General features: G+C 73.0%; 46 protein-coding genes (2 of these 46 only partly in view). 14 read left to right on the forward strand and 32 right to left on the reverse strand.

Features of this window, described 5'->3' with window-relative positions; genetic code table 11:
* The 3 genes from ACZ4M8_RS00985 to ACZ4M8_RS00995 form a co-directional block, all read right to left on the reverse strand.
* Window positions 1-805 carry the 5' portion of an ABC transporter permease gene (locus ACZ4M8_RS00985; RefSeq protein WP_467602224.1) on the reverse strand. Its footprint begins 53 nt before the window's first position, so the window shows 805 of its 858 coding nt (coding positions 1-805); its start codon is at window positions 803-805; its stop codon lies beyond the left edge, outside the window.
* A gap of 37 nt (window positions 806-842) precedes the next feature.
* Window positions 843-1,853, reverse strand: coding sequence for an ABC transporter ATP-binding protein (locus ACZ4M8_RS00990; protein WP_467602226.1), 1,011 nt, complete (start codon window positions 1,851-1,853; stop codon window positions 843-845).
* A 62-nt stretch (window positions 1,854-1,915) separates the two neighbouring features.
* Window positions 1,916-3,193 carry an NYN domain-containing protein gene (locus tag ACZ4M8_RS00995; RefSeq protein WP_467602228.1) on the reverse strand — a complete coding sequence of 426 codons (1,278 nt, stop codon included), beginning with the start codon at window positions 3,191-3,193 and terminating at the stop codon, window positions 1,916-1,918.
* Between the two features lie 272 nt (window positions 3,194-3,465).
* Between ACZ4M8_RS00995 and ACZ4M8_RS01000 the strand changes: the two genes are divergently transcribed.
* Window positions 3,466-3,642: a hypothetical protein gene (locus ACZ4M8_RS01000; protein WP_399092390.1), complete on the forward strand. Its 177-nt coding sequence runs from the start codon at window positions 3,466-3,468 to the stop codon at window positions 3,640-3,642.
* 125 nt (window positions 3,643-3,767) lie between these two features.
* On the opposite strand, the gene dnaE is transcribed toward ACZ4M8_RS01000, so the two are convergent.
* Complete coding sequence (gene dnaE / locus ACZ4M8_RS01005) at window positions 3,768-7,310, reverse strand: DNA polymerase III subunit alpha (protein ID WP_467602230.1); 3,543 nt, start codon at window positions 7,308-7,310, stop codon at window positions 3,768-3,770.
* A gap of 348 nt (window positions 7,311-7,658) precedes the next feature.
* Between dnaE and ACZ4M8_RS01010 the strand changes: the two genes are divergently transcribed.
* The 4 genes from ACZ4M8_RS01010 to ACZ4M8_RS01025 all read left to right on the forward strand — a co-directional run bounded on the left by ACZ4M8_RS01010 (window position 7,659) and on the right by ACZ4M8_RS01025 (window position 12,213).
* On the forward strand, window positions 7,659-8,333 hold the full coding sequence (locus ACZ4M8_RS01010) for a hypothetical protein (protein WP_467602232.1): 675 nt from the start codon (window positions 7,659-7,661) through the stop codon (window positions 8,331-8,333).
* 101 nt (window positions 8,334-8,434) lie between these two features.
* Window positions 8,435-9,304 (forward strand): thioredoxin domain-containing protein, encoded by an 870-nt coding sequence (locus ACZ4M8_RS01015; RefSeq protein WP_467602234.1) that lies wholly within the window; start codon window positions 8,435-8,437, stop codon window positions 9,302-9,304.
* 196 nt (window positions 9,305-9,500) lie between these two features.
* Window positions 9,501-10,439, forward strand: a complete 939-nt coding sequence (locus ACZ4M8_RS01020; RefSeq protein ID WP_467602236.1) for a thioredoxin domain-containing protein — start codon at window positions 9,501-9,503, stop codon at window positions 10,437-10,439.
* 139 nt (window positions 10,440-10,578) lie between these two features.
* Window positions 10,579-12,213 (forward strand): alkaline phosphatase D family protein, encoded by a 1,635-nt coding sequence (locus ACZ4M8_RS01025; RefSeq protein ID WP_467603418.1) that lies wholly within the window; start codon window positions 10,579-10,581, stop codon window positions 12,211-12,213.
* Window positions 12,214-12,331: 118 nt separating this feature from the next.
* Here ACZ4M8_RS01025 and ACZ4M8_RS01030 read toward each other — a convergent pair whose 3' ends face one another.
* Entirely contained in the window at window positions 12,332-12,937 is a 606-nt protein-coding gene (locus tag ACZ4M8_RS01030) for a dienelactone hydrolase family protein (RefSeq protein ID WP_467602238.1), read from the reverse strand.
* Between the two features lie 173 nt (window positions 12,938-13,110).
* Between ACZ4M8_RS01030 and ACZ4M8_RS01035 the strand changes: the two genes are divergently transcribed.
* Window positions 13,111-14,193: a mechanosensitive ion channel family protein gene (locus ACZ4M8_RS01035; protein WP_467603419.1), complete on the forward strand. Its 1,083-nt coding sequence runs from the start codon at window positions 13,111-13,113 to the stop codon at window positions 14,191-14,193.
* A 43-nt stretch (window positions 14,194-14,236) separates the two neighbouring features.
* On the opposite strand, the gene ACZ4M8_RS01040 is transcribed toward ACZ4M8_RS01035, so the two are convergent.
* From ACZ4M8_RS01040 to ACZ4M8_RS01055, 4 genes are all read right to left on the reverse strand, one after another.
* The gene (locus tag ACZ4M8_RS01040) at window positions 14,237-15,844 is read right to left on the reverse strand and encodes a Na+/H+ antiporter (RefSeq protein ID WP_467602240.1); all 1,608 of its coding nucleotides are present in this window, start codon (window positions 15,842-15,844) and stop codon (window positions 14,237-14,239) included.
* Window positions 15,845-15,958: 114 nt separating this feature from the next.
* Window positions 15,959-16,900 carry an RluA family pseudouridine synthase gene (locus ACZ4M8_RS01045; RefSeq protein WP_467602242.1) on the reverse strand — a complete coding sequence of 314 codons (942 nt, stop codon included), beginning with the start codon at window positions 16,898-16,900 and terminating at the stop codon, window positions 15,959-15,961.
* A gap of 69 nt (window positions 16,901-16,969) precedes the next feature.
* Entirely contained in the window at window positions 16,970-17,572 is a 603-nt protein-coding gene (lspA, locus tag ACZ4M8_RS01050; RefSeq protein ID WP_467602244.1) for a signal peptidase II, read from the reverse strand.
* Window positions 17,573-18,089: 517 nt separating this feature from the next.
* The gene (locus tag ACZ4M8_RS01055; protein ID WP_467602246.1) at window positions 18,090-18,851 is read right to left on the reverse strand and encodes a TraR/DksA family transcriptional regulator; all 762 of its coding nucleotides are present in this window, start codon (window positions 18,849-18,851) and stop codon (window positions 18,090-18,092) included.
* Window positions 18,852-19,389: 538 nt separating this feature from the next.
* Between ACZ4M8_RS01055 and ileS the strand changes: the two genes are divergently transcribed.
* Window positions 19,390-22,545 (forward strand): isoleucine--tRNA ligase, encoded by a 3,156-nt coding sequence (gene ileS / locus ACZ4M8_RS01060; protein WP_467602248.1) that lies wholly within the window; start codon window positions 19,390-19,392, stop codon window positions 22,543-22,545.
* A gap of 488 nt (window positions 22,546-23,033) precedes the next feature.
* Here the strand turns inward: ileS and ACZ4M8_RS01065 are convergent, their stop codons facing one another.
* From ACZ4M8_RS01065 to rsmH, 16 genes are all read right to left on the reverse strand, one after another.
* Window positions 23,034-24,140 carry a DivIVA domain-containing protein gene (locus ACZ4M8_RS01065; RefSeq protein ID WP_467602249.1) on the reverse strand — a complete coding sequence of 369 codons (1,107 nt, stop codon included), beginning with the start codon at window positions 24,138-24,140 and terminating at the stop codon, window positions 23,034-23,036.
* A 49-nt stretch (window positions 24,141-24,189) separates the two neighbouring features.
* Entirely contained in the window at window positions 24,190-24,483 is a 294-nt protein-coding gene (locus ACZ4M8_RS01070) for a YggT family protein (RefSeq protein WP_399092355.1), read from the reverse strand.
* A 68-nt stretch (window positions 24,484-24,551) separates the two neighbouring features.
* The gene (locus ACZ4M8_RS01075) at window positions 24,552-25,172 is read right to left on the reverse strand and encodes a cell division protein SepF (protein ID WP_399092352.1); all 621 of its coding nucleotides are present in this window, start codon (window positions 25,170-25,172) and stop codon (window positions 24,552-24,554) included.
* 124 nt (window positions 25,173-25,296) lie between these two features.
* Window positions 25,297-26,016 carry a YggS family pyridoxal phosphate-dependent enzyme gene (locus tag ACZ4M8_RS01080; RefSeq protein ID WP_467602251.1) on the reverse strand — a complete coding sequence of 240 codons (720 nt, stop codon included), beginning with the start codon at window positions 26,014-26,016 and terminating at the stop codon, window positions 25,297-25,299.
* On the reverse strand, window positions 26,013-26,750 hold the full coding sequence (gene pgeF / locus ACZ4M8_RS01085) for a peptidoglycan editing factor PgeF (protein ID WP_467602253.1): 738 nt from the start codon (window positions 26,748-26,750) through the stop codon (window positions 26,013-26,015). Before pgeF ends, ACZ4M8_RS01080 begins: the two co-directional genes overlap by 4 nt.
* Before the next feature lie 13 nt (window positions 26,751-26,763).
* A complete protein-coding gene (ftsZ, locus tag ACZ4M8_RS01090) occupies window positions 26,764-27,990 on the reverse strand; it encodes a cell division protein FtsZ (protein ID WP_450958598.1) in 1,227 nt (408 codons plus the stop codon).
* A 284-nt stretch (window positions 27,991-28,274) separates the two neighbouring features.
* On the reverse strand, window positions 28,275-29,081 hold the full coding sequence (locus tag ACZ4M8_RS01095; protein WP_467602255.1) for a cell division protein FtsQ/DivIB: 807 nt from the start codon (window positions 29,079-29,081) through the stop codon (window positions 28,275-28,277).
* A gap of 18 nt (window positions 29,082-29,099) precedes the next feature.
* The gene (murG, locus tag ACZ4M8_RS01100; protein ID WP_467602257.1) at window positions 29,100-30,191 is read right to left on the reverse strand and encodes an undecaprenyldiphospho-muramoylpentapeptide beta-N-acetylglucosaminyltransferase; all 1,092 of its coding nucleotides are present in this window, start codon (window positions 30,189-30,191) and stop codon (window positions 29,100-29,102) included.
* Window positions 30,192-30,197: 6 nt separating this feature from the next.
* Window positions 30,198-31,553 (reverse strand): putative lipid II flippase FtsW, encoded by a 1,356-nt coding sequence (gene ftsW / locus ACZ4M8_RS01105; protein WP_467602259.1) that lies wholly within the window; start codon window positions 31,551-31,553, stop codon window positions 30,198-30,200.
* A 54-nt stretch (window positions 31,554-31,607) separates the two neighbouring features.
* The gene (gene murD / locus ACZ4M8_RS01110; protein WP_467602260.1) at window positions 31,608-33,104 is read right to left on the reverse strand and encodes a UDP-N-acetylmuramoyl-L-alanine--D-glutamate ligase; all 1,497 of its coding nucleotides are present in this window, start codon (window positions 33,102-33,104) and stop codon (window positions 31,608-31,610) included.
* Window positions 33,101-34,165 carry a phospho-N-acetylmuramoyl-pentapeptide-transferase gene (mraY, locus tag ACZ4M8_RS01115; protein WP_399092328.1) on the reverse strand — a complete coding sequence of 355 codons (1,065 nt, stop codon included), beginning with the start codon at window positions 34,163-34,165 and terminating at the stop codon, window positions 33,101-33,103. The genes murD and mraY overlap by 4 nt, the downstream gene beginning before the upstream one ends.
* Before the next feature lie 5 nt (window positions 34,166-34,170).
* Complete coding sequence (locus ACZ4M8_RS01120) at window positions 34,171-35,661, reverse strand: UDP-N-acetylmuramoyl-tripeptide--D-alanyl-D-alanine ligase (RefSeq protein WP_467602262.1); 1,491 nt, start codon at window positions 35,659-35,661, stop codon at window positions 34,171-34,173.
* 62 nt (window positions 35,662-35,723) lie between these two features.
* Window positions 35,724-37,442, reverse strand: a complete 1,719-nt coding sequence (locus ACZ4M8_RS01125; protein WP_467602263.1) for a UDP-N-acetylmuramoyl-L-alanyl-D-glutamate--2,6-diaminopimelate ligase — start codon at window positions 37,440-37,442, stop codon at window positions 35,724-35,726.
* 18 nt (window positions 37,443-37,460) lie between these two features.
* Complete coding sequence (locus tag ACZ4M8_RS01130; protein WP_467602265.1) at window positions 37,461-39,494, reverse strand: peptidoglycan D,D-transpeptidase FtsI family protein; 2,034 nt, start codon at window positions 39,492-39,494, stop codon at window positions 37,461-37,463.
* A 136-nt stretch (window positions 39,495-39,630) separates the two neighbouring features.
* Window positions 39,631-40,215, reverse strand: a complete 585-nt coding sequence (gene ftsL / locus ACZ4M8_RS01135) for a cell division protein FtsL (RefSeq protein WP_467602267.1) — start codon at window positions 40,213-40,215, stop codon at window positions 39,631-39,633.
* A gap of 38 nt (window positions 40,216-40,253) precedes the next feature.
* Window positions 40,254-41,213 (reverse strand): 16S rRNA (cytosine(1402)-N(4))-methyltransferase RsmH, encoded by a 960-nt coding sequence (gene rsmH, locus ACZ4M8_RS01140; protein WP_399092312.1) that lies wholly within the window; start codon window positions 41,211-41,213, stop codon window positions 40,254-40,256.
* A gap of 488 nt (window positions 41,214-41,701) precedes the next feature.
* On the opposite strand from rsmH, the gene ACZ4M8_RS01145 reads away from it, so the two are divergent.
* The 4 genes from ACZ4M8_RS01145 (at window position 41,702) to ACZ4M8_RS01160 (ending at window position 47,439) form a co-directional block, all read left to right on the forward strand.
* Entirely contained in the window at window positions 41,702-42,247 is a 546-nt protein-coding gene (locus ACZ4M8_RS01145) for a beta-class carbonic anhydrase (RefSeq protein ID WP_467602269.1), read from the forward strand.
* A gap of 275 nt (window positions 42,248-42,522) precedes the next feature.
* Entirely contained in the window at window positions 42,523-43,545 is a 1,023-nt protein-coding gene (locus ACZ4M8_RS01150; protein WP_467602271.1) for an AAA family ATPase, read from the forward strand.
* On the forward strand, window positions 43,545-44,939 hold the full coding sequence (locus tag ACZ4M8_RS01155) for a DUF58 domain-containing protein (protein ID WP_467602273.1): 1,395 nt from the start codon (window positions 43,545-43,547) through the stop codon (window positions 44,937-44,939). Before ACZ4M8_RS01150 ends, ACZ4M8_RS01155 begins: the two co-directional genes overlap by 1 nt.
* A gap of 124 nt (window positions 44,940-45,063) precedes the next feature.
* A complete protein-coding gene (locus ACZ4M8_RS01160; RefSeq protein ID WP_467602275.1) occupies window positions 45,064-47,439 on the forward strand; it encodes a transglutaminase TgpA family protein in 2,376 nt (791 codons plus the stop codon).
* 481 nt (window positions 47,440-47,920) lie between these two features.
* On the opposite strand, the gene ACZ4M8_RS01165 is transcribed toward ACZ4M8_RS01160, so the two are convergent.
* The 3 genes from ACZ4M8_RS01165 to ACZ4M8_RS01175 all read right to left on the reverse strand — a co-directional run bounded on the left by ACZ4M8_RS01165 (window position 47,921) and on the right by ACZ4M8_RS01175 (window position 50,445).
* A complete protein-coding gene (locus ACZ4M8_RS01165) occupies window positions 47,921-48,340 on the reverse strand; it encodes a DUF3040 domain-containing protein (protein WP_467602277.1) in 420 nt (139 codons plus the stop codon).
* Between the two features lie 256 nt (window positions 48,341-48,596).
* A complete protein-coding gene (locus ACZ4M8_RS01170) occupies window positions 48,597-49,352 on the reverse strand; it encodes a class I SAM-dependent methyltransferase (protein ID WP_467602279.1) in 756 nt (251 codons plus the stop codon).
* Window positions 49,353-49,959: 607 nt separating this feature from the next.
* Window positions 49,960-50,445, reverse strand: coding sequence for an SAV_6107 family HEPN domain-containing protein (locus ACZ4M8_RS01175; protein ID WP_467602281.1), 486 nt, complete (start codon window positions 50,443-50,445; stop codon window positions 49,960-49,962).
* A 556-nt stretch (window positions 50,446-51,001) separates the two neighbouring features.
* Here ACZ4M8_RS01175 and ACZ4M8_RS01180 point away from each other — a divergent pair.
* The 3 genes from ACZ4M8_RS01180 to ACZ4M8_RS01190 all read left to right on the forward strand — a co-directional run bounded on the left by ACZ4M8_RS01180 (window position 51,002) and on the right by ACZ4M8_RS01190 (window position 54,259).
* A complete protein-coding gene (locus ACZ4M8_RS01180) occupies window positions 51,002-51,616 on the forward strand; it encodes a TetR/AcrR family transcriptional regulator (RefSeq protein WP_467602283.1) in 615 nt (204 codons plus the stop codon).
* A 461-nt stretch (window positions 51,617-52,077) separates the two neighbouring features.
* Window positions 52,078-52,698 carry a DUF4126 domain-containing protein gene (locus tag ACZ4M8_RS01185; protein ID WP_467602285.1) on the forward strand — a complete coding sequence of 207 codons (621 nt, stop codon included), beginning with the start codon at window positions 52,078-52,080 and terminating at the stop codon, window positions 52,696-52,698.
* Window positions 52,699-52,756: 58 nt separating this feature from the next.
* On the forward strand, window positions 52,757-54,259 hold the full coding sequence (locus ACZ4M8_RS01190; protein WP_467602287.1) for a phytoene desaturase family protein: 1,503 nt from the start codon (window positions 52,757-52,759) through the stop codon (window positions 54,257-54,259).
* 270 nt (window positions 54,260-54,529) lie between these two features.
* Here ACZ4M8_RS01190 and ACZ4M8_RS01195 read toward each other — a convergent pair whose 3' ends face one another.
* The 4 genes from ACZ4M8_RS01195 to ACZ4M8_RS01210 form a co-directional block, all read right to left on the reverse strand.
* Window positions 54,530-55,639, reverse strand: a complete 1,110-nt coding sequence (locus ACZ4M8_RS01195) for a hypothetical protein (RefSeq protein ID WP_467602289.1) — start codon at window positions 55,637-55,639, stop codon at window positions 54,530-54,532.
* A gap of 35 nt (window positions 55,640-55,674) precedes the next feature.
* Window positions 55,675-56,592, reverse strand: a complete 918-nt coding sequence (metF, locus tag ACZ4M8_RS01200; protein WP_467602291.1) for a methylenetetrahydrofolate reductase [NAD(P)H] — start codon at window positions 56,590-56,592, stop codon at window positions 55,675-55,677.
* A gap of 128 nt (window positions 56,593-56,720) precedes the next feature.
* Entirely contained in the window at window positions 56,721-57,386 is a 666-nt protein-coding gene (gene thiE / locus ACZ4M8_RS01205; protein WP_467602293.1) for a thiamine phosphate synthase, read from the reverse strand.
* 116 nt (window positions 57,387-57,502) lie between these two features.
* A protein-coding gene (locus ACZ4M8_RS01210; protein ID WP_467602295.1) for an Rv2175c family DNA-binding protein crosses the window boundary here: on the reverse strand, window positions 57,503-57,671 show its 3' portion. Its footprint extends 197 nt past the window's final position; only the last 169 of its 366 coding nucleotides appear in the window; the start codon falls outside the window, past its right edge; it ends in the stop codon at window positions 57,503-57,505.

Consider the following 57,671-nt stretch of genomic DNA (forward strand, 5'->3'; position numbering starts at 1 on the left):
GCCCCACCCCGGCGCAGACGCCCAGGTCGGCGGCGACCCGGAGCCAGTCCGGGTCCGCGTCGAAGGTGCGGATCAGCGCCTCCACGCCGTACGTCGACGGCAGCAGGTCGCGGGCGAGACCGAGGACCGCGGGCAGCCGCTCGGCGGGCAGCACCCCGAGCAGCAGCGCCGCCGACATGCCGAGCTGCCCGCAGAGCGTCGCCAGCTCCTGGCGCGGCGCGAGCAGCCCGAGGAACGCGCCGAGCCCGGCGAGCGCCGCACCGGCCAGCGGCAGCACCGCGGCGAGCACCCACAGATGCGCCATCGGCAGCTGGAACAGCACACAGCCGATGACCGCCGTGACGGCCGTGCCGGGGACGGTGAACGACGCGTACGCGGCGGCGGCGCCCAGCACCACGGCGGCGGGCGGCACCGGCAGCGTCGCGTAGTGGTCGAGCCCGCCGCCCGCCCGCAGCTGCCCGAAGTACTGCGCCAGCAGGTTGAGCGCGACGAAGGCGACGACCAGCACGCTGGACCCGGCGACCACGGCGCGCGCCTCGGCGGGCCCGTCGGCCACCCCGCGCATCAGGGCCATGATCCCGACGGACTGGAAGGTGGCGACGAAGAGCAGCGGGATCCGGGCGACCCGGGCGCGGGAGAGCTGGGCGCGGTAGACGGCGCCGAGCGCGGGCAGCAGCCGGGCGCGCGGGGCCAGCGGCGCGGGCCACGGCTCCCGGTCGTGGTGCGCGTCCGGGGCGTCGCCGGGCCGCGCCCGCCCGTCCGCCGGTGCCGCCCCGGCCACCGCTCGCGCGGAAACCCCACTCACGCGTTCACTCTGCCTTTCGGTTCGGCGGCCCGGCGGTTCACGCCTTGACCAGTCCCTCGGCGCGGCCGCCGAGCGCGAGGTAGACATCCTCCAGGCTCGGGGTGGCGAGGGTGAAATCGTCGAGCGCCGCGAAGGCGGCACCGGAGGTGACGTCGGCGACGGCGGCGCGGGCGGCGTCGGCGGACAGCCGCAGCGTCCAGCGGCGGCCCGCGACGCGTGCGGCCGGCTCCAGCGCCGCGACCGCGGGGACGTCGAGCGGCGGCCGGTCGCGCCAGACCAGATCGAGCCGGACCTCGTCGCTGACCCGCTCCTTCAGCCCGCCGGGCGTGTCGCAGGCGATGACCCGGCCGCGGTCGATCACCGCGACGCGGTCCAGGACGGTCTCCGCCTCCAGGACGTTGTGGGTCACCAGCAGCACGGTGGCGCCGCGCTCGGCGCGGCGGCGGTCGACGGCGGCCCAGACGGCGCGGCGGGCGACCGGGTCCATCCCGGTCGTCGGCTCGTCCAGCACGAGGAGCGGGCGGTCGCCGGTGAGGACGGCGGCGAAGCAGGCGAGGCGGCGCTGGCCGCCGGAGAGCTTCTTCAGCGGGCGGTCGGCGAGCGCGTCGAGGGCCAGCTCGGCGAGGACGGCGTCGCGCTCGGCGCGGGCCTCGTGCGGCCCCAGCCCGCGCAGCCGGCCGGTGGTCTCCACGGCCAGCGCGACGGTCATCTCGTCCAGGGCGGTGGACTCCTGGCCGAGGTAGCCCAGGAGCCGGGCGGCGCGCTCGGGGTGGCGGACCACGTCGTGGCCGAGGATGCGGACGGTGCCGGAGTCCGGGCGGAGCAGTCCGGTGAGCTGGCGGACGAGGGTGGACTTCCCGGCGCCGTTGGGGCCGAGCAGGCCGAAGATCTCACCGCGGCGGACGTCGAGGGTGATGCCGTCGTTGGCGCGTACCTCGGGGGTGCGTGCCGCGCCCCGGCGCCCGCGTACCGCGGGGTACGTCTTGATCAGGTCCCGCACGGCGCAGACCGTTCCGCCGTGTTCCGCCTGTTCCGTGCCCGTGCTCACGAGCTATGAGGGTACGCGCCCGCGGACCGCTCCCGGCCCGCGGGGCGGCGGGCGCGGCGCGGTCAGTCGGCGGCGGGGACGTGCCCGGCTGCGGTGCGTACGTCCACCTCGCGCCAGAAGCCGGCGCGGATGGCGTACCGGTCGTGCTCGTCGATCTGGTCGTCCTTGTGGGCGAGGAGGCCGAAGCGGGCGGCGTAACGCAGCAGTTCACCGTCGATGCGGTGCGGGATGCGCGGGTACTCGGTGGAGAGCTGCTGGAGGTGGACGGTGTCCGAGAGGCGTTCGGTCCAACGGCGGGCGAAGACCTGGCCGACCTCGAACGGGTCGCCGCTGACGGCGGTGATGTCCTCCTCGCGGTCGGCCCAGCGCTGCTCGGCGCTGGTGAGCTGGGCGAGGGTGGGCAGCGAGGCGGTCTCGGAGGGCTCGCCCGCGGGGCCGCCGCGCTCGACCCAGCCGCGGTCGGACGACCAGCGCAGCGTGGCGCTGGGGGCGGGCTGCTGGGGCCCCGAGGAGGCGGGGGCGGTGCCGTGGGCGCGGCCGAGACCGGCGAGGTCCTTGGGGGTGGGGACGACCTTGGCGGCGGGCGAGCCGTTGGTGTCGGAGGCGGTGTCGCGGCCGCCGTTCCGGGCGGGCGCGGGCGCCGCACCGCCGGTGTCGGGGCGGTCGCTGTCGGTGCGGGCGGGGGACGCGGCGGCGGCCGCCGCGGCCACCGCTGACTCGGGCAGCGGCGCGGAGAGGATCGCGGCGATCTCCGGGCGGGGCGCGGGCGGCGGCGCGCAGGGGCCGCCCAGCTCCTTGGCGCGGACGGCGCGGGTGATCCAGGCCCGGTCCAGGACGCGGCGTTCGTCGGCCTCGGCGACCAGGTCCTCGGACTGGTTGTAGTCGCCGTCGGCCGCCTGGACGGCCCAGAGGTGGACGGCGACGCCGTGTTCCTTGGCGGACATCAGGCCGGGCAGCAGATCGCCGTCGCCGGTGACCAGGACGATGTCGGAACAGGCGCGGTTACGGGCCAGCTCGGTCAGCTCGGCGTGCATGGCGGCGTCCACGCCCTTCTGTGCCCAGCGGCCGTCGCTGCGGGTCAGGGCGCCGAGCCGGACGGTGACGCGGGGCATCACGCGCAGCCGGCGGTGCTCGGGCTGCGGGACGCGGTCGGGGGCGCCGTCGAACCAGTAGATCCGCAGCAGCGGCCGCTCGGTGTCGGCCTCGGCGCGGCGGCGCAGCCCCTGGATCAGGGCCGCGTGATCGACGGTGATCCGGGACCTGGCGGGCTCTCCGGCAAGCAGGCTGGCGGCGGCTCCGAGCAGGTAACCGGCGTCCACCAGGACGACGCAGCGATCCACGATCCACCCTCTTCCCTGGAGGTGCTGAAGTCCGATCGCCCCCCGGTGCGAGTTTCCTTCGGCTTTCCATCGAGTCTGCCCGACCGTACGGGGGTTAACTGCCGGAACTGGATCTTCGGCGTGGCGGATTGGCCGGATCCGCGGGCGAACGCGGCGGGCGGGGCGCGCGGATCCCCTTCTCACTCATGGTAATTGCCGGAAATGCAGGGATTCATCCCGCGTGTAAGTCTGGTCACGGCCCGATCACAGGATCCCCCTCAGGAGGCACGGTCATGGCCAAGCACAAGAAGGACCGAAGTAAGCAGCAGCGGGGCGGCCCGGCCCAGCAGGGCCGCGAGGAAGCGCAGAAGTCGACGATCGAGGCGATCCAGCACTCGCAGCAGCACACGGCGCAGGGCAGCCCGGCGGACGTGGCACGCAAGCACCAGCGGCGCTTCGGGCACAACTGATCCGGAACACAGGTGACGCGGCGCGGTGAGCGCCGCCGCGGGCGGAGGTCAACGGACGTCCGTCCGGGGGAAGTCGAGGGGCGCGCCCGCAACGGGCGCGCCCCTCGAAGGTGTGCGGTACGGACTCAGCCGGCCAGGCAGGACGGACCGAGCAGCACCTTCAGATCGCCGAAGAGCGACGGGTCGGGCGTGACGCGGTGCCGGTCGAGGCGGAGGACCGTGGTCTTGCGGGTGCCCTGGAGCTTGATCCGTACCTCGGTGGAGCCGCGGTGGCTGGTCAGCACCTCGCCGAGCTTCTCCACCAGCGGCGGGGTGACCTTCAGCGTCGGGATGGTGATCGTCACGGGGGCGTTGGCGCCGGCCTCCGAGAGGTCGGGGACCATCATCTCCATGGCGACCAGCCGCGGTACGTCCTCACGCTTGTCGAGCCGTCCCTTGACGAAGACCACCGCGTCCTCGACGAGCTGGGTGGAGACGAGCTGGTAGGTGGCGGGGAAGAACATGCAGTCCAGGGAGCCCGCCAGGTCCTCGACGGTGGCGATGGCCCAGGCGTTGCCCTGCTTGGTCATCTTCCGCTGGAGGCCGGAGATGATGCCGCCGATGGTGACGATCGAGCCGTCGGAGTAGTCGCCGCCGGTCAGCTGGGAGATCGCGGCGTCCGCCTTGTCGGAGAGGACGTGCTCAAGACCGAAGAGCGGGTGGTCGGAGACGTACAGGCCGAGCATCTCGCGCTCCTGGGCGAGCAGGTACGTCTTGTCCCACTCGACGTCGGAGAACTCGACGTCGAGGCCGAAGCCGGGGCCGTCGTCACCGCCGTCGTCGCCCATGCCGCCGAAGAGGTCGAACTGCCCCTCGGCCTCCTTGCGCTTGACCTGCACGACGTTGTCGATCATCGGCTCGTACTGCGCGGTGAGGCCCTTGCGGGTGTGGCCCATCTCGTCGAACGCGCCCGCCTTGATCAGCGATTCGGTGGTGCGCTTGTTGCAGACGACCGCGTCGACCTTGTCGAGGTAGTCGGGGAACGAGGTGTACTTCCCCTTGGCCTTGCGGCACCGGATGATCGAATCGACGACGTTCTGGCCGACGTTACGGACCGCGGTGAGGCCGAAGAGGATCACGTCGTCGCCCTGGGCCGCGAAGTTGGCCAGCGATTCGTTGACGTTCGGCGGCAGCACCTTGATGCCCATGCGCCGGCACTCGTTGAGGTAGACCGCCGACTTGTCCTTGTCGTCGCGGACCGAGGTGAGCAGCGCGGACATGTACTCGGCCGGGTAGTTGGCCTTGAGGTAGGCCGTCCAGTAGGTGACCAGGCCGTACGCGGAGGAGTGCGCCTTGTTGAAGGCGTAGCCGGCGAACGGGACCAGGACGTCCCACAGCGCCTGGATCGCCTGGTCGCTGAAGCCGTTCTTCTTGGCGCCCGCCTGGAAGAGGACGAAGTTCTTCTCCAGCTCCTCGGGCTTCTTCTTGCCCATCACGCGGCGGAGGATGTCGGCCTCGCCGAGCGAGTACCCGGCGACGATCTGGGCGGCCTTCTGGACCTGCTCCTGGTAGACGATGAGGCCGTAGGTCAGGCCCAGGACCTCCTTGAGCGGCTCCTCCAGCTCCGGGTGGATCGGCGTGATCTCCTGCCGGCCGTTCTTGCGCTCGGCGTAGTTGGTGTGGGAGTTCATGCCCATCGGGCCCGGACGGTACAGGGCCGAGACGGCGGAGATGTCCTCGAAGTTGTCGGGCTGCATCTGGCGCAGCAGCGACCGCATCGGACCGCCGTCGAACTGGAAGACGCCGAGCGTGTCACCGCGGCAGAGGAGTTCGTAGGTCTTGGGGTCGTCCAGCGGGATCTCCAGGAGGTCCAGCTTGATGCCCTTGTTGGCCTCCACCATCTTGCGGGCGTCGTCCATGATGGTGAGGTTGCGCAGGCCCAGGAAGTCCATCTTGAGCAGGCCCAGCGACTCGCACTGGGGGTAGTCCCACTGTGTGATGGTGACGCCGTCGGTGTGGCGCACCCAGACCGGGGCGTGGTCGACGATCGGCTCGCTGGACATGATCACGCCCGCGGCGTGCACGCCCATCTGCCGGACCAGGCCCTCGACGCCCTTGGCGGTGTCGATGACCTTCTTGACGTCCGGCTCGTTCTCGTACATCCCCCGGATCTCGCCCGCCTCGCTGTAGCGGGGGTGCTTGGGGTTGGTGATGCCGTCGAGGTCGATGCCCTTGCCGAGGACGTCGGCGGGCATCGCCTTGGTGAGGCGGTCACCCATCGCGTACGGGTAGCCCAGGACGCGGGCGGAGTCCTTGATGGCGTTCTTCGCCTTGATCTTGCCGTAGGTGCCGATCATGGCGACCTTGTCGGCGCCGTACTTCTCCGTGACGTACCTGATCACCTCGACGCGCCTGCGCTCGTCGAAGTCGATGTCGACATCGGGCATGGAGACGCGCTCGGGGTTGAGGAACCGCTCGAAGATCAGCCCGTGCTCGATCGGGTCGAGGTCGGTGATGCCCATGGCGTACGCGACGATCGAACCGGCCGCGGAGCCTCGGCCGGGGCCCACCGCGATGCCGTTGTTCTTCGCCCACATGATGAAGTCGGCGACGACGAGGAAGTACCCGGGGAACCCCATCTGGATGATGATGTCCATCTCGTACTCCGCCTGCTTCTGGCGGTCGTCCGGGATGCCTCCGGGGAAGCGGCGGGCCATACCGCGCCGGACCTCTTCCTGGAACCAGGTGACCTCGGTGTAGCCCTCGGGGATGTCGAACTTCGGCATCAGATCGCGCTTTTCGAACATGCCGGTGGTGTCGATCTGGTCGGCGATCAGGCGCGTGTTGCGGCAGCCCTCCTGCCAGGCGTCCGAGGAGTCGATGGCGTACATCTCGTCGGTGGACTTGAGGTAGTAGCCGGTGCCGTCGAAGCGGAAGCGGTCGGGGTCGGAGAGGTTCTTGCCGGTCTGGATGCACAGCAGCGCGTCGTGGGCGGTGGCCTCGTGCGCGTAGGTGTAGTGCGAGTCGTTGGTGACCAGCGGCGGGATGCCCAGCTCCTTGCCGATCTTGAGGAGGTCCTCGCGGACCCGGCGCTCGATGTCGATGCCGTGGTCCATCAGCTCCAGGAAGTACCGGTCCTTGCCGAAGATGTCCTGGTACTCGCCCGCCGCCTTTCTGGCCTCCTCGTACTGGCCCAGCCGCAGGCGGGTCTGGAGCTCGCCGGAGGGGCAGCCGGTGGAGGCGATCAGGCCCTCGGACCACTGGGCGATGGTCTCCTTGTCCATCCGCGGCCACTTCTGGAGCCAGCCCTCGGCGTAGGCGTCCGAGGAGAGGCGGAAGAGGTTGTGCAGCCCGGTCTTGTTCGCCGCCCAGATGGTCTTGTGGGTGTAACCGCCGGAGCCGGAGACGTCGTCGCGCTTCTGGTGCGGCTGGCCCCACTGCACCTTGCGCTTGAGCCGCCGCGACTCGGGGGCGACGTACGCTTCGATGCCGATGATCGGCGTGACCCCGGCCTTCTGCGCGGAGTGGAAGAAGTCGTACGCGCCGTGGAGGTTGCCGTGGTCGGACATGGCGATGTGCGTCATGCCCATCTCGTTGCACGCGGCGAACATGTCCTTGAGCCGCGCGGCACCGTCCAGCAGCGAGTACTGGGTGTGGACGTGCAGGTGCGTGAAGGGCGGCTTGGTCACGGCGGGAGACCTCCGGAGAAGGGCGGCGGACGGGGGCACGACGAGCTACGGGCGGCGCCCTCGGCGCCGCACCGCGGAAGGTGTGGGCAGCTTCGGAGTCTACGGCCCGGCACCGACAACGCGGCTCCGCCGCGACCCGTGACGCGGGGGCGCGTGCCCGCCCGTCCGGCCCCCGCGGACGGGCGGCGGACGGCTCACGGCGCGGCCGCGGGCGCCCGTCCCAGCGGCCGCCGCACCGCCCCGCAAGCTGCCCGCACGCTGCGGAAACCGGCCCCCGGCCACCGGGGACGGCGTCCGCCCCGCACCCTCGGGGACCACGCGCGCGGGTTCATGGCACACTCGCTGGCAATGGACATCTCGGCGGCACACCTGCGGGCGGTGCGTGCGGCGCTTTTCACAGCGCTGTGCGTGGCGCTGTCCGCGGCGTCCCATGTGCTGCTGACGCGGATGCCGCTGCCGCTGACCACCGTCGCCGTCGTCTCGGGCGGGGTCTTCGCCCTCGCCTACGCGCTGGCCGGCAGCGAGCGGAGCTTCGGACGGATCGCCGCCCTGCTGCTGCCGCTGGAGCTGGCCGCCGACGCGGTCTTCAGCTACGGCCAGCACGCCTGCTACGGCCTCTCCGGCGGCCCGGTGACCGGTCCGCTGCACACTCTGGGCATCGATCTGCTCTGCGGCGGCGGTGACGTCGGCACCCCGCTGGCGCAGTTCTCCGGGCGGGGCGCCGGGCCGCTGCTCGCCGTCCCCGCCGGGTCCGGGTGGCTGCTGCTGCTCGCGCATCTGCTGGTCGGGCTGGTGGCCGCCGCCTGGCTGCGCCGCGGCGAGGCGGCGCTGGCGCAGCTGCTCGGCGCGGTCGCCCACTTCGCGTTCCGGCCGCTGCTGGCCGCCGTCGCGCTGTGTGTGCGGGTGCCCGCCCCGCAGCGGCCGGCCGTCCGCCGGGGCGCCGGGGGTCCGCCCGCGCCCCGCCCGCCGCTGCTGGTGCACTCCGTCGTCCGCCGTGGACCGCCCTGCGTGCCCGCTGCCTGAGCCCTTCCGGGCCGCAGCCCGCGTACCGCCCCGCTTCCCGGGTGCGTACGCGTCACGTACGCACCGCACACCCTTCCCACGGATTTCCCCGGAGACATGTCATGAGCAATCGCAACACCCAGGCCAACAAGCAGGCGGCGCGCGAGCGGCTGCGTGCCGAGCGTGAGCGGCAGGCGAAGAAGGACAAGATGCGGCGGCAGCTGACCGTCGGCGGCGCGATCGTCGCGGTGCTGGCGATCGCCGGCGGTATCGGCGTCATGGTCGCCAAGTCCGGTGGCGGCGACACCAACTCCGCGACCGCCACCGTCAGCGACATGGCCGGCGACAGCAAGGCGTGGGCCAAGGCGTCCAAGGCCAAGCTGGTCAAGCCCGCGCACACCAGCGGTGACAAGGGCACCACCCTCGTCATCGGCAAGGCGGACACCAAGCACACCCTGGAGCTGTTCGAGGACCCGCGCTGCCCCGGCTGCGCCAACTTCGAGCAGAACGTCGGCGAGATCGTCCAGAAGGACATCAAGGACGGCAAGTACAAGGCGCGGTTCCACCTGGCGACCTTCCTGGACGCCAACCTCAAGGGCACCGGCTCCAAGAACGCGCTCAGCGCGCTCGGCGCGGCGCTGAACGTCAGCCCGGACGCGTTCCTGGCGTACAAGGAAGCGCTGTACTCCAAGGAGTTCCACCCGGACGAGATGGGTCCGGACAAGTTCGCCGACGACAACTACCTGCTCAAGGTCGCCGACACGGTGCCCGCGCTGAAGGGCGACAAGGACTTCGAGAAGGCCGTGAAGGCGGGCGTCTACGACCGCTGGGCACTGGAGATGTCCGTCGAGTTCAACTCGCACGAGGACGTCAAGAACACCCCGACGGTGAAGCTGGACGGCAAGGTCATCGGGATCCAGAGCGGTCCGGGCAAGGTCGCCCCGTCCACCCCGGACGACTTCAACCGCATCGTCGGTGAGGGCCTGAAGTAGGGCTCCGGGCGGCGGGCGCGCGCCCGCCGCCCGATGCCAAATCTTGACCCGGGAGTCTGCCGTGGACATGGCAGACTCCCGGCATGCCCCCCACGCTCCTCCTGATCCGCTGCCTGCCGCACCGCGGCCCGCCGTTCCCCGGTGCGTACGCCATCGACGCCACTGCCAGCCGCAGCACCGAGGGATCGGGACACAGATGAGCAACGGCACCAGCCGGAAGACCCCGTCGGCCGCCCGTGAGCGGATCCGGGCCGAGCGGGAGCGGCAGAAGAAGAAGGACCGGGTCCGGCGTCAGCTGACCGTCGCCGCCGTCGTGGCGGGCGTCCTGGTCGTCGCGGGCGGCGCCGGGTTCGCCGTGGTGAAGGCGACCGAGCCGACCGGGTGGGAAGCGGCCAAGGAGGCGAAACCGGTCGCCCCGGCGCACACGCAGGGCAAGAACGGCACCGAGATCGTCATCGGCGAGAAGAGCGCCAAGGAGACCCTGGAGGTCTTCGAGGATCTGCGCTGCCCGATGTGCGCCTCGTTCGAGCAGTCCTCCGGCGCCTCCCTGCGCAAGGACATCGAGGACGGGCGGTACAAGGTCCGCTTCACGATGTACACCTTCCTCGACGGTGCCCAGGGCGGCGAGGGCTCCAAGAACGCGCTCAGCGCGCTCGGCGCGGCGCTGAACGTCAGCCCGGAGGCGTTCCTCACGTACAAGTCGGCGCTGTACTCGCTGAAGAACCACCCCGAGGAGCAGGACGACGCGTTCGCCAAGGACGCCGTCCTCCTCAAGATCGCGTCCGAGGTGCCGGAGCTGGCGCACAACAAGGGCTTCGAACAGGCGGTGAAGAAGGGCACCTACGACCGCTGGGCGATGGACATGACCGCGCAGTTCGGCCGCAAGGGCGTCAAGGGCACCCCGACCTTCCTGCACGGCGACAAGAAGCTTCAGCTGCCGCCGGTACCGCAGCAGCGGATGACGCGGGAGCAGTACAACCAGCTCGCCGACGCCAACTTCAAGAAGATGATCGACAAGGAGTTCGGCCCGGCCCAGGGCGGGCCCGGTGTCGCCAAGGGCGAGAAGGACCCGAGCGCCGGGAAGGACGGTGCGCCGGGCATCGCGAAGGGCGAGAAGGACCCCGCCGCGCGCTGAGCGGACGCGGCAGATGTCCGGCAGGCGGCGGGCGAAAGAATTCCCGATTCCGGCGCGCCCGGAGGCTGCCCGCCGCCCGTACCGGCCAGTAGGGTGAGCGGCCGTGACCGATCATGACCAGCTCTCGCGCCGTACCGCCATGACGGCCGCGGCCGCCACCGCCGCCCTGCTGCCGCTCGCCGCGGCCGCCCCCGCCTCCGCCGCGTCCGCGGCACCGTCCGCCGCCGGCAAGGGCGCGACCGGGCCCGCGCCGGAGTTCTGCCACGGTGTGGCGTCCGGTGATCCGTTGCCCGACGGTGTCCTGCTGTGGACCCGGGTGACGCCCGATCCCGACGCGGTCCCCGGCTCGGGCCGGGGCGCCGCCACCGACGTCACCTGGGAGGTGGCCGCCGATCGCGGCTTCACCCGCGTCGTGGCGCACGGCACCGTACGGACCTCCGCGGCGCGCGACCACACCGTCAAGGCGGACGTCCGCGGGCTGCGCCCGGCCACCGCGTACTTCTACCGCTTCACCGCGGACGGGCGGACCTCGCCGGTGGGCCGCACCCGTACCGCCCCGGCCCACGACGCGGCGGCCGGCCACGTCCGCTTCGGGGTGGTCTCCTGCGCCAACTGGGAGTCCGGCTACTTCTCGGCCTACCGCCACCTCGCCGCCCGCGCCGATCTGGACGCGGTGCTGCACCTGGGCGACTACCTCTACGAGTACAAGTCCGGCGAGTACCCGGAGTTCAAGGAGGTCGTCCGGCCGCACTCCCCCGCCCACGAACTCCTCACCCTCGCCGACTACCGCGTCCGGCACGGCGTCCACAAGACCGACCCGGACGCACTGGCGATGCACGCCGCGCACCCGGTGATCGCGATGTGGGACGACCACGAGTTCGCCGACAACGCCTGGTCGGGCGGGGCGGTCAACCACCAGCCGGACACCGAGGGCCCGTGGGCGAGCCGGATGGCGGCTGCGAAGCAGGCATACTTCGAGTGGATGCCGGTGCGCCCGTCGACCGCCGGGACCACCTACCGCCGGCTGCGCTTCGGCACCCTCGCCGATCTGCACCTGCTGGACCTGCGGTCGTTCCGCGACGAGCAGGCGAAGCCGGGCAGCGGCGCGGTCGACGACCCGGGCCGCACGCTCACCGGGCGGGCCCAGCTGGACTGGCTCAAGGCGGGTCTGGAGCGCTCGGACACCGCGTGGCGGCTGGTCGGCACCTCGGTGATGATCTCGCAGGTGGCGTTCGGCTCCGTCCCGGCGCATCTGCTCGGGCCGCTCGCCGAACTCCTCGGCCTGCCCAAGGAGGGCATCGCCGTCAACACCGACCAGTGGGACGGCTACACCGACGACCGCCGGGAGCTGCTCGGCCACCTCGGCGACCGGGGCATCGGCAACACCGTCTTCCTGACCGGCGACATCCACATGGCGTGGGCCAACGACGTGCCGGTGAAGGCGGCGACGTACCCGGCGACCGCGCCGGTGGCGACGGAGTTCGTGGTCACCTCCGTCACCTCGGACAACCTCGACGACATCCTGCACGTCGCCCCGGGCACCCTCTCACTGCCCGCGGCCACCGCCGTCCGCGCCGCCAACCGCCATGTGAAGTGGCTGGACATGGACGCGCACGGCTACGGCGTCCTCGACGTCGACGCGGAGCGGACGCAGATGGACTACTTCGCGGTCTCCGACAAGCGGGACCCGGAGGCGACGAGCGCGTGGGTCCGCTCGTACCGGACCCGGTCGGGGACGCAGCGGGTGGAGCGGAGCGACGCGCCGGTGCGGTGAGTCAGGGGCGTGCGGGGCGTGCGTGTGCAGGGCGTGCGTGTGCGCCCCGCACGCCTTCGCGCCGGGCCGGAACGGGACCGCCCGGCCGGGCCCGCGCCCGCGTTCCGGCCCAGGAGGTTCAGAGCGTTTCCAGGAAGCCCAGCGCCGTCCGCCAGGCGCTCTCCGCCGCCTCCGGGTCGTGGTCGGGCAGGTCCGGGTCGGTGAAGAGGTGGCCGGCGCCCGGGTAGCGGAAGACCTCGACGTCGGCGCCGGCCCGGCGCATCTGGAGGTACCAGGCGGTCTGCCAGTCGTGCGGCTCGAACGGGTCGGGGTCGGCGACGTGCAGCTGGACCGGCAGGTCGTCGGCCTCGGTGCCCTCGGCGATGTCCGAGGTGCCGTGCATCAGCAGCAGCCCGCGGGCCTTCTCGTCGGCGAGCGCCAGGTTCTGCGCCACCGCGCCGCCGAAGGAGAACCCGGCGTAGACCAGACCGCGGTCGGAGTAGGGCGCCGCCGCCGTCACCGCGCGCCGCAGCAGCGTCTCCTTGCCGATCTCCTCCTTGATCTCCATACCGTCACCGACGGAGTCCGCGGTCCGCCCGTCGAACAGATCCGGGACGATCACCTCATGGCCCGCGGCCCGCAGCCGGTCGGCGGCGGCGTGCACCGCGGGACGCAGCCCGCACACCGAGTGGAACAGCACAATCGTCGCGGCACCGCTGGTCGCGGACTCGCTGGTGGGCGGCACGTACATCACTTCCCTGGGGTCGGAACGGCAGCCTCCCATCCTGCCAGGCGGGGCCGCGGCCCCCGTCACAGCCACCGCGCGCCGGGTGCCGTACGGTGCCCTGATGCCGTACGCCGGGCCCGCCGGGGTGCGGCGGACGGACACCCGAGCCGAGGAGGAAATGCGACGTGTCCCTGGAGGACGTGCTGCGCCCGCTGAGCGTCATCGGCGGTTCGGTCGTCGTCACGGCCGTCCTGGGCTGGCTCGCCGACCGCGTACTGCGCCGGATCGACGCCGCCCACCCCGAGACCCCGCTGTGGGGCGCGCTGCGGCGCTGCCGGATACCGCTGCAGGTCCTGCTCTGCGCGGCCCTGCTGCGCGGGTCGTACGACGCGACCGGCCTCGACCTGGTCCGCGATCACCAGGTGGGCATCGGCCGGACGCTGACCCTGGTGCTGATCGCCGCGTCGGCGTGGCTGACGGTGCGCGCCGCGGCGGCGATCGTCCAGTCGTCGTACTCGCGCTACGCGGCCAACGCGCACGACGCGGCGCGGGTGCGGCGGGTGCGGACGCAGATCACGCTGATCCAGCGGGTGGTCAGCGCGATCGTGATCATCGTGGCGGCGGCGGCGATGCTGCTGACGTTCCCGGCGATGCGGACGGTCGGCACCTCCGTCCTGGCCTCGGCCGGTCTGCTGGGCATCGTCGCCGGTGTCGCGGCCCAGTCCACGCTGGGCAACCTCTTCGCCGGACTCCAGATCGCCTTCGGCGACATGGTCCGCATCGGTGACACGGTCGTGGTCAACGGCGAGATGGGCACGGTCGAGGAGATCACCCTGACGTATCTGACCGTGCGGACCTGGGACGAGCGGCGGATCACCATGCCGGTGTCGTACTTCACCGCCACCCCGTTCGAGAACTGGTCACGCGGCGGCGCCCAGCTGACCGGCACGGTCTTCCTCCACCTCGACCACACCGCGCCGCTGGAGGAGATGCGCGAGCAGCTGCACCGGATCCTCCAGGAGTGCCCGGAGTGGGACGGTCGCGCCTGGAGCCTGCTGGTCACCGACACCACCCCGTCGACGCTGGTGGTCCGCGCGCTGGTCACCGCCCGCGACTCGGACGCCCTGTGGCAGGTCCGCTGCCGGGTCCGCGAGCGGCTGATCGCCTGGCTGGCGGCCGAACACCCCGCCGCGCTGCCGCGGATCACCACCGCGCCCGCCCCCGCCGGCCACGGCCCGGAGCTGGGCAGACAGCGCACCGCCGAGGAGCGCTGAGCGCGTGGGGCCCGGTCCGGCGGCGGACCGGGCCCCACGTGGCTCACCCGTGCGCCTCCGGTGTGCTGCGCAGGCTGCGCATGTCGAGCTGGCGCAGCACCCGGTCGACGATCTCCGGGTCGGCGCCCGGCTCGTTGCGGGCGGCGAGCACCTCGTGGCGCGCGGCGGACAGCATCTCGTTCTGGATGCGCTGCACCTTCTTCATGCGGGTGATGCGCTTCTCGAAGTGCTCGCGCCGGTCGTCGTCGACGATGTCCGGCGCGATCCGCGCCCCGATGTCGTACGCGCGGCGGGCCAGCTGCTCGCTGATCTCCTCGGGCAGCTCCTCGACCTCCAGGATCTCCTTGAGGCGGTGCTTGGACGCCTTGATCACGCGGAGCGCCAGCGCCCGCTCCAGCGCGTCCTCGGCCTCCGAGTCGGCCTTCACCCGCAGCTTGCGCACCAGCCAGGGCAGCGTCAGCCCCTGCACGATGAGGGTGGTGAGCACCACCGCGAAGGCGATGAAGAGGATCTCCTCACGCGCCGGGAAGTCCCCGCCGCCGTCCACGGAGTACGGAATGGCCAGCGCCAGCGCCACCGACGCCACCCCGCGCATCCCCGACCACCACATGATGATCGTCTCCCGCCACGACATCGGGATGTCCTCGTCGTAGTCGCGGCGCTTGTGCATCCGCTTCGCCAGCCAGGCGGCGGGCAGCAGCCACAGCAGCCGGACGACGACGACCACACCGACGACGGCGGCACCGGCCCGCAGCAGTTCGCTCCAGTGGCCGGAGGCGGCGCCGACGATGTTGTGCAGCTCCAGACCGATCAGTCCGAACGCGACGCCGGTGACGAGGGTGTCGACGATCTCCCAGAAGGTGTATCCGGCCAGGCGGCCCATCACGTCGTCGGCGTCCACCGCGTACTCGGCGAGGAAGAGCGCGCAGGTCAGCACGGCCAGCACACCGGAGCCGTGGAACTCCTCGGCGAGGACGTAGGCGACGAACGGCACCAGCAGCGTCAGGCCGATCTGGAGGGTCGGGTCGCCGAGGACACCCATCAGCTTGTTGGCGACCCAGCCGATGACCAGACCCACGGCGAGGGCGACGACGGCGGAGAGCACCAGGGAGCCGACCGCGCCCGGCACGGAGAAGGTGCCGCTGACCGCCGCGGCGAGGGCGACGTGGTAGAGGACGATCGCGGTGACGTCGTTGAACAGCCCCTCGCCCTCCAGGATGGAGACCATGCGGCGGGGCAGCCCCAGCTTGCCGGCGACCGCCGTCGCGGCGACCGGGTCGGGCGGGGCGACGAGCGCGCCGAGCACCACCGCGGCGGCCAGCGGCATCCCCGGCACCACGGCTTGGGCGACCGCCGCGACCGCCGCCGTGGTGGCGAAGACCAGCGCGACGGCGAGCAGGAAGATCGGGCGGATGTTCGCCGTGAACTGCCGCCACGAGGTCCGCTGCACCGCCGCGTACAGGAGCGGCGGCAACACCAGCGGGAGGATGTACTCGGGCGGGATGTCGACGTTGGGAACGAACGGCAGGAGCGCGAGGACGGCACCGGCCATGGTCATCAGCACCGGCGAGGGCAGGCCCAGCCGGTCACCGAGCGGGACCGTGACCACCGCCCCCAGGAGAAGCACGAACAGCAGGGCGAGCTGGTCCACGGGGTTACGCTCCGGTGTCGGGATCGATCACTTTTCGTCCCAAGCCTGCCATGTCCGGACAGAAAGCGGACGGTCACCTTCCGCTGACGACCGGACCCGGAAAACGATGGAGCGTCAGGAACTCTCGTCCCGCACGGTGTCCAGCGCCCGCTGCAGATCCTCCGGGTAGGCGCTCTCGAACTCGACCCAGCGGCCGTCCGACGGATGCTCGAACCCCAGCCGCATCGCGTGCAGCCACTGCCGGGTCAGCCCCAGCCGCTTGGCCATCGTCGGGTCCGCGCCGTACGTCAGGTCTCCGACGCAAGGGTGGCGGTGGGCGGACATGTGCACCCGGATCTGGTGGGTGCGTCCGGTCTCCAGCTTGATGTCGAGGAGGCTGGCGGCGCGGTACGCCTCGATGAGGTCGTAGTGGGTCACCGACGCCTTGCCCTCGGCGATCACCGCCCACTTGTAGTCGTGCTGCGGATGGCGGCCGATGGGGGCGTCGATGGTGCCGCTCATCGGGTCCGGGTGGCCCTGCACCAGCGCGTGGTACCGCTTGTCGACCGTCCGCTCCCGGAACTGCTGCTTGAGCAGGGTGTACGCGCGCTCGGACTTGGCGACGACCATCAGCCCGGAGGTACCGACGTCGAGGCGGTGCACGATGCCCTGGCGCTCGGCGGCGCCGGAGGTGGAGATGCGGTACCCGGCGGCGGCCAGTCCGCCGATGACGGTGGTGCCGCTCCAGCCGGGGCTGGGGTGCGCGGCGACGCCGACCGGCTTGACGATCACCACGACGTCGTCGTCGTCATGGACGATCTCCATGCCCTCGACGGGCTCGGCGACGATCTCGACCGGCGCCGGCGCCTGCGGCATCTCGACCTCCAGCCAGGCGCCGCCGTGCACCCGCTCGGACTTCATCACCTCGGAGCCGTCGACCCGGACCTTGCCGGCGGCCGCCAGCTCCGCGGCCTTCGTACGGGAGAAGCCGAACATGCGGGCCAGCGCGGCGTCGACGCGCTCGCCCTCCAGGCCGTCCGGTACGGGCAGGGTGCGGATATCGGGAAGCGTGCTCACCCCACGAGTATGGCAGTCCGACCGGAGTGGCCCGCCCGGCGGCCGACGGGCCCGCCCGCGTGGGGCGGATCAGTCCTTGTGGAGCGTGCCGTCCGGGTCCAGGCCCCGGAAGGAGAGGATCACGATCAGGATGCCGCCGCAGACGATCGCGGAGTCGGCGAGGTTGAAGACCGCGAAGTGCGCCGGGGCGATGAAGTCGACCACCGCGCCCTCGAAGACGCCCGGCGAGCGGAAGAGCCGGTCGGTGAGGTTGCCGAAGGCGCCGCCGAGCAGCAGCCCCAGCGCGATCGCCCACGGCAGGCTGTAGAGCTTGCGCGCGATCCGGAAGATCACCACGATCACCGCCACCGCGATGATCGTGAGGAAGATCGTCAGCGCCTCCCCCATGCTGAACGCCGCCCCGCGGTTACGGATCACCGACAGCTGCAGCAGCGTCCCGACGACCTCGACCGGCGCATGGTGCTCCAGCTTCGCGACCACCAGCAGCTTGCTGCCCAGGTCCAGGACGTACGCGACGAGCGCGACCAGCAGCAGCGCCGGGATGCGACGCTTGCCGCGGCTCTCGCCCCGCTCCGGCTCCGCCGGACGTCCCCCCTCCGAACCCGCGTCGAAGTCCGCCCCGGAACCCGATCCGGATTCCGGCGTACCGGTGATGCGTTCCGCCTCTGCCACTGTGCGCGTCCCTCAACCCGTAGCGTCCCCGCCAGGCCACGCCTGGCTGAGGAACGAGAGTACGGCACCCACCCGGAGGACCGCCGGGGCCGGGTGCACCGGGCGACGGACGGACACGGCCGGGCCCGGACGGCCGTGAACGGGGGACGGATACGCGCAGGAGCGGCGCGGCCCGGGGCCGGAGGGCCCGGGGCCGAGGCGTACGGGGCCGAGGCGTACGGGGCCGAGGCGTACGGGGCGGCCGGACGCGGGGCCGGGCGTGGTCGCGACCGGGGCCGGGCGTGGTCGCGACCGGGGCCGGGCGTGGTCGCGACCGGGGCCGGGCGGCGCGGGCGAGGTCCCGGCCCGGCGGCGCACCCCGGACCTCGGGAACGTGCCCGGCGTCCGGGCGTGTGCCCGGGTCCGGGAGCGTGTCCGGCGTCCGGCGTCCGGCGTCCGGGAGCGTGCCCGGCGTACGAGGGAACGTGCCCGGCGCGCGGAAGGGCCCCGGACCGGCCACCCCGTGGGGCCCCGCCCCTCAGCCGCGCCGTTCCTGCTTCTGTTTGCACTCCACGCAGAGGGTGGCCCGGGGGAACGCCTGCATCCGGGCCTTGCCGATCGGGTTGCCGCAGTTCTCGCAGAGCCCGTACGTGCCCGCGTCCAGACGGCCCAGGGCACGTTCGGTCTGGAAGAGCATCTCGCGGGCGTTGGAGGCCAGCGCCAGCTCGTGTTCGCGGGTGATGTTCTTGGTGCCGGTGTCCGCCTCGTCGTCGCCCGCGCCGTCCCCGGAGTCCCGCATCAGCCCGGCGACGGCGTCCTCGGAGGCGGCGATCTCGGTCCGCAGCCGCTCCGCCTCGGCCAGCAGACCGGCCCGCGCCTCGTCGACCTCCTCCGGTGTCCAGGGGTCCTCGCCCGGCCGGACGGCCAGGTCGTCGGGGGCGGCGGTCGCGAGGGCCGCGGCCGCAGCCGGGTCCGTGCCGTGCGCCGCCGCGGTCTTCTCCGTCACCGTCCGGGCTCCCGTCTTCCTCGCCGTCGTCTTCGCCGTCTTCCTCGCGGCGGCCGTCTTCTTCGCCGGGGCCTGGGCCTCGGCCGTCTCCCGCGGCGCGGCCTTCTTCGCCGCCGCCTTCTTGGCCGGGGCCTTCCTCGCCGTCTTCCTCGCCGGGGTCTTCCGGGTCCCGGCCGGTGTCTCCGGGGTGCCGGAGTCCGTCGCCCCGGTGTCCTGGGGAGCGGCGGGACGGGCCGCGGCGGGTTCCTCGGCGGGTGTCGTGCTCTTCTGCGCGGCGGACTTTTTCGCCACCATGGCCGCGACCCCTTCACCTATGTGATCTTGTTCGCGAATCGTGACGGGAACGATAAATCGCCACACGAAGTGCGGCAACGGGACGCACCGCCCATATCCCCGCTCTGCCCCGGTTCTGCCCCCGCCGCCACCCGCCCAACCACCGGACCCGCCGCCCACGGCCCCGGCCGCCGCCACCACCCGCCCGCGCCCGCGTTCGGGTGGCGGCGGGGCCCGGCCCCCGCCGGGGAAAACCGGTCGGTCACCGTCCCCGCCGCCCCGTACACTGGGCGCAGCGACAGGCGTCGATGGGACGAGTAGCGTCGTAGGCAGCCAGCAGCGATCCGGGGACGGTGGGAGCCCGGAGGCGTGCGCGACGTGAAGATCACCCCGGAGCCGCCGGAAGAAAGCCCGCGCAGCGTCCCGGGCGAGTAGAACCGGCAGCGCGACCCCAATGAGGGGGCGGTGGCAGGTCACCGCCAAGGAGGGTGGTACCGCGGGAGCAGCGCTCTCGTCCCTCCGGACGGAGAACGCAGCAGGTGTCCGCCGGAGGAACCCGATGAGTGAGCAGCCGCAGTACCGCCAGGTGCCCGCGCAGGTCGACCTACCCGCCCTTGAGCACGCCGTGCTCGATTTCTGGCAGGAACAGAAGGTCTTCGCCCGCACCCTCCAGCAGTCCGAGGGCCGGCCCGAATGGGTCTTCTACGAGGGCCCCCCGACCGCCAACGGCATGCCCGGCGCCCACCACATCGAGGCCCGCGTCTTCAAGGACGTCTTCCCCCGCTTCCGCACGATGCAGGGCTACCACGTCGACCGCAAGGCCGGCTGGGACTGCCACGGCCTCCCCGTCGAGCTGGCCGTCGAGAAGGAGCTGGGCTTCAACGGCAAGAAGGACATCGAGGCGTACGGCATCGCCGAGTTCAACGCCAGGTGCCGCGAGTCGGTGACCCGCCACACCGACGCCTTCGCCGAGCTGACGACCCGCATGGGGTACTGGACCGACCTCGACGCCCCGTACCGCACCATGGACCCCGACTACATCGAGTCGGTGTGGTGGTCGCTGAAGGAGATCTTCTCCAAGGGCCTGCTGGTCGAGGACCACCGCGTCGCCCCCTGGTGCCCCCGCTGCGGCACCGGCCTGTCCGACCACGAGCTGGCGCAGGGCTACGAAACGGTCGTCGACCCGTCCGTCTACGTCCGGCTGCCGCTGACCTCCGGCCCGCTCGCCGGCCAGGCGTCGCTGCTGATCTGGACGACCACGCCCTGGACGCTGGTCTCCAACACGGCCGTCGCCGCCCACCCGGACGTCACGTACGTCGTCGCCACCGACGGCCACGAGAAGCTGGTCGTCGCCGAGCCGCTGCTGGAGAAGGCGCTCGGCGAGGGATGGAGCGCCACCGGCGAGTCGTTCACCGGCCGCGAGATGGAGCGCTGGGCCTACCGCCGCCCGTTCGGCTTCGTCGAACTGGAGGGCGCCAACTTCGTCGTCAACGCCGACTACGTCACCACCGAGGACGGCACCGGTCTCGTCCACCAGGCCCCGGCCTTCGGTGAGGACGACCTCAAGGTCTGCAAGAGCTACGGCCTGCCGGTGGTCAACCCCGTCCGTCCCGACGGCACCTTCGCCGAGGAACTGCCGCTCGTCGGCGGCGAGTTCTTCAAGAAGGCGGATGAGGCGCTCGTCGCCGACCTCGACGCCCGCGGCCTGCTCTTCCGGCACGTCGCCTACGAGCACAGCTATCCGCACTGCTGGCGCTGCCACACCGCGCTGCTCTACTACGCGCAGCCGTCCTGGTACATCCGCACCACCGCCGTCAAGGACGCCCTGCTCCGCGAGAACGAGAACACCAACTGGTTCCCGGACTCCGTCAAGCACGGCCGGTTCGGCGACTGGCTGCAGAACAACATCGACTGGGCGCTGAGCCGCAACCGCTACTGGGGCACCCCGCTGCCCATCTGGCGCTGCGAGGAGGGCCACCTGACCTGCGTCGGCTCGCTCGCCGAGCTGACCGAGCTGACCGGCACCGACCAGTCGGGCCTGGACCCGCACCGCCCGTTCATCGACGCCGTCACCTTCGGCTGCACCCACGAAGGCTGCGCGCTCACCGCCACCCGCGTCCCCGAGGTCATCGACGCCTGGTACGACTCGGGCTCGATGCCGTTCGCGCAGTGGGGCTACCCGTACCGCAACAAGGAGCTCTTCGAGAAGCGGTACCCGGCGCAGTTCATCTCCGAGGCCATCGACCAGACCCGCGGCTGGTTCTACACACTGATGGCCGTCGGCACCCTCGTCTTCGACAAGTCGTCGTACGAGAACGTCGTCTGCCTGGGCCACATCCTCGCCGAGGACGGCCGCAAGATGTCCAAGCACCTGGGCAACATCCTCCAGCCGATCCCGCTGATGGACCAGCACGGCGCCGACGCGGTCCGCTGGTTCATGGCCGCCGGCGGCTCCCCCTGGTCCGCCCGCCGGGTGGGCCACACCACCATCCAGGAAGTCGTCCGCAAGACCCTGCTGACGTACTGGAACACCGTCGCCTTCCAGGCGCTCTACGCCCGCACCTCGAACTGGGCCCCCTCCGCCGCGGACCCGGCCCCCGCCGAGCGCCCGCTGCTCGACCGCTGGCTGCTCGGCGAGCTGAACACCCTCGTCGAAGGCGTCACCGAGGCGCTGGAGGCGTACGACACCCAGCGCGCCGGCAAGCTGCTGTCGTCTTTCGTCGACGACCTCTCCAACTGGTACGTGCGCCGCTCCCGCCGCCGCTTCTGGCAGGGCGACCCGGCCGCGCTGCGCACCCTGCACGAGGTCGTCGAGACGGTGACGCGGCTGATGGCGCCGCTCACACCGTTCATCACCGAGCGGGTCTGGCAGGACCTCGTCGTGCCGGTCACCCCGCAGGCGCCGGACTCCGTCCACCTGTCGTCGTGGCCGCTGGCCGACCCGGGACTGATCGACCCGGAGCTGTCCGCGCAGATGCAGCTGGTGCGCCGGCTCGTCGAGCTGGGCCGGGCCACCCGCGCCGAATCCGGCGTGAAGACCCGTCAGCCGCTCTCCCGCGCACTGGTCGCCGCGCACGGCTTCGCCGCCCTCTCCGACGACCTGCGCACGCAGATCACCGAGGAGCTGAACGTCACCTCGCTCGCCGCCCTCTCCGACATGGGCGGCTCGCTGGTCGACACCACCGCCAAGGCCAACTTCCGGGCCCTGGGCAAGCGGTTCGGCAAGGGCGTCCAGGCGGTCGCCAAGGCCATCGCCGCCGCCGACGCCGCGGCGCTCTCGCTGGCGCTGCGCGACGGTGCCGCGACGGTCGAGGTCGACGGCGAGACCGTCACCCTCGCCCCGGACGAGGTGATCATCACCGAAACCCCGCGCGAGGGCTGGTCGGTGGCGTCCGACGCCGGCGCGACCGTCGCCCTCGACCTGGAGATCACCCCGGAGCTGCGCCGCGCCGGTCTGGCCCGCGACGCGATCCGCCTCATCCAGGAGGCGCGCAAGAACAGCGGTCTGGACGTCTCCGACCGGATCGCCCTGCGCTGGGAGACCACCGACACGGAGCTGCGCACCGCCCTGGCCGAGCACACCGCGCTCATCGCCGACGAGGTCCTGGCCACCGCCTTCGCCGCCGAACAGGACGCGTCCGACACCGCCGACGCCTACGGCGAGCCGTTCACGGACGAGGCCCTGGGCCTCTCCTTCCGGCTCCGCAAGGCATAACCTCCGGCGGCACCGCCCGCCGTAGGTCACGGGCCCCCGGCACACTCCACGTGCGCCGGGGGCCCGGCGCTTTTCCCCGGTGGCCCCGACCGCGGCCCGCCGCGGCGGCGCCGACCGTGTTCCGTCGCGGCGGCGCCGGTGTCTCTTCCCAGCGAGTCCCGGCGGGCCCGGTGACCGAGGCGATTCCCCTCCCGGCGACCCCGGGCGACCGGTGCGATTTCCCTTCCGGCGTCACCGCGCCACCCCGCACCACCGCCCCCGAAAGAGCGCCGCACGAACGGGGGACGGCAGGCGCACCCGGGCTGACGACCCCTCGGAACGACCCGGTCCAGGGACTCCGTCCACCGCGTCGCGGCCCGTCCACCGGATGCGGTCCCGAGGGCGCCGCCCGGCATCCCCGTACGCGAAAGGGCCGGGCCCCGGGGGAACATGTCCCTCGGGGCCCGGCCCTGATTGCCGAACGTGTGCGACGCGGTGCGCCGTCTACGTCAGTTGTCGTCCTCGTCGATGAGGAAGCCGCGCATCGGCGACGGCGCCTGCCCCATCGGCTGCGGGCTCTGCGGCCGCACCGGAGCCATCGGCTGGGTCATCGCGGGCGCCATCTGCTGCTGGCCGCCGTACGACGGGCCGCCGCTGGAGCCGCCGTTGTGGCTGCCCATCGACTGACCGCCACCCATGGTGTGGTTGCCACCGCCCATGGAGCCGGCACCGGCCGACGCCATCGAGGGCGACGGCGGCAGCGACGCGGTCGCCGGGGTCCGCGGCGGGGCCAGCGAGTCGTCCGCCTGGTTCTCCAGCTGACGCAGCTGGCTCTCCAGGTACGACTTCAGACGCGTGCGGTACTCGCGCTCGAAGCCGCGCAGGTCCTCGACCTTGCGCTCCAGCGTGGCGCGGGCGGACTCCAGGGAGCCCATCGCGACGCGGTGCTTCTCCTGCGCGTCCCGCTCCAGCGCGTCGGCCTTGGCGCGGGCGTCCCGCTCCAGGCCCTCGGCGCGCGAACGCGCCTCGCCGACGATCTTGTTGGCCTCGGAACGGGCCTCCGCGATCGCCTGGTCGGCGGTCTGCTGCGCCAGCGACAGCACGCGCGCCGCGCTGTCACCGCCGGGACCGCCCTGCTGCTGCCCGCCCTGGGGCAGCTGCTGCGGACCGCCGGGGCCGCCCAGGGGGCCGCCACCCATCGGACCGCCGGGGCCCATCGGGCCGGGGCCGTGCGGACCGGCCTGCGGGCCGTGTCCACCGGGACCTGCGGGCAGCTGGGGTGCACCGCCGGGAAGCTGGGGAGGTCCACCCATCCCCTGCTGCTGCGGCGGGACCGGCTGCGGACCCGATATGGCGGCGGGCACCGGGGCCCCGCCGCGCTGCTGCTGCTCCTGCTGCTGGTCGGGTCCCTTACGCAGACCCTGCTGCTGGTTCTGCGCGGCGGCCCGCGTGGCGGCGGCCAGCTTCGCGCGCAGGTCCTCGTTCTCCCGCAGCAGACGGGTCAGTTCGGCTTCCACCTCGTCGAGGAAGGCATCGACCTCGTCCTCGTCATAGCCTTCTCGGAGGCGGACGGTCGTGAACTGCTTGTTCCGCACGTCCTCGGGGGTCAACGGCATCTCTACTTCACCTCAACGTAGTCGTCGGCAATCGGCAAGACCGTATCGTTCACACCAACAACACCGACCTCACAGCGGTGATCAGGATGTATACGATGATCATCAATACGAAGAAGGACAGGTCAAGCGCCACGCCCCCGAGACGCAGCGGCGGGATGACCCGCCGCAGAAGCTTGAGTGGCGGATCCGTGATGGTGTAAGCGGCCTCGAGAATGACGACCATTGCCTTGCCTGGCTGCCATGAACGGGCGAACTGGAACACGTAGTCCATCACCAGCCGGAAGATCAACACGATCAGGAAGCAGTACAGCGCGATGTAGATCACCTGCCCAAAGACATTCATCTTCGCGCGTCCCTCTCCCCTGATCCCTCGTGTCGGCCTCGCGGCCTCGGTGTGCCCGGTGTTGCGTCTCAGCTCTGGTTGAAGAACCCACCCTCTGCGATACGGGCCTTGTCCTCCGCCGTGACATCGACGTTAGCAGGCGACAACAGGAACACCTTCTGCGTCACGCGCTCGATGCTGCCGTGCAGACCGAAGACTAGCCCGGCGGCAAAGTCGACAAGTCGCTTCGCGTCGGTGTCGTCCATCTCCGTGAGATTCATGATCACCGGAGTGCCCTCACGGAAGTGTTCCCCGATGGTACGGGCTTCGTTGTAGGTCCGGGGGTGCAGTGTGGTGATGCGGTAAGGCTCCCGCTCGGACACAACTTTGGGCATGATCACCGGTGCGTTCTTCTCCAGATTCGGACGGTCGGGTGTGATGGATGCCACGGGGGCGATTCGGGCGGGTCGTCCGCTTTCCGCGGGCAGCGGAGCGGGCTCACGCTGCGCGGGAGGCTGTACGGATCTGACCGGCTCCTCCCGCTCCGGGCGTGTCTCCGGCTGCACTTGCTGCTGTTGCCGCCGTCCGCGGTCGGGCTCCGGATCGAGCTCGGGCTCGAACTCGTCATCGGGGTCGAACCCCCGGCCGTCGTACCCATCGTCCTCCACGAGGCCGAGGTAGACCGCCATCTTGCGCATCGCGCCGGCCATTCTCTGCGTCCTCCGCTCTGTGGTGGATCGGCTCCGTCACCGGGTGCCCTGGATCCACTGGGCCTGTCCCATTTTTTACGGGAATGACCATATTTTGTGCTGTGGTCCGACTTGCTTGGCGACGTTACCCGAGGCGTGGACGGACTCCGAGTACCGCAGTGCCGACGCGCACATGTGTCGCTCCGGCCGCCACGGCGTCCTCCAGGTCCGCGCTCATGCCCGCCGACACCATCGTGGCAGCAGGATAAGCGGCGCGCAGGTCGGTTGAGATTTCCATGAGCCGCTCGAACGCGGCCCGTTGGCGCCCGGCATACGGCCCGGCCAGCGGTGCGACCGTCATCACACCGTCCAGGCGCAGCCCTTGGGCACCGTCGATCGCCTCCGCGAGAGCGGCGACACCGTCCGGCGCCACCCCGCCGCGGTCGCCCCGCTCCCCCGCCCCGGCGTCCAGCGCCACCTGGATCAGACACCCCATCTCCCGCTCCGCGCGCACCGCTTCCCTGGAGAGCGCGGTGACCAGACGGGCGCGGTCGACGGACTGGACGAGCCCGGCGTAGCCGGCCACGGAGCGGACTTTGTTGGTCTGCAGTTGACCAACAAAATGCCAAGTAAGGGGCAGATCAGAACATTCGGCGGCCTTCGGTGCGGCGTCCTGATCGCGGTTCTCCGCGACCTGACGCACGCCCAGCTCCGCGAGCAGCCGTACGTCGCTCGCCGGGTAGGTCTTGGTGACCACGATCAGCGTGACCTCGTCACGCCGGCGCCCGGCTGCGGCGCACGCGGCGGCGATGCGCTCCTCGACCCGTGCCAGATTGGCGGCCAGTTCACTCCTGCGATCCGTCACAACGCCCCGTCCAGCCATACATAACTCGCGAGCCGCCCCGTGGTGCGGTCGCGCCGATAGGAGAAGTGGTCCGCCGATTCCAGGGTGCAGATGTGGGAATCTTCACTGACCGGTACGCCGGCGGCGGCGAGTTGGGCGACGACCCCCGCGGTCACATCGACCGCCGGGGTACCCCAGGAGGTGGTCGCCCACGCCTCGGGGACGACGGCCGCGACCTCGTCCCGCATCGCGGCGGGCACCTCGTAACACCGTCCGCACACCGACGGTCCGGTGTGCGCGGTGATCCGGTCGGGCCGCGCGCCCGCCGCGGTCATGGCGCGGACCGTTTCGGGCACCACACCCGCCACCATCCCGGGCCGTCCGGCGTGCGCGGCGCCGATGACCCCGGCGACCGGGTCGGCGAGGAGTACGGGGGTGCAGTCGGCGGTGAGCACCGCGAGGGCCAGGCCCCGGCGGGTGGTCACCAGCGCGTCCACACAGGGGATGTCGTCGTCGCGCCACGGGCCGTCGACCACCGCGACGTCCTTGCCGTGCACCTGGTTCATCCAGACCACGGCCCCGGGCGCGAGGCCGAGCTCCCGGGCGGCGCGGGCGCGGTTCTCCCGTACGGCCGCGGGATCGTCGCCGACCGCGCCGCCGAGATTGAGCTGATCGTACGGAGCGGCGCTCACCCCGCCCCACCTGTCGGTGAAGGCGAAGTGCGCGCCGCTCGCGTACCGCTGCTGCCCTATCACTGCTGTGCTTCGGCTACTTCAGGAAGTCGGGGACGTCCAGCTCCTCGGCCGCGGTGTCCGAGTACGGACGGGCCGGGGGCACCTGCGGGGTGGTGGGCTGCGGGGAGAGCACCTCGCTCAGCGAGGAGGGCTCGGCCGGGGCCGGCTCCTCGTCCCGCACCGGCACCGCGCCCAGTCCGGCGAAGGACGACGAACGCGGCTCGGGCGGGGTGACCGGACGGCTCGGGGCCGGGGCCGGCTCCTCGCGCTTGGCCGAGGAGGAGCCGATGACCGTGTCGCGGCGGGCCGGCGGCTGACCGCCGTCGAAGCCCGCGGCGATGACGGTGACGCGCACCTCGTCGCCGAGCGCGTCGTCGATGACCGCGCCGAAGATGATGTTCGCCTCGGGGTGCGCCGCCTCGCTGACCAGCTGCGCGGCCTCGTTGATCTCGAAGAGACCGAGGTCCGAGCCGCCGGAGATGGAGAGCAGCACGCCACGGGCGCCGTCGATGGACGCCTCCAGGAGGGGCGAGGAGATCGCCATCTCCGCGGCGGCCACCGCGCGGTCGTCGCCGCGCGCCGAGCCGATGCCCATGAGCGCCGAACCGGCCTCCGACATCACGGACTTGACGTCGGCGAAGTCGAGGTTGATCAGGCCCGGCGTGGTGATCAGGTCGGTGATGCCCTGGACACCCGACAGCAGCACCTGGTCCGCCGACTTGAACGCGTCCAGCACGCTCACCTGGCGGTCCGAGATGGACAGCAGGCGGTCGTTGGGGATGACGATGAGGGTGTCGACCTCTTCGCGGAGGCTGGCGATGCCGTCCTCGGCCTGGTTGGCCCGTCGGCGGCCCTCGAAGGTGAACGGCCGGGTGACCACACCGATCGTCAGGGCGCCCAGCGAACGGGCGATGTTGGCGACGACGGGGGCGCCGCCGGTGCCGGTGCCGCCGCCCTCGCCCGCGGTCACGAAGACCATGTCGGCCCCCTTGAGGACCTCCTCGATCTCCTCGCGGTGGTCCTCGGCCGCCTTACGGCCGACGTCCGGGTTGGCCCCGGCGCCGAGTCCGCGGGTCATTTCGCGGCCGACGTCGAGCTTGACGTCGGCGTCGCTCATCAGCAACGCCTGCGCATCGGTGTTGATCGCGATGAACTCGACGCCCTTGAGCCCGACCTCGATCATCCGGTTGATGGCGTTCACGCCACCGCCGCCGATGCCGACGACCTTGATGACTGCGAGGTAGTTCTGCGGTGCTGCCACGTCGAAGGCCTCTCGCCTCGAGTTACGTGTCGCCGCCTCACATTCCTTGTGGACGCCGACTGATGCCGATGGGACGGTCCGTTAATGCCGACCCGAACCCTAACGTTGAAGTTTAGGGTTACTTGTATCCGTGTTCCTTGGAAGCAAAGTCCCTTTGGAACGAGACACTAAGTCGACAAGTGGCGCACGTTCAACGAACACGCCGAACCTCCCGTTTTTCTTTTCACCCTATGTGATCACCCGCGGTGATAGCCATCCAGGGGGCTGGCCTGCGACGACGGCCGTCAACTCCCGGACACCGCAGGTGCGCTGGGAACGGATACGTCAAAGTGGCGTGCGTCACGCGCGGCTTTGAGGAGAGCGGTCAACGCCGCGGCCTTCCGGGGGCCGCGTTCGCTGCTTCCCCACAGCACCGTGCGGTCGCCGTTCAGTTCGAGCGTGATCGCATCGTACGACGTCACGCGCACGGTTTTGACCTGATGACGAAGGGTTTCGGGGAGGCTGGACGCCACTTCGACCGCGGCGCGGCGGAGCCGGGCGGGGCCGAACCGGTCCAGGCTCGGGGCGTTGTCCGCCACCAGCTGAAGTGCGGGAACACCTTTGGGCGGGGCGGGCACCGTCGCGAAACGGACGCCCTGGGCATCGACTTCGACGTACTTGCCGCCTTCTGGCATGACCAGTTCCGGCACCCTTTCGGTCACCTTCAGGGCGAGGGTGTGCGGCCAGGAGCGGATCACGTCCACGGATTTGATCCGGGGCAGCCGGTGGCGGAGCCGGGCGCCGATCGCGTCGGTGTCGACCGACACCAGCGGGGAGTGCAGCGGGACATCGGCGGCTTCGGTCACCTCGCGGGCGGTCAGCACGCGGGTGCCGGAGGTCCGGACGCCCGTCACCCGCAGCCAGTCGGAGCCGTAGAGGGCCCAGACCGCGAAGCCGCCGAGGAGGAACACCGCGATCAGAGTGATGATCAGACCGCGACGGGCGGGGAGGCGTGGCCACAAACGCCGTCGGGCGCGGGCCGGTTCGGCGGGGGGCGGGCCGGAGACCGGCGCCCCCTTGGTACCGCTGCGGGCGGCGGTCGGTCCGGCCACGCTCCCCCTGCCTTTCGTCTAGCTGTTCCGCTGGGCAATCGCCTCGTACACCATGCCGACGAGGAGTTCGTCGGCGTCCCGGCGGCCGAACTCGGAGGCCGCGCGGGACATCTCGTACAGCCGGTGCGGGTCGGCGAGGACCGGGAGGACCGTGGACTGCACCCACTCCGGGGTGAGCTGGGCGTCGTCGACGAGGAGTCCGCCGCCGGCGTTGACCACCGGCTGGGCGTTGAGCCGCTGTTCGCCGTTGCCGATCGGCAGCGGGACGTAGGCGGCGGGGAGCCCGACGGCGGAGAGTTCGGCGACGGTCATCGCGCCGGCGCGGCAGAGCATCATGTCCGCCGCGGCGTAGGCGAGGTCCATCCGGTCCACGTACGGTACCGGGACGTAGGGGGGCATCCCCGGCATGTTGTCGACGTGCGGCAGTTCGTTCTTCGGGCCGACCGCGTGCAGCACCTGGATGCCGGAGCGCTGGAGCGCCGGAACCGCCGCCTGGATCACCTCGTTGAGGCGGCGCGCGCCCTGGGAGCCGCCGGAGACCAGCAGCGTCGGGAGGTTGGGGTCGAGCCCGAACGCGGCGCGCGCCTCGGGGCGGACGGCCGCCCGGTCGAGCGTCGCGATGGTGCGGCGCAGCGGGATGCCGACATAGCGGGCGCCGCGCAGCTTGCTCTCCGGGGTGGAGACCGCGACGTACTTGGCGTACCGCGAGCCGATCTTGTTGGCGAGCCCCGGGCGGGCGTTGGCCTCGTGGACGATGATCGGCACGCCCAGCCGCTTGGCGGCGAGGTAGCCGGGCAGTGCGACGTAGCCGCCGAAGCCGACGACGCAGTCCGCCTTCGTCCGCTCCAGGATCTGCTCGGCCGCCTTGATGGTGCCGCGCAGCCGCCCGGGGACGGTGATGAGTTCGGGGGTGGGCTTACGGGGCAGCGGTACGGCCGGGATCAGTCCCAGTTCGTAGCCGCGCTCCGGGACGAGCCGGGTCTCCAGGCCCCGTTCCGTACCGAGGGCCGTGATCCCCACGGTCGGGTCCTGCCTCCGCAGGGCGTCCGCGAGGGCGAGCGCGGGCTCGATGTGGCCGGCGGTCCCCCCGCCGGCGAGTACGACATGCACCGAAATTCACCGCTCTCCGGACGGTCGCCTCGTGACGCGCCGTCTCATCGTCTTCCATCTCACCCCGGCCGGTTTCCTTCCGGAACCCGGCCGCCGCGTGGCCTGCGCGGCCAGCGCCGCCCGTGCCGCGGGCTCGTCACGCGCGAAGGCGATCAGCAGCCCGACGGCGAACATCGACGGCAGCAGGGCGGAGCCTCCGTAGGAGAACAGCGGGAGCGGGACGCCGGCGATCGGCAACAGGCCGAGCACCGCACCGATGTTGACCATGGTCTGGGCCATGATCCAGGTGGTCACACCTCCCGCGGCGTACCTCACGAAGGGGTCCTCCGTGCGTCCGGCCACGCGGATACCCGCATAGCCTAGAGCCGCGAACAGGGCGAGCACCGACAGCGTCCCCGCCAGTCCCAGTTCCTCCCCGGTGATGGCGAAGATGAAGTCGGTGTGCGGTTCAGGGAGTTCACCCCATTTTTCCATACTCGCGCCGAGCCCGGAACCGAAGAATCCGCCGGAGGCCAGCGCGTAGATACCGTGCACCGCCTGCCAGCACTGGTCGCTGGGGCCCGGATCGGTCGCGCCGATGCAGGCGAGGCGGGACATCCGGTTGGCGCTGGTCTTGATCAGCAGCGCGCCGATGACCGCCGCGGCGCCCAGCACCCCGGCGAACAGCCGGGTCGGGGCGCCCGCCAGCCACAGCAGTCCGAAGAGGATCGCCGTGAGAATGATCGCGGTGCCCATGTCGCCGCCGAGCATGATCAGCCCGAGCAGCAGGAAGGCAACCGGGATCAGCGGCACCAGCAGATGCTTCCACTGCGTCAGCAGCTTCCGCTCCTGCTTGCGGGCGAGCAGATCGGCGCCCCACAGGACGAGCGCGAGCTTGCCGAACTCGCTGGGCTGCATCTGGAAGGCGCCGCCGAGACTGATCCAGTTCTGGTTGCCGTTGACCGCGACCCCGATCCCCGGCACCTGCACCAGACACATCGCGAACACCGAGACGGCCAGCAGCGGATAGGCCAGCGTGCGGTGCAGCCGGACCGGCAGCCGGGCGGCGAGGTGGAGCAGCACGGCGCCGATGACCGCGGCCATCAGCTGTTTGCGGAAGAAGAAGCTCGGCGCGAGCCCGGACTGCAGCGCCTTGATCTGCGAGGCCGAGTAGACCATCACCAGACCGAGGACGATGAGCAGCATGCTGCCGCCGAGGATCAGGTAGTACGCCGTCAGCGGACGGTCCCAGGCCCGCCGGAGCCGGGTGTAGAGCCGCCGCGGGCCGCCGCCGGTCGGGCGGCGGCCACCACGCGGCGGCCGTGGCGCGGCGGCGGTGCGCCGCGGCCGCGGCGGCGCCGCCTTCGCCGATCGGGCCGTCATCTCGTCCCCTCCACAGTGCGGGCCGCAGATCCTCGACGGGAGCGGGACGAGCGGCTACCGGCCTGGTGCGTTCAGCTCGCGCACCGCGTCGGCGAAGGCGTCGCCGCGCTTGTTGTAGTTCAGATACATGTCCATCGAGGCGCAGGCCGGGGCCAGGAGCACCGTGTCACCGGGCCCGGCGAGGGCGGCCGCTTCGCGGACCGCCGCGGACATCGCCCCAGTGTCGGTCCGGTCGAGGTCGACCACCGGGACATCGGGGGCGTGTCGCGCCAGGGCTTCGCGGATCAGTGCCCGGTCGGCACCGATCAGCACCGCTCCGCGCAGCCGTCCCGCGGCCGTACGCACCAGCTCGTCGAAGGTGGCTCCCTTGGCGAGCCCCCCGGCGATCCAGACGATGTGGTCATACGAGGCCAACGACGCCTCGGCCGCGTGGGTGTTGGTCGCCTTGGAATCGTCGATGTACGTCACACCGGCGACGTCCGCGACGTGCTGGATGCGGTGGGCGTCCGGGTGGAACGCCCGCAGCCCCTCCCGGACCGCCGCGGGCCGTACGCCGTACGCGCGGGCCAGCGCCGCCGCCGCGAGGGCGTTGGCGATGTTGTGCGGGGCCACGGACACGCGGCGCGGAGCGCCTTCCTCCGAAGGGTGGTGGTGGGCGAGGGGCCGGCCGATGTCGGCGACCTCGGCCAGTTCCTGGGCCTGCTTGTGGCGGTTCTCGACGAAGGCGCGGTCGACGAGGAGGCCCTCGACGACGCCGAGCTGCGAGGGGCCCGGGGTGCCCAGGGTGAAGCCGATCGCGCGGCAGCCCTCCTCGACGTCGGCCTCGCGGACCAGGTCCTCGGTCGCCTTGTCGGCCACGTTGTAGACGCAGGCGACGGTGTTGCCCTCGTAGATCCGGCCCTTGTCGGCGGCGTACGCCGCCATGGAGCCGTGCCAGTCGAGGTGGTCGGGGGCGAGGTTGAGGACCGCGCCGGAGTGGGCCCGTACGGACGGGGCCCAGTGCAGCTGGTAGCTGGAGAGCTCCACGGCGAGGACGTCGTAGCGCTCGGTGTCCTGGGCGAGGACCAGATCGATGATCGGGGTGCCGATGTTGCCCGCGACCGTGGTGCGCAGGCCCTCGGCCTCCAGGATCGCGGCGAGCATCCGGACCGTGGTGGTCTTGCCGTTGGTGCCGGTGACCGCCAGCCAGTCGGCGGCGTCGGGGCCGCGCAGCCGCCAGGCGATCTCGACGTCGCCGACGACGTCCACCCCGGCCTCGGCGGCCGCGGTGAACAGCGGGCTGTCCGGCTTCCAGCCGGGCGAGGTGACGACGAGGCCGGTGCCCTCGGGGAGGGTGGCGCCGTCGCCGAGGCGGACGGTGACCGACCCCTCGGCGGCCTCCCGGGCCGCCCATCCCTCCAGCTCCGCGGCGGCGGCCCGCTGCCGCTCGCCGTCGCCGCCGTCCACGACCGTGACGTGGGCGCCGCGGCCGGCCAGGGCGCGGGCGGCGCTGATGCCGCTCACGCCCAGACCGGCGACGGTGATGTACGCGCCTGCGAATTCGGCGGTCACTTGGCGGCCTGCCAGCCGCCGTAGAAGAGGCCCAGGCCGACGATCACGCACATGCCCTGGATGATCCAGAAGCGGACCACGACAAGGACTTCGGACCACCCCTTGAGTTCGAAGTGGTGCTGGAGCGGCGCCATCCGGAACACCCGCTTGCCGGTCAGGCGGAACGAGCCGACCTGGATGACCACGGACATGGTGATGAGGACGAACAGACCGCCCAGGACGGCCAGCAGCAGCTCGGTGCGGGAGCAGATCGCGAGACCGGCGAGGGCGCCGCCGAGCGCCAGCGAGCCGGTGTCGCCCATGAAGATCTTGGCGGGCGAGGTGTTCCACCACAGGAAGCCGAAGCAGGCGCCCATCAGGGCGGAGGCGACGACCGCGAGGTCGAGCGGATCGCGGACCTCGTAGCAGCCGGGGCCCGCGGTGATCGCGTTGGCGCAGGACTCCTGGTGCTGCCAGATGCCGATGAAGGTGTACGCGCCGAAGACCATCACCGAGGCGCCGGTGGCCAGACCGTCGAGGCCGTCGGTGAGGTTCACGCCGTTGGACATCGCCAGGATCATGAACAGCGCCCAGATGACGAAGAGCACCGGGCCGATCTGCCAGCCGAAGTCCTGGGTGAAGGAGATCCGGTCGGACGCCGGCGTCGCGCCGCGCAGGTCGGCGAATTGCAGCGAGAGCACCGCGAAGGCGATACCGACGATCAGCTGGCCGGCCATCTTCGCCTTGGCCCGCAGCCCCAGCGACCGCTGCTTGACGATCTTGATGTAGTCGTCGAGGAAGCCGACCAGGCCCATGCCCGCGAAGAGGAAGAGAACCAGCACACCCGAGAACGTCGGGTCACTGGAGGTGATCACCTTCGTCAGGGCGTACGCGATGATCGTGGCCAGGATGAAGGAGATGCCGCCCATGGTGGGCGTGCCCTTCTTGCTGCCGTGGGTGCGGGGGCCGTCATCGCGGATGAACTGCCCGTAGCCCTTCTTGGCCAGCAGCTTGATCAGCAGCGGGGTACCGATCAGGGTCAGGAAGAGCCCGATCATTCCGGAGAAGAGGATCTGCTTCATGGAGTTCATCGGGTCGCGGACCCGCTCTCGGCGCCCTGTACGCCCTCGTCCTCCAGCAGTGCCGCCGCGACCCGTTCGAGCCCCACCGACCTGGATGCCTTCACCAGCACGACGTCCCCCGGCCGCAGCTCGCTGCGCAACAGGTCCACCGCCGCCCGTGTGTCGGACACGTGCACCGACTCCTCACCCCACGAACCCTCGTTGTAAGCGCCCATCCGCAGCCAAGCGGCTTCCCTGCCGCCGACCGCGACGAGCTTGCTGACGTTGAGCCGGACGGCCAGGCGTCCGACCGCGTCGTGTTCGGCGAGGGCGTCCTCGCCCAGCTCGGCCATCTCGCCGAGCACCGCCCACGTGCGCCCGCCCCGCTCCTTGCCGGCTTCGCCCATCGCGATCAGCGCGCGCAGCGCCGCTCGCATGGACTCGGGGTTCGCGTTGTAGGCGTCGTTGACCACCGTCACGCCGTCCGCGCGCTCGGTGACCTCCATCCGCCAGCGGGAGAGCGTGCCGGCTTCGGAGAGCGCGGTGGCGATCTCGTCCACGGACATGCCCGACTCGTGGGCGACGGCGGCCGCGGCGAGCGCGTTCGACACGTGGTGCTCACCGTACAGCCGCATGGTCACCTCGCTGCACCCGGAGGGTGTGTGGAGCGTGAAGGCAGGCTGACCGAGTGTGGTGAGCCGGACATTCTCGGCACGGACGTCGGCGTCCGGCGCCTCGCCGAAGAGGACCGTACGGGCCTTCGTGCGGTGGACCATGGCGCGGACATAGGGGTCGTCTGCGTTGAGCACGGCCACTCCGCCCGCCCGTCGCCCGCCACCACCCTCCTGCGGAAGCCCTTCGGGCCCCCCTTCGTCCGCGGCCGGCAGCGCCTCGACCAGTTCGCCCTTTGCCAGGGCAATCTGCTCGCGGCCGCCGAACTCGCCGATGTGGGCGCTGCCGACGTTGAGGACCACACCGATCCGGGGCGGGGTGAGCGCCGCGAGGTAGCGGATGTGGCCGACGCCGCGGGCGCCCATCTCCAGGACGAGGTGGCGGGTGGTGTCGTCGGCGCGGAGCGCGGTGAGCGGCAGGCCGATCTCGTTGTTGAGGTTGCCCTCCGGCCACACCGTCGGGCCGTTGCGCCGCAGCAGCTGGGCGATCAGGTCCTTGGTGCTGGTCTTGCCCGCGGAGCCGGTGAGGGCGACGACGTTGGTGCCCAGCCGCCCGACGACGGCGCGGGCCAGCGCGCCGAGCGCGGCGACGACGTCGTCGACGACGATCGCCGGGACGCCGACGGGGCGGGCGGCGAGGACCGCCGTCGCGCCGTCGGCGACCGCGCCGGCGGCGAAGTCGTGGCCGTCGACGCGTTCACCGGCGAACGCCACGAAGAGGCTGCCGGGGCGTACCTGCCGGGAGTCCTGCACGACCGGGCCGGTGACCTGGAGCTCCGGGTCCGGTATGTCGTGCGGCTGCCCGCCGGTGATGCTCGCGATCTCGGCGAGGGTCAGGGAGATCACAGCTCACCCCCGGCGAGCGGCGGAAGAGACCAGCGGAAAGGTTGTGCGCGCATGGCGGTGTGTCATCCCTGGTGGTTCGGCTGCTGCTCGGACAGCGAGGCCACGATGGCCTCGCGCAACACCTGGCGGTCGTCGAAGGGGCGGACCACTCCGGCGATGTCCTGGCCCTGTTCGTGGCCCTTGCCCGCGACGATCACGGTGTCGCCCGGTTCGGCGCGGGCGACGGCGGCGGCGATGGCGGCGCCGCGCTCCTCCTCGACGAGGACGGTGCCGCGCTCGTGGATCGGTACCTCGGCGGCGCCCGCGAGCATCGTGGCGAGGATCGCGAGCGGGTCCTCCGAGCGCGGGTTGTCGGAGGTCAGTACGGCGGTGTCGGCGAGGCGGGCCACCGCGGCGCCCATCGGGACGCGCTTGTGCGGGTCGCGGTCGCCGCCGCAGCCGAGCACGGCGTGCAGCTTGCCGTCGGTCACCTTGCGCAGGGCCCGCAGAACCGATTCGACGGCGTCGGTCTTGTGCGCGTAGTCGACGACGGCGAGATACGGCTGACCGGCGTCGACGCGCTCCAGGCGGCCGGGGACGCCGGGGACCGCGGCGACGCCGTCGGCGGCGGTCTGCGGGTCGATCCCGGCGACGACCAGGGCGGTGATCGCGGCGAGCGCGTTGGCGACGTTGAACGGGCCGGCGAGCGGCGAGGCGGCCCGCAGCTTCTCGCCGTTCGGGCCGTACACGGTGAACGTCGAGCCGAGCGCGCCGATCTCGACGTCGGCGGCGCGCCAGTCGGCGTCCGGGTGGCCCTCGGCGGAGAAGGTGGTCACCGGGACCTCGGCCTCGCCGCGGGCCAGCCGCTTGCCGTACTCGTCGTCGAGGTTGACGACACCGGCGCGGCTGCGGGCCCGGGTGAACAGGCGGGCCTTGGCCTGGAAGTAGTCCTCCATGCCGGAGTGGAACTCCATGTGCTCCGGGCTGAGGTTGTTGAAGACGGCGACGTCGAAGACGCAGCCGTCGACCCGGCCGAGGACCAGCGCGTGGCTGGAGACCTCCATGGCGACGGAGCGCACGCCCCGCTCGCGCATGACGGCGAAGAGCGCCTGGAGGTCGGTGGCCTCGGGGGTGGTGCGCTCGGACTTGATGCGCTCATCGCCGATACGGGTCTCGACGGTGCCGATCAGTCCGGTCAGCGCGCCCTTGCCGTCGGCCTCGGCCGCGGCCTTGAGGCCGCCCTCCATGAGATAGGCCGTGGTGGTCTTGCCGGAGGTCCCCGTGATGCCGATCTGGAGGAGGTCCTCGCCCGGCGCGCCGTAGATGGAGACGGCGAGGGCGCCCATCCGGGCGCGCGGGTCCTCGGTGACGAGGACCGGCAGGCCCGTCCCGGCGGCGCGCTTCTCGCCCGTCGGGTCGGTCAGGATCGCCGCGGCGCCGAGGTCGGCGGCCTGGGCGACGAAGTCGGCGCCGTGCAGGCGGGCCCCGGGCAGAGCCGCGTAGACATCACCGGGGCGGACCGCCCGGGAGTCGTGGGTGATGCCGGTGACCTGGACGTCTGCCGCTTCCGGAGCCGGGTTGCCCAGCTGCTCGGCGAGGACCGCCAGGGGGGTGGGCCGGACCTCCTCGGGGCGGGGCGCTCCCGGATATGTTCCGGAGGCGTCCTTCTGGGCGTTGGGGGACTGTTCAGCATGTGACACGGCGGTGAGCGTACCGGGCGCGGCGGCTCGGAGGCGAAGTGAGGGCCGCGGCCGGGAGTCGTGCGCCGGGTCGGGTGTTTGGTGGGGAGTGATCGTCGTCACGGCGATGTTGCCTCGTTTTCAGTCGCCTGGCGTGAAGGTGACGGGCAGCCTCGGGGGCGCGCTGCCGCTGGGCGGGACCTGGAGGGTTTTCAGCGCGAACTTCATCACCTGCTGGTAGACGGGGCCGCAGACCTGACCGCCGAAGTAGCTGCCCTTGGTGGGGTTCTGGACGGCGCAGTAGACGGTGATGCGGGGGGCGTCGGCGGGGGCGAAACCGGCGAAGGAGGCCGTGTAGCCGTGGTAGCGGCCGGTCTTGGGATCCACCCGGTTGGACGTGCCGGTCTTACCGCCCACGCGGTAGCCGTCGATCTTCGCGGCGGCGCCGGTGCCCTCCCGGTCGTCGACGACGGATTCGAGCATGGTGGCGAGCTGCCGGGCGGTCTTCGGGCTCACCACGCGGGTCTTCTCCGGGGCGGGCGCCGGGCGGTAGTGGCCGTCCGGGCCGGTGGTGCCGCGGACGAGGGTGGGGGCGATGCGCTCGCCGCCGTTGGCGATCGTGGAGTAGACGGAGGCGGCCTGTACGGCGTTGAGGGAGAGGCCCTGGCCGAACGGGATCGTGTACTGCTGCGAGGTGTTCCAGTCCTGCGGCTTCGCCAGGATGCCGTCGGTCTCGCCGGGGAAGGCCAGCCCGGTGGGGCGGCCGATGCCGAACTTGTCGAGGTAGGAGTGGAGCACCCGGTTGGCCTCGGGCTGGGTCTTCCCGAGCTGGCCGGTGGCGAGGATGGTGCCGATGTTGCTGGACTTGGCGAGGACGCCGTTGAGCGTCAGGTGCCAGGTGTCGTGGTCGACGTCGTCGGCGAAGAGCCGGTCGCCGCGGTGCAGCCGGTTGGGGACGGTGACGCGGGTCGCCGGGGTGGCGGCGCCCTCCTCCAGGACGGCGGCCATCGACATGAGCTTGCTGGTGGAACCCGGTTCGTAGGCGTCGGTGAGGGCGGCGTTGCCGAGGGCGGCGGGGTTCGCCCGGTCGAGGTGGTTGGGGTCGAAGCCGGGGGCGTTGGCGAGCGCGAGGATCTGGCCGGTCCGGGTGTCCTGGACGACGACGTAGCCGCGGTCGGCCTTGGACCTGGTGACCTGTTCGGTGATGGCCTTCTGCGCCTCCCACTGGATGTCGCGGTCCAGGGTGAGGCGGACGTCGGTGCCGGGGACGGCGGGGTGTTCCTGGGTGTCGGCGGTGGGCACCCGGCGACCGCCGGACTGCGCGTAGACGAGTTTGCCGTCCTTGCCGGCCAGCGCCTTGTTCAGCTGGGCCTCCAGCCCGCCGCCGCCCTTGCCCTCACTGTTGACGAAGCCGAGGACGCCGGCGGCGAGGGCGCCGCCCGGGTAGACGCGCTTGCTGTGCCGGTCGGCGAAGATGCCGACGAGGACGTCGGGTTCGGGCGCCTTCTTCGGCGCGGCGGCCGCCTTCCGCTCCAGCTCCGTCCGCATGTCCTTGATCTTCTTCCAGACCTGCGGGGTCTGCTGCCGGGCGAGGACGACGTACCGGGAGGAGGGCTTGGCGAGCTTGGCGGCGAGGGTGGCACGGTCCTCGCCGAGGACGGGCGCGAGCAGGGCCGCGGCCCGCTGCGGGGCATCCGCGATCTTGATCTTGTCGGGCGCCAGCAGGCTGGGGTCGGCGGTGATGTCGTACGCGTCGACGGTGGTGGCGAGGTCGGTGCCCGAGCGGTCGGTGATGGTGCCGCGTTCGGCGGCCAGGGTCACCGGGACGTAGCGGTTGACGTTGGCCTTGGCGGCGTACGCGGCGGCGTCGACGGCCTGCACCTGGAAGAGACGGACCACGAAGACCAGCATCACCAGCGTCAGCGCCACGGCGACCAGCCGCAGCCGGGGCCGGGGGCTGCCGAGCCGGAGCACGGGCGCGGGGCGGGCCGGGCGCCGCGGCGGCGCGGCCTTGGCGGGGCGGCGGGCGGCCGGGGGACGGCCGGTGGCGGAACGGCCCGCAGCGGGACGGCCGCCCTTGGGGGCCGGACGGCCGCTCCTCGGCGCCGGACGGCGGGCACCGCCGCTCTGCGCGGGGCGCGGGACGCGGCGCCGGGGGTCCTGAGGTGCGGTCATGACGCGGCCCGCCCGTGCGGCACGCCGGTGGACGCGGCCCCGGGGGCCGTCCCGCCCCCGTCCGCCGCGGGGGTGCGGCGGCGGGGCCCGGGGTCTGCTGTGTCGTACGGCCCGGGGGCCTGGTCCGTCACCGGGTTCACCTGCCGGAGGTTGTCGGGGAAGGGACGGCCGCGGTGGGCGGCGGGGCGGCCGGGCGCACGGAACCGGCCGGGGCCGCACCGGGCGGGCGGGACGCGGCGCCGGAGGCCGGGGCACCGGCGGGCGTGGTCCCGGCGCCGGGGGCACCCGGGGACGCGGCGCCGGGGGCGCCCGGGGTGGCCGTCGCCCGCGGGGTGACGCCGCCGCCGAGCGCACCGGGGAGCGCGGGGCCGGCCGGGGCGTGCAGCGGACGCGGCTCCTCCGTCGCCTCGCTGGGCTTGCCGCGGACCGTGCCGTCCGGGGCGAGGAACGCCGGGTTGCCCCCCGGCACCATGCCCAGCTCCCGGGCGCGGCGTTCGAGGGCGCCCGGGGCGGAGACCGCGTCCACCTGCTGCTGGAGTTCCTGCTGGTCGTCGGTGAGCTCGTCGGTCCGCTTCTCCAGGCGGCTCAGCTCGAACGAGCCCTGGTTGAGCGCCGAGTTGAGCAGCAGCAGGGCGAGCAGCCCGGAGCCGAGGAGGACGACGATCAGCAGGACGAAGGGCGTTCGCGCGGCGGAGCTGCTCCCGCCCGGGAACAGCGCCACGAGGCGGGAGGGCCCCTTCGGCGAACGCCCCCGGGGGGTCACGCGATGTCCTCGCGGATGCGTTCGGCGCCGCGCAGCCGCGCCGGGGCCGCGCGCCGGTTCTCCGCGACCTCTTCCTCCGTGGGGAGTTCGGCGCCCCGGGTGAGCAGTTTCAGCCGCGGCTGGTACTGCTCGGGGACGACGGGCAGGCCGGGCGGCGCGGTGTTGGCCGCGCCGGCGGCGAAGACCTGCTTGACGATCCGGTCCTCCAGCGAGTGGTAGGCGAGGACCGCGATCCGGCCGCCGACCGCCAGCGCCTTCACCGCGGCGGGCACGGCGCGCTCGACGCTCGCCAGCTCGCCGTTGACCTCGATGCGCAGCGCCTGGAAGGTGCGCTTGGCGGGGTTGCCGCCGTGCCGCTTGGCCGCCTGCGGCAGCGCCTCGCGGATCAGCTCGACCAGCCGGGCGCTGTTGCGGAACGGCTCCTTGGCCCGCTCGCGCACCACCGCCTCGACGATCCGCTTGGCCTGCTTCTCCTCCCCGTAGGAGCGCAGGATCCGCACCAGTTCCCCGGGGGCGTAGGTGTTGAGGACGTCGGCGGCGCTGATGCCGGTCGTCTGGTCCATCCGCATGTCCAGCGGCGCGTCCTGCGCGTACGCGAAGCCGCGGTCGGCCTCGTCGAGCTGCATGGAGGAGACGCCGAGGTCGAAGAGGACGCCCTGGACCCGGGGGACGCCGAGGCGGTCGAGGACCTCGGGCAGTTCGTCGTAGACGGCGTGCACCAGGGTGGCGCGATCGCCGTACGGGGCGAGCCGTTCACCGGCCAGCCGCAGCGCCGACGGATCACGGTCGAGGGCGATGAGCCGGGCCGCGGGGAAGGTGGCGAGCAGCGCCTCGCTGTGCCCGCCGAGGCCGAGGGTGCAGTCGACGACGACGGCGCCCGGCTCGGCGAGGGCGGGGGCGAGCATGTCCAGGCAGCGCCGGAGCATGACGGGGACGTGGCGGGTGTGGGCGCTCATGCGCGGACCTCACTTCGCCGGGCGGTCCCGCATCCGGGGCGGGCGCACCTCTTTCTGATTCGCTCGCTGCGCTCGCTCATAAGCCTTCCGATGGGTGAGCGGCAGGTGGGTCCCCGGCCGCTGGCGGGGTGCCGCACGTACCGCTTGGTCCCCGCCCGCTCTGAAGGGGAAGTGGCTCTCCGGCGACGGGAATTGGCGTCGGAAGGCCGCTGGAGCGGGAGGAGGCCGAACCGTACGTGTGGTGGACACGCGAGGGCTTCGGGGACCGAGGAGAGCGTCACGCCTCCCACTTCGCGCCACTTTAGTCCACCGTCTTCCCCGGTCAATCAACCGGTTCCGCGCGTCCCGGAGCGGCTGTTCGGGCCACCGCTCACCCGAACGGGGGCTCCGTAACGCCCCATGTGGATTACGTCACAAGGGGTGACGTCATCCGCTGCGGCCCGCTCCCAGGTGCGGCCGGATCCGGCCGCCGGAGCTACGGTGAGGCCATGTCCATATCTGCTTCATCGTCGCCGTCCCCGGCCGACGACACCACCGGGACCACCGTCACCGACCGCCTCGTCGCATCCAACGCGCGGTACGCCGAAGCGTTCAGCGACCCCGGTACGGATGCCCGGCCGGTCCTCAACGTCGCCGTTGTGGCCTGCATGGACGCCCGCCTCGACCTGCACGCGGCGCTCGGTCTGCAGCTGGGCGACTGCCACACGATCCGCAACGCGGGCGGGGTCGTCACCGACGACATCATCCGTTCCCTGACCATCAGCCAGCGCGCGCTGGGCACCCGGTCGGTGGTGCTGATCCACCACACCGGCTGCGGTCTGCTGGGCCTCACCGAGGACTTCCGCCACGATCTGGCGGCCGAGGTCGGCCAGCGTCCCACCTGGGCCGTCGAGGCGTTCAAGGACCTCGACGAGGACGTCCGCCAGTCGATGGAACGGGTACGCACCTCGCCGTTCCTGCTCCACAAGGACGACGTCCGCGGCTTCGTCTTCGACGTCACCACCGGTCTGCTGCGGGAGATCCTCCCCCGCTGACCTCGCACCGGCGCCGGGTGCGGGACCTCTGTCCCGTGCCCGGCGCCGTGCTGCCCGGACGCGGGTGCCCGGCCGTCACCCGCCGGGGCGAAACGCCGTCAGTTGTCCACAGGCCATGACGCCGGACGCGCACGGCGGTGAGAATGCGGGGGTGGCGTCGCCCCTGCCGGGGCCGGCGCCGCGTGAGGGGGCGGGCCGGGCCGTACGGAAGGCGCCGGTCCGGTGCGGGAGATCCTCTGTTCAGCGCGGGCACGGGGAAGGGCCGAGGAGGGCCGGTGACGACGTATGACGAGCGAGCGAGCCTCGTTGATGTGACCACCACTGCCGAACGGGTGCAGCGGTCGGTCGAGGGTGTCATCGAGGGCAAGCCGGAGGTCGTACGGCTGGCGCTCACGGTGCTGCTCGCCGAGGGGCACCTGCTCATCGAGGACGTGCCGGGCGTCGGCAAGACGATGCTGGCCAAGGCGCTGGCGCGGTCCCTGGACTGTTCGGTGCGGCGCATCCAGTTCACGCCGGATCTGCTGCCGTCCGACATCACCGGTGTCGGCGTCTTCGACCAGCGGAGCAAGGAGTTCGAGTTCAAGCCCGGCGCGATCTTCGCCCAGTTCGTGATCGGCGACGAGATCAACCGCGCCTCCCCAAAGACCCAGTCGGCGCTGCTGGAGTCCATGGAGGAACGGCAGGTCACGATGGACGGCCGGACGTACGAGCTGCCCAGCCCGTTCATGGTCGTCGCCACCCAGAACCCGGTCGAGATGGAGGGCACGTACCCGCTGCCGGAGGCCCAGCGCGACCGCTTCATGGCGCGGGTGTCCGTGGGCTATCCGAGCCCGGCGGCCGAGCTGCGGATGCTGGACGTGCACGGCGCGGCGTCGCCCCTGGAGGGGCTGCGGCCGGTGGCCCGCGCCCAGGACGTGGTGCGGCTGACCGAGGCGGTGCGGGCCGTCCACGTGGCGGAGGCGGTGCGCCGGTACGCGGTGGAGGTGGTGGCGGCCACCCGCTCCCATCCGGATCTGCGGCTGGGCGCCTCACCTCGGGCGACACTGCACCTGGTCCGCGCGGCGAAGGCGGCCGCGGCGCTCGCCGGGCGGGAGTACACCCTCCCGGACGATGTGCAGGCGCTGGCCGTCCCGGTCCTCGCGCACCGGCTGCTGCCCACGTCGCAGGCGCAGTTGAACCGCCGCGGCGCGGAGCAGATCGTGCTGGAGATCCTGCACCGCGTCCCGGTCCCGGACCCCGCGCGGCAGACCCGGGCGGAGGCCCCGGACCGCCGCCCGCCCGGCGTGCGGGAGCTGTGATGTCCGGCGGGAGCGGCCCGGAGGCCGGCGGGCGCGGCGGGCTGCGGGCCGTCCTCGCCGGGCTGACGACGCGCGGCCGGTCGTTCCTCGCCGCGGGGGTCGCCGCCGCGATCTGCGCGTATCTGCTGGGCCAGGCGGATCTGCTGCGGGTGGGGCTGCTGCTGGCGGCGCTGCCGCTGGTCTGCGTCCTGGTGCTGCACCGCACGCGCTACCGCGTCGCCGCCCGCCGCACGCTCGCCCCCGCCCGGGTGCCGGTGGGCGCCGAGGCCCGGGTGGGACTGTCCGTGGAGAACCTCTCCCGGCTGCCGACGGGCGTGCTGATGCTCCAGGACCGCGTGCCGTACGTCCTCGGTCCGCGGCCGCGGTTCGTGCTGGACCGGGTGGAGGCGGGCGGGCGCCGGGAGGTCTCGTACCGCGTCCGGTCGGATCTGCGGGGGCGTTTCCCGCTGGGCCCGCTGGAGCTGCGGCTGGCGGACCCGTTCGGGATGTGCGAGCTGACCTGCGCCTTCGGCGTCGCGGACACGCTGACGGCGGTGCCTTCCACCCAGCCGCTGCCGTCCGTGCGGATGGCCGGGGAGTCGGCCGGGTACGGCGACGGGCGGCGTGCGGCGGCACTGGCGGGCGAGGACGATGTCATTCCGCGCGGCTACCGCCACGGCGACGATCTGCGCCGGGTGCACTGGCGGTCCACGGCGCGCCACGGCGAGCTGATGGTGCGCCGGGAGGAGCAGCCGCGGCGGACGCGGTGCACGGTCCTGCTCGACACCCGGGAGAGGGCCCACCACGGCGGCGGCCCGGAGTCGGCGTTCGAGTGGGCGGTGGCGGCCGCCGCCTCCGCCTCGGTGCATCTGCTGGAGCAGGGTTTCCCGGTACGGCTGCTGACGGACACCGGCACCTCGGTGCCCGGCCCGGAGGGCGCCGAGGTGCCGGGCGGTGCGACGGCCGGTCTGCTGCTGGACGCCCTGGCGGTGGTGGAGCCGTCCGGGGAGCCGGACCTCTCGGCGGCGTACGAGGCGCTGCGCGGCGGCGCGGGCCTGCTGATCGCGTTCTTCGGGGAGCTGGACGAGGCAGCGGCCGAGGCGGCCGCGCGGATGCGGCGGCGCAGTACGGCCGCGGTCGCCTTCGTCCTGGACGGAGCCGCCTGGGCGCAGCACTCCCGGGAGCCGCGGTCCGGCGCCCGCCCCGGGAGGCTCGACGACGGGCTGCGGATCCTCCGCGCGGCGGGCTGGACGGCGCTGCCGGTGGCGCCCGGTGCCTCGCTGCCCGCGCTGTGGCGGGCGGCCGACGGAGCGGGCGGCATACCCTCCGATGGTCCCTGGGCGGGCGCGGCGGCCCCGCCGTACCCCCCGGCGGGCACGGACGGCGCGGCAGCGGGGGCGGGGAGCGGGACATGAGGCGGAACGTGAACGGCCGGCGGGCCGGCGGAGAGCCGCGACGGCGCGTCGCGGCGGACGGGCGGACGCCGGGCGGCGGCCGGGGCGCCGTGGACGGCCGGGCCGTGCGGGCGGGAGGGTGCGGATGAGCGGGCGGGGGCCTGCGCCGTGGGCGGCGGTGGCGACGCTCTGCGCGTCCTGTGCGCTGGTGCCGTTGGTCGATCCGGCCGGGTGGATGCTCCAGGCGGCGCTGCTGGTGGCGCTGGTGACGGCGGCGGGAGCGGGGGCACGGCGCCTGCCGTGGCCGCGCCCGCTGGTCATCGTCGCCCAGACCGTACCGGCGCTGCTGACGCTGACCGCGCTGTACGCCGGTGAGCAGGCGATTCTCGGGGTGCTGCCGGGCCCGGACGCGGTGGCGGAGCTGATCGGCCTCGGGCGGTCCGGGGTGGCCGACGTCAGCCGGTACGCCAGTCCGGCGCCGCTCACCCCCGGTATCCGGCTGCTGCTGGTCGGCGGGGTGACGCTGATCGGCCTGGTCGTGGACGCGCTGGCGGTCACGTACCGCAGCGCCGCACCCGCCGGGCTGCCGCTGCTGGCGCTCTACTCGGTCGCCGCGGGGCTCGCACCGGGCGGCACGGGCCGGCTGTGGTTCCTGATCGCCGCCGCGGGCTATCTGCTGCTCCTGCTGGCCGAGGGGGACGAACGGCTGTCGCGGTGGGGCCGGGTGTTCGGCGGGGCGGCGGCCCGCGGCTCCCGGTGGTCGCCATGGTCCAAGAAGGCGGCGGCCGGGTCCGTTCCGGTGCGGTACGGGCGGCGGATCGGCGCGCTGGCGCTCGGCGTCGCCGTCGCCGTCCCGGCGGCGCTGCCGTCCCTGGGCGGCGGGCTGCTCGGCACGGGTGGCCGGGACGGAGGTTCCGGCGGCGGCACCATCTCCGCGGTCAACCCTCTCGTCTCCCTCCAGAACAGCCTGAACCAGCCCGAGGACAAGGAAGTCCTCAACTACCGCACCACGGCGGACGACACCCGTGACCTGTACCTGCGGATCGTGGCGCTCGACCAGTTCGACGGCACGGCCTGGAAGCCGTCCGAGCGGACGGTGACCGATGTGCCCGATCAGTTGCCGCGCCCCGCGGGCCTCTCCCCCGACGTCGCCACCACCCGGATCAACACCTCGATCTCGACCGCCGAGTGGTACGGCCAGAACTGGCTCCCGATGCCGTTCCCGGCCTCGCGGATCGGTATCTCCGGGCGGTGGCGGTTCGAGGAGCAGGGTCGCACCTTGGTGGGCGACCGCGGCCAGAACACCCGCGGCCTGCAGTACCAGGTGGAGAGCCTGCGGGTGCGGCCCACGGCACGGCAGCTCGCCGAGGCCCCGCCGCCGCCCGCCGCGCTGCGGCGCGAGTACACCGAGGTGCCCGCCTCGCTGCCGCCCGTGGTCGCGGCGACGGCCCGGCAGGTGACCCGCGGTGCGGCCACCCCGTACGCCAAGGCCGTCAAGCTCCAGGACTGGTTCGCGACCGACGGCGGCTTCCGCTACAACACCGAGGTGCGTGCGGGCACCGGGGTGAAGGCCATCACCCGGTTCCTGGCACAGAAGGAGGGCTTCTGCGTCCATTTCTCGTTCTCGATGGCCGCGATGGCACGCACCCTGGGCATCCCGGCGCGGGTCGCCGTCGGCTTCACCCCTGGTACCGAACAGCCGGACGGAACGACATCGGTCGGTCTGCGGGACGCCCACGCCTGGCCCGAGCTGTACTTCGAGGGCATCGGCTGGACCCGTTTCGAGCCCACCCCGAGCCGCGGCACCATCCCGGAGTACGCCCTCCCGGACACCTCGCAGGACACCTCCCCCGACTCCCCGGCGCAGCACCCGACCCGGCCCACCACCCCGTCGGGGGCCCCTCGGCCGGATCCGACCTGCGGCCCGGGTCAGCGCGCCGGCTCCGGAGGCTGCATGGCGGCGGCCCCCTCGCTCCCGGGCGACGGCCCGCCGGACGACGGCCTCTCCCCTCCCGGCGTCATCGCCCTGACACTGGGCGGCCTGCTGCTGCTCGCGGTCGCCGCGCTCCCGGCGCTGTGGCGGTCCCGGGCCCGTGCGCGGCGGCTCTCCGCCGACGGCCCGGCGGCCCCCCTCGCCGCCTGGGAAGAGCTGACCGACACCGCCCGCGACCTGGGCATCTCTCCGGGCGGAAGCCTCACCCCGCGCCGGACCGCCGACCATCTGATCGAGGTCGCCGCGCTATCGCCCCGCCCCGCCGAGGCCGTGCGCCGGGTGGCCGGCGCGGTCGAGGAAGCCCTGTACGCGGCCCACCCCCGGCCCGCCCCACAGGTGACCGACGATGTCCGCCTGATCCGCACTGCCCTGCGCACCCAGGCGTCCCGCACGACACGGTGGCGGGCCACCTTGCTCCCCCGCTCCGCCGACCGCCTGCTGCGGACGTTCACCACTCGGTGGCGCACATTCCGCCGCCGCATATCCAGCCGCACCACCGCCCTGCGCCTAGGCGGCCGACGCACCTGAAACGAACGGAACGCCGTACGCCGTGACCCACACGCTCGGCGTACGGCGAGCGTGACGAGAGGCGAAGAAACAGGCCGGGCCCGGCCTCACGTGATCCGGGCCCGCCGGTCTCCCGGCCCGGTACGTCGAGCCGCATACCAAGGCCCAGGGAACGGCCCCCGGGTCCACGGCCCAGCCGGGAGGAACGCGACGCACTCGCCCCATGACGCACTTCGGCGGGGCCGCCCGGTAAGGACGGCCCCGCCGAAGGAACGGGATCACGAAAGCATGGAGACCGACGAGAAACTCGGCGAACCGGCAACGCGGCGAACCGACGACGGCCACTGGTGGCCCGGAACCGACCGCTCGGTCCTCGGGTCTCAGGGGCCGCCCCCACCGGCTCCGGGACGGTCGTGCCTCACCGGAACAACGGCCTTGACCCCGTCACCGCACTCAACAGGGACGGACGGCTCGCGGTACGCGGCTGCGGCAGAAGGCGAGGTCAGTGGCCCTGTTCGTCGCGGCGACGCTGCCAGCGGTCCTCGATGCGGTTCATCATCGAGCGGCGACCGCCGGACTGGCGCCGCGCGGGCGCGCCGCCCGCCCTGCCACGCTTGCCCGGGACGGCGCCGGAGCGCTGCTCACCGGGCTTGGGGGCCTTGCGCCAGCCGGTCACGGCGAGGACCGCACAGCCGAGCATCACCAGGAAGCCGACGACGCTGATCCAGATCTGCTGGGCGACCATGCCGGCCATGAGCAGGCCGATACCGACCAGGAAGCCGACGACCGCTTGGTAGACCCGTCGCCGGGTGTACGTGCGCAGCCCGCTTCCCTCAAGCGCTGTCGCGAACTTGGGATCTTCGGCGTACAGCGCTCGCTCCATTTGCTCGAGCATGCGCTGCTCGTGCTCCGAGAGCGGCACGGAGTCCTCCTACTCGTCGGTCGCGGGGGCGACCGGGTGCGGCCCTTTCAGGATAGGCAGGGATTCGCCCCGGTGAAACCCGCCCCTCTGCGCCAGTCCACTGTCCTGGCCGCCAGGGCGGCCGGTGGTGATGCTGCCTGCATTCCCCACCCGCCCATCCGTCATGCCGGAACGTCGTCCCTCGATCATACGGGGAGAAGGGGCTGATCGGGTGGGCTGTGGCCGACCGCACCCGGCGGCCGGCCACCGGCGGTGATCAGCCGCGCTCGGCCAGAACGTGCAGCTGGGTGGCGACGGAGTGGAACGCGGGCTGCTCGGCGGCGGCCGCCTCCAGTTTCAGCAGCGCCTCCATCGCCCCGGGCTCGGTGTCGACGAGCACGCCGGGGACGAGGTCGGCGAAGACCCGTACGCCGTGCACCGCGCCGACCTGGAGCCCGGCGCCGGTGACCAGGCCGGAGAGCTGGTCGGCGGTGAACCGGCGGGGCACCGGGTCGCCTTCGCCCCAGCGACCGGACGGGTCGGTGAGGGCCTGGCGGGCCTCGGAGAAGTGCCCGGCGAGGGCGCGGGCGAGCACCGCGCCGCCGAGCCCGGCCGCGAGGAGGCTGAGGGTGCCGGATTCCCGGAGAGCGGCGACGACGTTACGGACGCCCTCGGCCGGTTCGTCGACGTACTCCAGGACACCGTGGCACAGGACGGCGTCGAAACCGCCGCGCTCGACGACGTCGAAGAGGCCGTGGGCGTCGCCCTGGACGGCCCGTACCCGGTCGGCGACGCCCGCCTCGGCGGCGCGGCGCTCCAGGGCGAAGAGGGCGTTGGGGCTCGGGTCGACGACGGTGACGCGGTGGCCGAGACGGGCGACCGGCACGGCGAAGTTGCCGGTGCCGCCCCCGGTGTCGAGGACGTCGAGGACATCGCGCCCGGCGGCCCCGGCCCGGCGCTCCAGGGCGTCCCTGAGAACCTCCCAGACCACGGCGGTACGGAGGGATGCGCGCGGGCGCAGCGGGTCAGACACGGCGGGTGGCTCCTCGGAGGGGCAGAACAACTAGGCGCCCACCACCCTATTGCGTCCCGCGCCCTCCGCGACCTGCGGCGCCACCTGCGTCTTCCGACGCCCCGCACAGGAGGGCACAGCCCGGCGACGGCCACCGGCCGCCATGGGCACCCGGCCTGCCGTCCGCGTCCGCCCCGGGGCGCGAGGACGGGCGGGGCCGGCGGTCCGGACGGGGACGGGCCCTCGGCTCGCCGCTCCCGGAGACGGCGGCCCGAGGCAGCCCCTGCCCAGGCTTGAAACAACGTCCAGCTCCGGGGCCGCCCGGCCCCGGGCCGCCCCCCTCCACGGCGAACGCCGGCCCCGACCACGGCTCCGGCCGCGACACCGGGCATCCATTCCGGCCAGGCCCGGGAAACGGTCACCTTCCGCCCTGGCTCTCCACGCCCACCAGGCAAGACCCACCGTCGGGCAACCACTCGGCCACGAGGGGGGCCGCCCGCCCCTGGCGGGGCCTGCGATGGGTGCGCCGGTGGGCCCTCAAGGGCCGGGCGCCGTGCGTCGCCCGAGGGCCCAGGCACTGGGCGTTGCCGAACCGAAGCCCGTCGCGCCGCGTGCGGTGACCCTACCCTCACCCCGCGCGCTGGGGCGGGAGGGACGGCTGGAGCAGGAGCATGCGCTCGACCAGGCGGAGGAAGTGGGCGGTGGCACGGAGGAGATCGTCGGCGTCGCGGGGGCCGGCCGCGCCCGGTATGCCGGCCTCGGCGCGGGCCCGGCGCTCGGCTCCGGCGGCGAAGAGGGCGCTCCACTCGGTCAGCTCCGGGGCGACCTCCGGCAGGACCTCCCAGACGCTGCGGATGCGCCGGCGGCGGCGCGCGGTGGCCTCGGGCCTGCCCCGGACCGCCAGCACGGCGGCGGCGGTACGCAACGCGGCGAGATGGGCCGTCGCGAAGCGTTCGTTCGGGGAGGGCAGGGTTTCGGCTTCGGTGAGGCCCTGCTGGGCCTGGGTGAGCAGGGTGAGGGCGGCGGGTGGCGCTGCCGAACGCCGCAGAACGGGGTGGACATCGCTCGGGGGACCGTACGCAGCGGAGCTGCCCATTGCGGGACGAGCTGCCATGACGAACCTCCAGTCGTCGCAAACCGGTTCGGAACCGTTGCCCCCATCCTGCGGCACACCACTGACAATCGGCCCTGACCTGGGCTTTCGCGAGGTCTGGAGGCGTACGGACCCGATCGCGCAGGCCCCCCTGTACCCAGCTCGGCCTCCAGGCCGCCCGACCCGGACGGTCCCCGCCGCCCGCCTCGCTCCCGTTCGTACCGCCACCACCCCACCCGGCAGGGGACCACGCGGAACGGCACCGGGCCACGAACCGCACCGCGCAGCCCGGGGCCGTCACCGGCCGGGACACCACCCCGGGCCGCCTGCGGCCGATGCGCCGCCCCGGCCCCCAACACCCCCTCACACGAGGAGCGTTGCCCCCACCACCGCGACGGAGGACCGGCAGCGGGCCGGACCGGTGCACCGGGCGCGACGTGCTGCCGGTGTCCACCACGAGGACACCGGAGCCTGCCGTACCGACCGCCCACGGCCGGCCCGTCGCGTGGGCGGAAGAGCTGCGCCCGGGGCCGCTCCCGTGAACCGGCGGGCGCCGCGGACCGGCACAATCACCTGCATGGACAGCTCCCACTCACGCCGCGACGCCACCCGGCGCAAACTCTTCGACGCCGCGGTCACCCTCATCGCCGAACAGGGCTTCTCCTCCACCACGGTGGACGAGATCGCCGAGCGGGCGGGGGTCGCGAAGGGCACGGTCTACTACAACTTCGCGAGCAAGAACGTTCTCTTCGAGGAACTGCTGCGGCACGGCATCGAACTGCTGGCGACCTCCCTCCAGGAGGCGGCCGAGAAGGTGACCGACCGCGGCGGCACCCGCATCGACGCCCTGGACGCGATGATCCGCGCCGGTCTGGACTTCATCTCCCGCTACCCGTCGCTCACCCAGCTCTACGTGGCCGAACTGTGGCGCACCAACCGGGCCTGGCAGTCCACCTTGATGGTGGTGCGCGAGCGGGCCGTGGCCGTGGTGGAGGGCGTACTGCGCGAGGCCGTCGCCGAGGGCGAGCTGAGCGAGGAGATCGATGTGCCGCTGACCGCGTCGGCGCTGTTCGGGATGGTGCTGGTGGCGGCGCTCGACTGGCAGTCGTACCAGCCGGACCGCTCCCTCGACGAGGTGCACGCGGCGCTGTCCCGGCTGCTCCAGGGGCGGGTGAGCGGCCACCGGAGCTGAGTCACGGGCCCGACGGGCCGCTGTCCGGGGAACGCCGGGGCCGCCCCGGGACGCACGGTCCGGGCCCCTCGGGCGTCCCGCCGGCCTCGGAGGCGCCGCGGCTCCGCCGCCGTCCCCAGGGCCGGAAACGAAAAAGCGCGCTGCCCTGGCACGGATCGTTCCCCCACCGATCCGACCAGGACAGCGCTTCCCCCGTGTCCCCCGTACTTCCCCCGTGTCCCCCGTACTTCCCCCGTGTCCCCCGTACTTCCCCCGTATCCCCCGTGTTTCCCCCGTCACGTCCGGGATGCCGCGCCGCTCCGCCGCCCCGTGCCGGCGGTGCGGCGCCGCGTCCCTTCGGTGCACCCCACTCTGTCGTTCCGGCGGGGTCCGGCCCATCCGCGTACCTACTCATCTCGCCGTCTGAGTACGCGTACTCATCCGTGAGCACCCCGTCGCCGGGCTGTTCTACGATCTCCGGCATGTCCGTACTCCCGTTGGTGTTCACCAGTGGCTGGGCGAGCGGGATCAACGCCTACGCCGTCGTGCTGCTCCTCGGCCTGCTCGGCGCCACCGGCGTCACCGACGAGGTACCGGACGCGTTGCAGCGGCCGGACGTGCTGATCGCCGCCGCGGTGCTCTTCCTGTGCGAGGCCGTCGCCGACAAGGTCCCGTACGTGGACTCCGTCTGGGACGCCGTGCACACCGTCGTCCGGCCCGTCGCGGGCGGGGTGGTCGCGGCGCTGCTGGCCGGGCACGACGGGTCGCTGCCGCAGCTGGCGGCGGGTGCCGTGGGCGGGACCACGGCGCTGCTGAGCCACCTCGTCAAGGCGGGGGCGCGGATCGCGGTCAACACCTCACCGGAGCCGGCGAGCAACATCGCGGTGAGCCTCGTCGAGGACCTCGGGGTCGCCGGGCTCGTCGCGTTCGCGGTGTTCCACCCGGTCGTGGCCGCGGTCATCGCCGCCACGCTGCTGGTCGCCGGTCTGGCGCTGGTGATCCTGCTCTGGTCGCGGATCCGCCGCTACCTGCGGCGACGGCGTGAGCGCCGGGAGGAGAAGCGGCTGCGGGCCGCCGCGGAGGCGGAACCCGTCCCGCGCTGAGGCCGCCCGCCGGGCCGTGGTGCGGGCGTTGTCGGTGGGTGCGGATACAGTCGCGGACATGGCACGGATTGCGGTGATCGGGGCGGGCGCGGGCGCGATGGCGGCCGCCGCGCGGCTGGCCGTCGCGGGCCACCGGGTGGTGGTGTGCGAGCGGGAGACGACGTACGGCGGGGCGCTGGGGCGCTTCGTGCGGGAGGGCTTCGGGTTCGACACCGGGCCCGCGTTGCTGCACCTCCCGGCGGTCTACCGCGATCTCTTCGTCAAGACCGGCCGGGAGCCGCTGGAGAGCGTGCTGACGCTCACCCAGGTCGATCCCGCGAGCCGTCATGTCTTCCCGGACGGCACGGCGGTGGCGCTGCCGAACGCCTCACGCGGCGGTGTCCTCGCGGCGCTGGACGGTGCGTTGGGCGCCGGAGCCGGGGAGCGCTGGAGCGATTTCCTCGGCCGCGCCCGCGACGCCTGGGACGCCACCCGCAGACCGCTCCTGGAGGAGCCGCTGTGGGCGGACTGGCAGGTGCTGGGGCGCGATCCGTATCCGGCGGTGCGCCGCCGTGGCCTGTTCGGCCGCGGCAAGGGCCCGACGACCGCGACGCTCGCGGAGGTCGCCCGCCGGGAGCTGTCCGACCCGCGGCTGATCGCCCTGCTGGAGAGCCATGCCCTGGCGTACGGCTTCGATCCGCGCGCCGTCCCGGCGAGCGCGGCGGTGCTGCCGTACATGGAGCAGACCTTCGGGACGTGGTATCCGGCCGGTGGCATGCGGGCGCTGGCCGACGCGCTGCACGCGCGGTGTGTGGCACGGGGGGTGGAGTTCCGCTTCGGGACGCCGGTCGAGCGGATCATGGTGGCGGACGGCCGCGCGGCGGGCGTCGTCACCGCCGGCGGCGAGGTGACGGAGGCGGAGCACGTGGTCGCCGGGGTCGCCCCCGAGGCGCTGGCGGAGCTGGTGCCCGGTGGTGCGCCGTGGGAGCCCTCGGACGCCCCGGCCGGTCCGCCGGTGGGTCCGGCCCCCGCCCGGATGACGGTGGCGCTGGCGCTGCGCGGCGCCCGGCCCGAGGGCACCGCCCACCGCACGGTGGTGCACACCGACGACCGTGCGGCGGAGCTGGCCGCGGTGTTCGGCGGGGGCGGTGCCCCGGCGGCGCGGCCGACGGTGACGGTGCTGCGGCCCGACGACCCGGCCACCCGGCCCGACGACGCCCACGAGGCGGTGACGCTGACCGCGACGGTGGCGGCGCCCGGCGCCGGCGGCCTCACCGCTGACGCGGCCGAGGCGCTGGCCGCGCGGATGACGGAGTGCGCCGAGGCCGCGGTGCCGGGACTGCGGGAGCGGCTGCTGTGGCGCGAGGTGCTGGCGCCGTCCGGCCGGGCGCGGCTGTCCGGGCCCGCGCTGGCCGGTGGCGGGGGCCGTTTCCTGCGTCCCGCCAACAGCACCCGGATACCCGGGCTCCACGCCGTCGGCGGCTGGTCCCACCCGGGCGGCGGTGTGGCGCACGCCGGGATGTCCGGGGCGATCGTCGCCGGACTGATCGTCAACGGCGAGGACTGGCGCGGGTCGTCCTGACCCCGGGGCACGCCCGCCGGCAGGCACCCCTGGCGGGCGACTCCGCGGACGCCTCTCGGCGCCCCCGGCCCACTATGGCGACGGGACCGGCAGCGGCCAACGGCGGCAGCGGCAGCGGCAGCGGCAGCGGCAGCGGCCAACTGTGGGCCGCTGCCGGCCGGTACCGCCGTACGCGGCTCGGCGGGGCGGGCGCCGCGGGCGCCCGGCCGTACGCCTCGGGGCGCGCCCCGGGCCCGTATCCCTCGCACCGCACGGGGAAGTGACGCCCCGTCAGTACCGGTACTGCTGCCCGTCGTGGTCGTACTGCGGTGTCTGCGGGTGGGGCGGCTCGGCGGGCGGGCGGACGCCGTCGCGCTGCTGGGGTACCCAGACCCCGCCGGGCGGGGTGTCGCCGTAGTCCTGGAGCGAGGTGCCGTACCCGTAGGGCTGCTGGGCGTACGGGTCGACCGGGGCGTACGGGTCGTGCGGCGGGTACGGCTGGGTGCCGGGGTAGGGCCCGGCCGCCGGGGCGCCCGGGTCGGTGCCGTACGGGGCGTAGGAGCCGTAGGGGTCGGCGTAGGCGTCCTGGGCGCCGGGGGCGTAACCGCCGCCGTGGCCGTAGGGGTCGTGGTCCGCCGGTCGGCCGTCGAAGGCGGGGGCGTAGGCGTCGGAGCCGTGCGGTGCGGAGCGGGCGTCGGGGCTGTAGATGCCGTACTGGCCGGTCTCGTCGGGGAGCGGCTGCGGGGCGTAGACGGCGGCCGCGCCCTGGCCGTCGAAGGGGGAGCCGTGGCTGTCGAAAGGGGAGCCGTGGGCGTCGAAGGCGGGGGTGGCGCCGTGGGCGTCGGGGCCGCCGGTGGTCCAGGCGCCGCCCAGGCCCGGCTGTCCCGTGGTGCCGGGGCCGCCGGTGGTCCAGGCGGTGTCCTGGCCCGGCTGCCCGGTGAGGTCGTAGCCGTCGTGGGGCGGGGGGCCGTCCGGTGTGGTGTGGGGCGGGACGGCGTCGTACGGGCCGGGGGCGGCGGCGTCCGCGGGCGGCTCCGGGGCGTCCGGGCCGGCGGGGGGCGGAGTGGTCTCCTCGATGTCGGAGACGTGCAGGGCGGGGCGGCGGGCGCCGGACTTCGCCCGGCGGCGGCGGTTGTTCTCCCGGGGTGCGCCGCGCAGCGACCAGCCGGTGGTGAAGCCGCGGCGGAAGGAGAGCGTGACGTAGGTCTGGCCGGTGGCGAACGCGAGGGCGCCCAGCGCGATGACGAGGACCGACGGGAGCAGGACGCCCGCCACCACACCGAGGAATCCGACGAAGGCCAGCAGCCGCCACCGGAGCCGGGCCTTGTGCTGGAGGAGGACCTCGCCCAGCAGCCACAGCGCGACGCATCCGAATGCGATGTAGAGGACCGCCCAGCCCATGTACGCCCCTCTTCCGCCGCGCTGCGGCACCGTGATCAGGACTGCTGGTGCAGCCCCAGATTCTCGTAGATTTCCAGGGTCGCCGTGGAGTGGTTCAGGGTGATGAAGTGCAACCCGGGCACGTCCTCGGCCCTCAAGCGCGCGCACAGTTCCGTCGCGTACTCGATGCCAATGGAGCGTACAGCGGACGGGTCGTCCTTGACCGCCAGGATGCGGTCCGCGAGCTCGGGCGGGAACGCGGCGTTGCTCAGTTGCGCGAAACGTTCGATCTGCCGGACGTTCGTGACAGGCATGATCTCGGGGATGATCGGCGTCGAGCAGCCGGCGGCGGCGACGCGGTCGCGGAGCCGGAGGTAGTCCTCGGCGTAGAAGAACATCTGGGTGATGGCGAAGTCGGCGCCGGCGCGGCACTTGTCGACGAAGTGCGCGACGTCGGTGTCCCAGTCCGTGGAGCGCGGGTGCATCTCGGGGAAGGCGGCGACGCCGACGCAGAAGTCGCCGGACTCCTTGATCAGGCGGACCAGTTCGGCGGCGTAGGTGATGCCCTGCGGGTGGCTGACCCAGTCGCCCATGGGGTCGCCGGGCGGGTCGCCGCGGAGCGCGAGCATGTTGCGGATGCCCGCGTCGGCGTACTGGCCGATGATGTTGCGCAGTTCGGCCACGGAGTGGTTGACGGCGGTGAGGTGGGCGACCGGTGTGAGGGTGGTGTCGGTGGCGATGCGCTCGGTGGCGCGGACGGTGCCCTCACGGGAGGTGCCGCCCGCTCCGTAGGTCACGGAGACGAAGGTCGGGGCGACGGCTTCGATGCGGCGGATGGCGTTCCACAGCGTCCGCTCGCCCTTCTCGGTCTTCGGGGCGGCGAACTCGAACGAGTACGACTGTTTGCCGGAAGCGAGCAGCTCACGGACGGTACGTGCGCGATCAGTCCTGGTGGAAGCGGTACCTAGGGCCATACGGGAAGGTTATCCACCCCTGGGTCGGTCACCAACCGGCTCCGGTGTAATGCCGGAATAGGCATGGTTCCCGTCCACGGAGTGGACAGCGGGCCGGGCCGGACGTGCGCGGCCCGGCACCCACCGTGTCAGGCGTCCCGCTCGCGTATCCGGCGGGCGAGCGCGGCGGCCGCGGCGGCGGGGTCGTCCGCCTCGGTGAGGGCGCGGACGACGACGATCCGGCGGGCGCCGGCGTCGAGGACCGCGTCGAGGTTGTCCGCGTCGATGCCGCCGATGGCGAACCAGGGGCGCTCGGGGGTCTGCGCGGCGGTGTACCGGACGAGGCCGAGGCCCGGGGCGTGGCGGCCCGGCTTGGTGGGCGTGGGCCAGCACGGTCCGGTGCAGAAGTAGTCCACGCCCGGCTCGGCGAGGGCGGCGTCGGCCTCCGCCTCGGCGTGCGTGGAGCGGCCTATGAGGACGTCCGGGCCGAGCAGCGCGCGGGCGGCGGGGACCGGCAGGTCACCCTGGCCGAGGTGGAGCACATCGGCGCCGGCGGCGTGGGCGACGTCGGCGCGGTCGTTGACGGCGAGGAGGGTGCCGTGGCGGCGGCAGGCGTCGGCGACGGTCTCCAGGTGACGCAGTTCCTCGGCCGCCTCCATGCCCTTGTCACGCAGCTGGACGATGTCCACCCCGGAGGAGAGCACCGCGTCCAGGAACTGCGGCAGGTCACCCTGGCGGGTGCGGGCGTCGGTGCAGAGGTAGAGCCGGGCGTCGGCGAGGGCCGCGGCGCGGGCGGCGTGGGTCCGGGTCGTCATCGGGTGCTCCCCCAAGGCGGTGGCGTACGGCCGGATGTCCGGCGCGTACGCCACCTCGTAGCGGTTTACGGATGCGGATGGGTGCGGGCGGGCCGCGGCGCGGCCCGCCCGGGGCGTCACACGGCGAGCGCCTGCGCCCGGCGCTTCACCTCCGTGCCGCGGTTCTCGCGCAGGGCCTGCGCGGGGGTGCCGGGCAGGGTCTCATCCGGGGTGAAGAGCCACTCCAGCATCTCCTCGTCGGCGAAGCCGTCGTCGCGCAGGAGCGTCAGGGTGCCGACGAGGCCC

The organism is Streptomyces sp. NPDC027185 (genome assembly GCF_055567035.1).

Excerpts from the sequence above, each read along its gene's own strand:
- ACZ4M8_RS01000 (WP_399092390.1), top strand. The coding sequence starts at position 3,466 with ATGGCCAAGCACAAGAAGGACCGAAGTAAGCAGCAGCGGGGCGGCCCG.
- ACZ4M8_RS01010 (WP_467602232.1), top strand. The coding sequence starts at position 7,659 with ATGGACATCTCGGCGGCACACCTGCGGGCGGTGCGTGCGGCGCTTTTC.
- ACZ4M8_RS01015 (WP_467602234.1), top strand. The coding sequence starts at position 8,435 with ATGAGCAATCGCAACACCCAGGCCAACAAGCAGGCGGCGCGCGAGCGG.
- ACZ4M8_RS01020 (WP_467602236.1), top strand. The coding sequence starts at position 9,501 with ATGAGCAACGGCACCAGCCGGAAGACCCCGTCGGCCGCCCGTGAGCGG.
- ACZ4M8_RS01025 (WP_467603418.1), top strand. The coding sequence starts at position 10,579 with ATGACGGCCGCGGCCGCCACCGCCGCCCTGCTGCCGCTCGCCGCGGCC.
- ACZ4M8_RS01055 (WP_467602246.1), bottom strand. The coding sequence starts at position 18,851 with ATGGTGGCGAAAAAGTCCGCCGCGCAGAAGAGCACGACACCCGCCGAG.
- ileS (WP_467602248.1), top strand. The coding sequence starts at position 19,390 with ATGAGTGAGCAGCCGCAGTACCGCCAGGTGCCCGCGCAGGTCGACCTA.
- ACZ4M8_RS01065 (WP_467602249.1), bottom strand. The coding sequence starts at position 24,140 with ATGCCGTTGACCCCCGAGGACGTGCGGAACAAGCAGTTCACGACCGTC.
- ACZ4M8_RS01070 (WP_399092355.1), bottom strand. The coding sequence starts at position 24,483 with ATGAATGTCTTTGGGCAGGTGATCTACATCGCGCTGTACTGCTTCCTG.
- ACZ4M8_RS01075 (WP_399092352.1), bottom strand. The coding sequence starts at position 25,172 with ATGGCCGGCGCGATGCGCAAGATGGCGGTCTACCTCGGCCTCGTGGAG.
- ftsW (WP_467602259.1), bottom strand. The coding sequence starts at position 31,553 with ATGACGGCCCGATCGGCGAAGGCGGCGCCGCCGCGGCCGCGGCGCACC.
- mraY (WP_399092328.1), bottom strand. The coding sequence starts at position 34,165 with ATGAAGCAGATCCTCTTCTCCGGAATGATCGGGCTCTTCCTGACCCTG.
- ACZ4M8_RS01130 (WP_467602265.1), bottom strand. The coding sequence starts at position 39,494 with ATGACCGCACCTCAGGACCCCCGGCGCCGCGTCCCGCGCCCCGCGCAG.
- rsmH (WP_399092312.1), bottom strand. The coding sequence starts at position 41,213 with ATGAGCGCCCACACCCGCCACGTCCCCGTCATGCTCCGGCGCTGCCTG.
- ACZ4M8_RS01145 (WP_467602269.1), top strand. The coding sequence starts at position 41,702 with ATGTCCATATCTGCTTCATCGTCGCCGTCCCCGGCCGACGACACCACC.
- ACZ4M8_RS01155 (WP_467602273.1), top strand. The coding sequence starts at position 43,545 with ATGTCCGGCGGGAGCGGCCCGGAGGCCGGCGGGCGCGGCGGGCTGCGG.
- ACZ4M8_RS01160 (WP_467602275.1), top strand. The coding sequence starts at position 45,064 with ATGAGCGGGCGGGGGCCTGCGCCGTGGGCGGCGGTGGCGACGCTCTGC.
- ACZ4M8_RS01175 (WP_467602281.1), bottom strand. The coding sequence starts at position 50,445 with ATGGCAGCTCGTCCCGCAATGGGCAGCTCCGCTGCGTACGGTCCCCCG.
- ACZ4M8_RS01180 (WP_467602283.1), top strand. The coding sequence starts at position 51,002 with ATGGACAGCTCCCACTCACGCCGCGACGCCACCCGGCGCAAACTCTTC.
- ACZ4M8_RS01185 (WP_467602285.1), top strand. The coding sequence starts at position 52,078 with ATGTCCGTACTCCCGTTGGTGTTCACCAGTGGCTGGGCGAGCGGGATC.
- ACZ4M8_RS01190 (WP_467602287.1), top strand. The coding sequence starts at position 52,757 with ATGGCACGGATTGCGGTGATCGGGGCGGGCGCGGGCGCGATGGCGGCC.
- ACZ4M8_RS01195 (WP_467602289.1), bottom strand. The coding sequence starts at position 55,639 with ATGGGCTGGGCGGTCCTCTACATCGCATTCGGATGCGTCGCGCTGTGG.
- metF (WP_467602291.1), bottom strand. The coding sequence starts at position 56,592 with ATGGCCCTAGGTACCGCTTCCACCAGGACTGATCGCGCACGTACCGTC.
- thiE (WP_467602293.1), bottom strand. The coding sequence starts at position 57,386 with ATGACGACCCGGACCCACGCCGCCCGCGCCGCGGCCCTCGCCGACGCC.